Source organism: Enterocloster sp. HCN-30185, assembly GCF_037890305.1.
Classification (GTDB): Bacteria; Bacillota; Clostridia; order Lachnospirales; family Lachnospiraceae; genus Enterocloster.
Map to the genome: position 1 here is coordinate 57672 of NZ_JBBKBT010000010.1, position 56643 is coordinate 114314.

The following is a 56643-nucleotide window of genomic DNA, read 5'->3' on the forward strand; positions in this document are numbered from 1 at the left end:
CCCAGCTGTCTGAGGATGATATAAAGATGAGCAGAGAAATGATTTTCAGTGAAAATGAGTATGACCGGATGAATTATCTTATGACAGCGATTATGGATGCAGGAGAACTGCTTGCCATGCACGGTGCAGAGGTAAGCCGGGTAGAGGATACGATTACCAGACTGTGCATGGCGTACGGCTTTGTTCGGGCAGATGTATTTACCATTACCTCCAGTATCATTGTCACAGCCATGCTTTCAGATGGAAGGACCATGACCCAGACAAGGCGCATCCGGACGAGAACCACAGATCTTGAAAAAGTGGCAAAGGTAAATGAGTTGTCCCGCAGAATCTGCGCCGATCCGGCAGGACTGAATGAACTGAAGGCAGGACTGGACGCGATAAAAAACGGAAAAAGGATTTCCGTAGGCCTGGAGCTGGCAATGCACATGATGATTGCTTCCTCCCTGTCTGTCTTTTTCGGAGGGACTCTGATGGACGGCATAGCGGCAGCTCTTTCAGGCGCCATTTTGTATGCTACCCTTCACGGAAGTGCAGTTTTAAGGCTGAATACCATTATTCAGAATATGTTCTGCAGTGCAGTAACAGCAATATCGGTACTTCTTTTGGTAAGGGCGGGAATCGGTGTGCAGCCGGATAAAATTATGATTGGCGATATTATGCTGGTAATCCCCGGACTTCAGCTGACCAACTCTCTGAGAGATATGATAAACGGAGATATGATCAGTGGGCTGCTGAATATGAGTGAGGCGCTTTTAAAAGCAGTTGCAGTAGCCATAGGCTTTGCCGGTGTTATCATTTTGGGAGGGGCAATATGAGCTTTTCGGTAATTCAGACCATTATGGGAATGATCGGTTCCGTTGGTTTTGCAGTCCTTTTTGGCGTCCGGGGCAGAAAGCTGGCTGTGATCGCCCTTGGAAGCGGCGCCGGCTGGGCGGTATACCTTGTATGCAGGGCGATGGGATGCAGTATATTTACCGGTCTTCTGGCAGCCAGCCTTTTTGTGGCGGCCTTAAGTGAGGTTCTTGCCAGAATGCTGCGCACGCCGGTCATTCTTTTGCTTGTGCCCATGCTGATTCCGGAGGTTCCGGGAGAAGCCCTTTACTATACCATGTATTATCTGGTGCAGGGATATCAGGAAGAATTTGGAACTTACTCAGGGCTGGTGCTCACAGAGGCAGGAGCCATTGCTCTGGGGATCATACTTGCTTCCCATATGGCAAGATTTTTTATAAGCCTGAAGAGTCATTTGCGAAGCAGGGGAAATAAAAAAAGAGAATCGAACAGGAGGATTTAGAATTTATGAAATACGTATATGCGTCACGCAGTGGAAATGTAGAGGAACTGGTTCACGTTCTTGGATTAGAGGCGATGAAGATAAAGGATGGTACGGAAACCATGGATCAGGACTTCATTCTTTTTACCTATACGGATGGCAGAGGCGTTGTGCCGCCTGTTGTGACAGCGTTCTTAAAAGAGAATCATTCTTATTTAAAGGGCGTGATCGTATCCGGAAATATGCAGCGTCACGGTGATACCTTCTGTGGAGCGGGCAGGATCATTTCAGAAATGTATGGTGTTCCTGTGATCGCTCAGGTAGATGGAGTGGGAGACTCCTACGACCATAGGGCGATCCGGGGGAAGCTTTCCCTGTAATTAACAAAATATCCCCCTGCATATCGCATTCAGCGTGCACAGGGGGATATTTTTATATAGTTTTGAAAGACTGCCGCTTTCTGTCAGGCTTCTGATACATTCAGCCCGGCCAGCTTCGCCAGAGCTAAAATGGAGCTTCGGGAAACTTTCTTTCCCTCGTATTCCAGCAGATCTTCGGTGCTGCCGGTAAAGATATCTGCGCTTTCCGCTTTTTTAAGGATAATACAGTCATCCTGAACGGTTATCTCAAGTCCATCTTTGACATCCAGGTCAAGACTTCTCCTTAATTCAATAGGGAGCGTGATTCTGCCCAGCTCATCCAGCTTGCGGATTACTCCTGTGGTTTTCATCATATGACCTCCTCGCTTTACAGGTATAATTTATAGACTTCTATGATTTTAAAGTAACAAAATACAGAAATAAAGTCAATAAATGGAAAAGTGTAAATTGGTAAATTGTGGTATAAAATAGTAAATTTTCGGAATATTCTTTTTGAAGAAATGGGGTAAAATGCGACGATTTAAGGTATGTCATTGGAGAAAATTGCTTGACAAAAAACACGCAATCCTGTAGTATTACTTTGAGATTCAAAGTATTTTGGCAAAGGAAGGTACAGCCCTCAGGCAGCGGAGGTTTTGAACCGCTCATTCAGGGCCGGGTAAATAAAAATGACAACCAGAATAATAGGAACCGGCTCGTATGTGCCGGAGCATATCGTGACAAATGATGATCTGTCAAAGATCGTTGACACAAATGATGAGTGGATCCGCAGCCGTACAGGCATAGGGGAAAGACGGATCGCCACAGAGGACAGTACATCTGATATGGCGGCAAAGGCGGCAGCCAGAGCCATTGAGCAGGCCGGAATTGCTCCGGAGGAGATTGACCTGATTCTCTTAGCTACTTCATCACCGGATTCCTGCTTTCCCAATGGGGCCTGTGAGGTACAGGCAAAGATCGGAGCCATTCATGCGGCCTGCTACGATATCAGCGCAGCCTGCACCGGCTTTGTTTTTGCCCTCAGTACAGCCCACGCCTTTATTTCCTCCGGAATATACCGGACTGCCCTTGTGATCGGAGCAGATGTGCTCAGTAAGCTGGTTGACTGGACAGACCGCGGAACCTGCGTCTTATTCGGAGATGGAGCAGGTGCAGCTGTGGTAAGCGCAGACGAGACAGGCGTTTTGGGATTAAATATGCATTCAAACGGTGCAAAGGGTGAAGTGCTTACCTGCGGCTCCCGTTCCAATGGAAACTTCCTTCTGGGAAGAAAACCGGAGCTTGGATATATGGCTATGGACGGACAGGAGGTCTTTAAGTTCGCGGTAAAGAAGGTTCCGGAGTGCATCAGCCAGGTACTGGAGGACACGGGATATATTACCGGCGATATTGACCATTTCATTATCCATCAGGCCAATTACAGGATTATCGAATCCATTGCAAAACGCCTGAAGGTTGATATCGAAAAGTTCCCTGTGAATATGGAACATTATGGAAATACGTCCGGAGCTTCTGTTCCTATCCTTTTAGACGAGCTGAACCAGGCAGGTAAGTTAAAGCGCGGAGAGCGGATTGTATTATCAGGATTTGGAGCAGGTCTTACCTGGGGAGCTCTGCTTTTGGAGTGGTAAGACGGTAAAAAATCACCAAAATGCTTAAAAAAAGATAAAAAATGTAAAGCCCTGTAAAAAGGGCATGGACATTTCGTGAATATAATGGTAAATATTTAAATTGTAATATAAAACTTATATGTCAGAAGGAGACAAAGATTATGTTAGAGAAGATGAAAGAAATTATTGCAGAGCAGTTAAGTGTAGACGCTGAGTCCGTAACAGAGGCTTCCTCTTTTAAGGAAGATCTGGGCGCTGATTCCCTGGATCTCTTTGAGCTGGTAATGGCTTTAGAGGATGAGTATTCTGTAGAGATCCCGGCAGAGGAGTTAGAGAAGATGTCTACAGTTGGCGATGTTATGGAGTACTTAAAGAACCACGGCGTAGAGGCATAAGATCCTCAAGGTCAGAGTGTAAAATTGCATAAGCAAATGAGAGGGACGGCGTGTGGATGGATTGAAGCACGCTGTTTCCTCTATTGGAAGGAAGACAATGAAAACAAGAATTACAGAAATGTTAGGAATTGAATACCCCATTATCCAGGGCGGTATGGCCTGGGTGGCAGAGCATAACCTGGCAGCAGGCGTGTCCGCAGCAGGCGGCCTGGGGCTGATCGGCGGGGCAAACGCACCGGGAGAGGTGGTTCGTGAGGAAATCCGCAAGGCAAGAGCGCTCACAGACCGCCCTATCGGCGTTAATGTAATGCTTTTAAGTCCTCATGCAGATGACGTGGCAAGAGTTGTAGTGGAGGAAGGCATTAAGGTAGTCACCACCGGAGCCGGAAATCCTGAGAAATATATGCAGATGTGGAAGGAAGCAGGCGTTAAGGTAATCCCAGTGGTAGCTTCTGTGGCACTGGCCCGCCGTATGGAAAAATATGGGGCTGATGCAGTAATCGCAGAGGGAACAGAGTCCGGCGGCCACATCGGTGAGGAGACTACCATGACCCTGGTTCCCCAGGTAGTGGATGCAGTTTCCATCCCTGTCATTGCGGCAGGCGGTATTGGAGACGGAAGAGGCATTGCCGCGGCATTTATGCTGGGAGCAGAGGCGGTTCAGATGGGAACCCGCTTTGTAGTGGCAAAGGAATCGACCGTACATGAAAACTACAAGCAGCGCATCATCAAGGCAAAGGATATTGACTCCGTAGTAACCGGAAGAACCCACGGCCATCCCGTAAGAGGTCTGAGAAATCAGATGACAAGAGAGTATACAAAGTTAGAGCAGGAAGGAAAGTCCTTTGAGGAGCTGGAGTACCTGACGTTAGGAGCTTTGCGCAAGGCCGTACAGGAAGGCGATGTAATGAACGGTACTGTAATGGCAGGCCAGATCGCCGGAATGATCTCCAAAGAGCAGACCTGTAAGGAAATGATCGACGAGATGATGGAGCAGGCAAAGAAACTTTTAAACAGGGAGTAAAAAATGAGCAGGATCGCATTTATTTTCCCAGGTCAGGGCGCACAGACCTGCGGTATGGGAAAGGATTTTTATGAGCAGACAGAGACTGGAAGAAAGGTATTTGACAGAGCCTCAGATCTTTTAGGCTTTTCTGTTCCCGAGCTGTGCTTTGAGCCTAATGACCGTCTGGATATTACCGAATATACCCAGGCAGCTATGGTGACAACCAGTATTGCCATGATGAAGGTGCTGGAGAAAAGAGGGATCCATCCGGATGTGGCGGCAGGCTTAAGCCTGGGAGAATACTGCGCTCTGGCAGCAGCAGGCGTGATGAGCGAGGATGACGCCATCCGCACAGTGCGCCAGAGAGGAATCCTGATGCAGGAGGAGGTTCCGGCAGGAGAAGGCGCTATGGCGGCTGTTCTGGCATTGGATGCCTCTGTGATCGAGGAAATCACTTCTTCTATGGAAGGCGTATGGATTGCCAACTACAACTGTCCGGGCCAGATCGTTATTTCTGGTAAGAAGGCTGCGGTAGAGGAGGCCTGCGAGCGCTTAAAGGCAGCAGGAGCCAAGAGAGCCATTTTACTGAATGTAAGCGGTCCCTTTCACTCCGGTATGCTCACAGGAGCCGGAGAAAAGCTGGGAGAGGTACTTTCAGGAGTAGAGGTAAATGCTCCCAGGATCCCGTATGTTGCCAACGTAACCGCAGAGTATGTGACAGAGGCAGCTCCGGTAAAGGAGCTTCTGACCCGTCAGGTATCTTCTTCTGTAAAATGGCAGCAGAGCGTAGAGGCTATGCTGGCAGATGGCGTGGATACCTTTATCGAGATTGGACCGGGACGTACGCTGACTGGCTTTATGCGTAAGATCAACCGCAGTGTAAAGAGCCTGAATGTAGAAAAATTAGAAGATATTGACAAAGTAATCGAAGCTTTAAAGGAGAACTAGATATGCTGGAAGGAAAGATCGCACTGGTAACGGGCGCAAGCCGCGGAATTGGCCGCCAGATTGCAAAGACACTGGCTGCAAAAGGCGCTACAGTAATTGTAAATTATAACGGCTCTGCTGCAAAGGCAGAGGAAGCAGTACAGGAGATCCGGGAGGCCGGAGGCATCGCGGAAGCAGTGCAGTGCAATGTTTCCGATTTTAACAGCAGCAAGGAGATGCTGGACGGGATCGTGGCAAAGTACGGCCGTCTTGATATCCTTGTAAATAACGCGGGCATCACAAGGGACAATCTGGTGATGAAGATGTCCGAGGAGGACTTTGACGCAGTGATCCAGACCAACTTAAAAGGTGTATTTAACTGCATTCATCATATCTCCCGTCAGATGTTAAAGCAGAGATCCGGAAGGATCATCAATATCTCATCCGTATCCGGCGTTCTTGGAAATGCAGGACAGGCCAATTACTGTGCTGCAAAGGCAGGTGTGATCGGAATTACAAAAAGTGTGGCAAGAGAGATGGCAAGCCGCGGGATTACCGTAAATGCTATTGCTCCAGGCTTTATCCGCACAGAGATGACGGATGTGTTAAAGGATGACATTAAAAAAGCTCTGATGGAGCAGATTCCCATGAAGAACTTCGGGGAAGTAGAAGATATTGCCAATACAGTCGCATTCCTGGCATCTGAGGACGCCAGATATATCACAGGCCAGGTCATCAGCGTAGACGGCGGAATGGCTATGTAATTCAAACCGGAAAGAGAAGGAGCGGATCATATGAAGACAAGAGTAGTAGTAACAGGTATGGGAGCCATCACGCCCATCGGAAATGATGTGGAGAGCTTCTGGCAGGCCTTAAAGGATAAGACACTGGGCATTGGCCCCATTACCTATTTTGACACGGCAGATTTTAAATGCAAGCTAGCGGCTGAGGTAAAGGATTTTGACGCTAAGGCGTACATGGATCCAAAGACTGCCCGCCGTATGGAGCCATTTTCCCAGTTTGCGGTAGCTGCGGCAAAGCAGGCCTTAGACCAGTCCGGCATTGACATGGAAAAGGAGGATCCCTTCCGTGTGGGCGTCAGCGTAGGTTCCGGTATCGGTTCCCTCCAGGCCATGGAGCGCAGCGAGAAGAAGCTTCTGGAAAAAGGCCCCAGCCGTGTAGAACCTCTGTTAGTTCCTCTGATGATCTGCAATATGGCTGCCGGAAATGTAGCCATCCAGTTTGGGCTTAAGGGCAAATGCATCAATGTGGTAACTGCCTGTGCAACGGGTACCCACTCCATCGGAGAAGCCTTCCGCGCCATCCAGTACGGCGAGGCAGACGTGATGGTAGCAGGAGGAACCGAGGCCAGCATTACTCCCATCGGCATTGCAGGCTTTACCTCCCTGACTGCATTAAATACAACAGACGATCCAAAACGCGCTTCCATTCCTTTTGATAAGGACAGAAACGGCTTTGTAATGGGCGAAGGCGCCGGCGTTGTTGTATTAGAGTCTTTAGAGCATGCAAAAGCCAGAGGCGCAAATATCCTGGCAGAGGTAGTGGGCTACGGCGCAACCTGTGACGCATACCACATCACCTCCCCTGCTGAGGACGGAAGCGGCGCTGCAAAGGCCATGGAATTTGCCATGAAGGACGCAGAGATCATGCCGGAGCAGGTAGATTATATCAATGCTCACGGCACCAGCACTCATCATAATGACCTCTTTGAGACAAAGGCCATCCGTCTGGCACTGGGCGATCAGGCAGAGAAGGTGAAGATTAATTCTACCAAGTCTATGATCGGTCATCTTCTGGGAGCAGCAGGCGGCGTAGAGTTCATTACCTGTGTAAAATCCATTCAGGACGGTTATGTTCATGCTACTCTTGGTCTTGAGGAGCCGGGCGAGGGCTGCGATCTGGATTACACTCAGGGTGACGGCGTAGAAATGAATGTAAATTATGCTATCAGCAACTCACTGGGCTTTGGCGGACACAATGCCAGCCTGATCGTAAAGAAATTTACAGAGTAAGGAACAGGAGGACATGAACATGAATATCGACGAGATCCTTACACTGGTTCAGGCGGTGTCTGATTCCAGTTTAACCAGCTTTAAGCTGGAGCAGGGAGATACGGTTATTTCCCTGAGAAAAGAAAAGGAAGAGGCAAAGATTGTGACCGTAGGCGCTCCCGCAGCCCCGGCTGTATTTGCAGCCTCCGCCCCGGCCCACGTTCTTCCGGCTCCTGAGACAGTGGCCGCTTCCGGCGTACAGGTTCCGGCAGGTGTGCCCGCAGGACAGACAGCAGCTCCTGCAGAGGCGAAGGATGCAGGAACGGACATTGGTTCTGATAAAGTAATCACTTCTCCGTTAGTAGGTACTTTCTATAGCTCCTCTTCCCCGGATGCAGAGCCTTATGTTAAAGCAGGCGATACCGTGAAAAAGGGACAGATCCTCGGCATCATTGAGGCAATGAAGCTGATGAATGAAATTGAGAGCGAATATGACGGCGTAGTAGAGGCAGTTCTTGTAAACAACGAGGATGTGGTAGAGTACGGCCAGCCTCTGTTCCGCATTAAATAAAGCATACATCAGGAGGATTACGATATGTTAATGGGTATTAAAGAGATTCAGGAAATCATTCCCCACCGCCATCCATTCCTGCTGGTGGACTGCATTGAGGAGCTGGAGCCCGGCGTCAGAGCCGTAGGCTACAAGGCCATCACCTATGATGAGTCCTTCTTCAGAGGCCATTTCCCACAGGAGCCCGTTATGCCGGGAGTTTTGATGGTAGAGGCGCTAGCTCAGACTGGCGCAGTGGCTATCCTGTCTCAGGAAGGCTTTAAGGGAAAGACCGCTTATTTCGGCGGAATTGACAAGCTGAAATTCAAGCACAAGGTAGTTCCGGGAGACCGTCTGCGCTTAGAGTGCGAGATCATCCGCCAGAAGGGCCCGGTAGGCATCGGAAAGGCCACAGCTACGGTAGACGGAAAGGTAGCTGTTACCGGAGAGCTGACCTTTATGATCGGCTGATAGGGAGAAATAGAATGTTTAACAAGATTTTGATTGCAAACAGAGGTGAGATCGCAGTCCGCATCATCCGCGCCTGCCGTGAGATGGGGATTCAGACGGTAGCTGTGTACTCTGAGGCAGACAGAGACTGCCTTCACACTCTTTTAGCAGACGAAGCCATCTGTATTGGCCCGGCTCCATCTACTCAAAGCTATCTGAACATGGAGCGGATCCTGTCGGCAACTGTAGCCATGAAGGCAGACGCCATTCATCCGGGCTTTGGCTTCCTGTCTGAAAATGCCCGTTTTGCAGAGCTGTGCAGCAAGTGTAATATTACTTTTATCGGCCCCTCCGCAGAGATCATCAACCGGATGGGAAATAAATCCGAGGCAAGAAAGACCATGATCGAGGCCGGAGTTCCGGTGGTTCCCGGAAGCAAGGAGGCTGTATACACAGCAGAAGACGGACTTGCCATGGCAAAGGAAATAGGTTTTCCTGTGATGATCAAGGCATCCTCCGGCGGCGGCGGAAAGGGAATGCGCATTTCCAGAAGCGAAGAGGATTTTACAGAGTTCTTCAATGCTGCCCAGCTGGAGTCTGTAAAGGGCTTTTCCGATGATACTATGTACATTGAAAAATATATTGAAAAGCCCCGCCATGTGGAATTCCAGATTATGGCAGATAAGTTTGGAAATGTGATTCATCTGGGAGAGAGAGACTGCTCCATTCAGAGACGCCACCAGAAGGTTTTAGAGGAAGCACCCTGCAGCGTCATTTCTCCGGAGCTTCGCAGACAGATGGGTGAGACAGCTGTACGGGCTGCAAAGTCTGTTGGCTATGAAAATGCGGGAACCATAGAATTCCTTTTGGATAAGGACAAGAATTTCTATTTTATGGAAATGAACACCCGTATCCAGGTGGAGCATCCTGTAACAGAGATGGTATCCGGCCTTGATCTGATCAAGGAGCAGATCCGCGTTGCAGCGGGAGAACCCTTAAGCGTGACTCAGGATCAGGTAGAGATCCGCGGCCATGCCATTGAGTGCCGTATCAATGCAGAGAATCCCCAGAAGCATTTCATGCCCTGTCCGGGACGGATCCAGACCGTACATCTTCCGGGAGGAAACGGCGTCCGGGTGGATACCCATATTTACAGCGACTACAAGGTTCCGGCAAACTATGATTCCATGCTTATGAAGCTGATCGTATACGATAAAGACCGTGAAGCTGCTATTGCCAAGATGCAGAGCGCCCTTGGCGAGGTGATCATCGAGGGAATTGAGACGAATATCAACTTCCAGTATGAAATTCTGGAAAATGAAGCGTTCCGAAGCGGTGATACAGATACGGGATTTATCGAGAAATATTTTCCGGAGTATGTAAAATAATCAGAGATTAGAAAGGAAGTAGCCTTATGCTGCGTAATATGTTCAAAAAAACGTATACCAAGATCGATACGATCTACAGGCCGAAAGCCGGAGACAGCGAAGAGCCCTCCATTCCTCAGGGATTGTGGCGCAAGTGCAATAAGTGCGGGCAGCCGATCTATGTGGAGGATGTAGTGAACAATTATTACGTCTGTCCGAAATGTGACGGCTATTTCCGCATTCATGCATACCGCCGGATTGAAATGCTCGCCGATGAAGGCACCTTTGAGGAATGGAACCAGGAAATGCCCTTCTCCAATCCCCTGGATTTTCCAAATTATGAGAAAAAGGTGGCTGCTGCCAGAGAAAAGAGTCATTTAAACGAAGCAATCGTCACAGGTAAGGCCATGATTGAGGGAAATCCTGCCGTCATCGGCGTCTGTGACGCCCGGTTTATTATGAGCAGTATGGGCCATGTGGTAGGAGAAAAGATTACCCAGGCAGTAGAACAGGCTACGAAGGAAAAGCTTCCGGTGATCCTCTTTGCCTGTTCCGGAGGAGCCAGAATGCAGGAGGGGATCGTTTCTCTGATGCAGATGGCAAAGACTTCCGCTGCCTTAAAGCGCCACCATGAGGCCGGACAGCTCTTTATCAGCGTACTTACAGATCCAACCACAGGCGGAGTGACTGCAAGCTTTGCCATGCTGGGCGATATTATTATCGCAGAGCCTCATGCCCTGATCGGCTTTGCAGGCCCCAGGGTCATCGAGCAGACCATCGGACAGAAGCTGCCCGAGGGCTTTCAGAGAGCAGAGTTCCTTTTGGAGCACGGTTTTGTAGATATGATACTGGAGAGAAAAGATCAGAAGCGTGTGATCGGCCAGATCCTTTATATGCACAGAAAGCATGGGATGACCGCTGTGGAGCCGGGGATGCTGAGGCAGGAAAGTGAGCCTGAGGCGCAGAAAACTCATGCAGCCGGTTCTGAATCCTTTGGTCATCGTTCAAAAGCAGGAGAACACCATGAAAAAACAGCTTGGGATACGGTTCTTCTCTCCAGAAAAGCCGACCGTCCTACGGCTCTTGACTATATCAACGCTGTATTTGACGAGTTTATCGAATTTCACGGAGACCGTTATTTCAAGGATGACGGGGCGATCGTAGGCGGTATTGCCATGTTCCACGGTATGCCGGTTACGGTAATCGGTCAGCAGAAGGGAAAAAATACCAAAGACAATATTAAGCGCAACTTTGGTATGCCATCCCCGGACGGCTACCGCAAGGCCCTGCGCCTGATGAAGCAGGCGGAAGCCTTTGGGCGTCCAATTGTCTGCTTTGTAGATACACCCGGAGCCTTCTGCGGCCTGGAGGCAGAGGAGAGAGGACAGGGAGAAGCCATTGCAAGGAATCTCTTTGAAATGTCAGATCTGAAGGTTCCCATTCTTTCCATCGTGATCGGAGAAGGCGGAAGCGGCGGCGCTTTGGCTATGGCTGTGGCAGATGAGGTATGGATGCTGGAAAATGCGATCTACTCCATCCTGTCTCCTGAAGGCTTTGCTTCCATTCTCTATAAGGACAGTAAAAAGGCCCCTGAAGCAGCGGAGGTCATGAAGGTAACAGCGGCAGATTTAAAGAAGCTGGGGCTGATTGAACAGATTATTCCGGAAAAAGATCCCGCAAGTACAGATACCCTGTACCGTATTGCCGGATTTATGGATCAGGCCATGGCAGGATTCTTTGAAACCTATCAGGCCATGACAGAAGAGGAACTGGCAGAACACAGATATCAGAGATTTAGGAGAATGTGATGAGTAATTTCAAACCATTGGTAATTGGTGATCTTAAAATAGAAAAACCGGTGATCCAGGGTGGAATGGGGGTTGGAATCAGCCTCCACCGTCTGGCCGGAGCCGTGGCAAAGGCCGGCGGAATGGGGCTTATCTCCACTGCTCAGATCGGTTTCAGAGAGCCGGATTTTAAAACGAACTTTGTTGAGGCCAATCTGCGTGCGATCCGTAATGAGTTTAAAAAGGCCAGAGAAATTGCTCCTGAGGGAGCAATCGGCTTTAACATCATGGTAGCCACAAAACACTACGATATGTGGGTGAAGGAGGCCGTGAAGGCAGGCGCTGATGCTATTATATCAGGAGCCGGGCTTCCGGTATCTCTGCCGGAGTATGCAGAAGCAGCCTATGAGGAAATGAAAGCCATGGGTAAAAAGTTCCTTCGTCGCACCAAGCTGGCTCCGATCGTATCGACGGCAAAGGCAGCTATGGTAATCTGCAAGATGTGGGACAGAAAGTATCACAGAGTACCGGATTTTGTGGTGGTAGAGGGACCTCTGGCAGGAGGCCATCTGGGCTTTTCCAAGGAGCAGCTGACGCAGTACGGAGCGGACAGTGCAGATGTGGAGAAGACCTATGACCAGGCCGCTTATGATGAGGAAGTAAAGGCAATTATGAAGGTGGTAAAGGGATATGAGGAGAAATACGATACCCATATCCCGGTGGTTACTGCCGGAGGCATTTACACCCATGAGGATGTAAAGCACCAGTTTGAGCTTGGAGCAGAGGGAGTCCAGGTCGCTACCCGCTTTGTGACGACCAAGGAGTGTGATGCTCCCGATGCCTATAAGCAGACCTATATCGAGGCTTCGAAAGAAGATATTGTTATCACCCAGAGCCCTGTGGGTATGCCGGGAAGAGCCATTTTAAATCCCTTCTTAAAGAAGATTAAGGAGGGAGAACGGTCTGCCATCAAATCCTGCTTCCAGTGTCTGGAGCACTGCGATATAAAGACCATTCCCTACTGCATCACCAGAGCTTTAGTCAATGCCGCAGAAGGAGATGAAGATGCGGCTCTGCTGTTCTGCGGAAGCAACGCCTTCCGTTCCGAGCGGATCGAAACCGTAGAAGGCGTTATGAATGCACTGCTGATCGGATAGAATGGTATGAAAAGGAGTCGGAAAAGGATCCGGCTCTTTTTATTTGCCCCCCTCCGTTGACCTGCTTCCGATTTGCAGGTAAGATAGAAACGTCAAAAAATGTTAAAACAGCAAGGAAAAGAAAAATGGCAGATAAAAAGAAGGAATATCTCATCGGAGATGTGTCCCGCATCGTTGGATTAAGCCGGGATGCGCTGCGTTTTTATGAAAAAAAGGGCGTGATCCGGGCGAACAAAAAGGAAAATGGATATCGGTATTTTTCAGATGAAGATATCTATCGGCTGATGTGCATTGTTTACCGGAGAAAGATGAATGACAGTCTGGAGGAAATCCGGGAATCGGTTAAGGACAATAGAAGCGTTGCCGGTATGAGGAGGCATTTGGAGCAGAGGATCAAGGAAGAAGAGGAAGAAATCCTCAGGCGCAGGCAGAGTATCGCCAGGATGAGCCTGTCTTTAAAGGATATGGACTGTATCGAGGACTGTATGGGGAAATACAGCCTGAAGAAGTTTCCGCAGGCATATATTCTGGATACCTGCGAGGATATATATGATGGGCTGCGCCAGTGGTTTTCCATGTCCTCCGAGGTCAGCGGCCTGGATATGGCATATTTTTACAATATGTTCTCTGTGGAACATGAGTCTCTGGAAAACAGAGGGACGCAGCTTCTGGTGTACAGGGGACTGGAGCATTTTATCAGTAAAAGCTTTGATCTGTCCAGATATCCGCTTACGGATACGGTACCCTGTATCTATACTATAGAGTCGTCGAAAGAGCTGCTTCCGGATTATGCGGCTGCTGAAAAAATGACAGAGTGGGCAGAAAAACGGGGGATTACGCCTTCCGGGATGCTGTACTCCAACAACATGAGTTCTTTTTTGGGAGAAGAGACGGATACATATTATCTGGAGCTTTATATGCCCGTGATACAGTCCGATCAGACACCATAAAAGGGGGAAGACCCGCCGGGAGAAGCGTTTCTCCCTGGCGGGTCTGCGTCATTACTGACAGTGTAAGGATAAAGGATGGAGCTGCTCCAGGGTCAATAGGGTTTATAAAAACGTAAAGAAATGTAAATATTCTTACAGAAACAGGGAAAATCCGTCAAAAATGTGGATAAATATTTAACAATAGAAGCTATTTCCACATAAAAATACATATTTCCCCATGTTTTCCCTTGACTTTCCCCAAGGTATAAACAAGGTTATCCACAAAGTTATCCACATTATCCACCGATAAACACAACATATATGGTGTAAAATCGACAGAACACAACATTTAGGTTGTGGATAACCTGTAATACACAAAATTATACCTCGGCAGCCGTATTTTCCTTAGTTTGTCCAAAACGGGTGATAAAATCAATGAGATACGATGAAATTGTAACCGTGATCAAAGAGTAGATGATCCGTTTTAAGGGGATATAGGACAGGGACAAAATAAGAACCGTAAGGTCGGTAAAAAGATAGGCTCTGGAAATCCGCCATCCGGTTATCTTGGAAATTACAAGGGCCAGCGCGTCATCTCCCGCACAGGAAGCGCCCTGGCGGACTACAAGGCCGCAGCCGATTCCGATAAAGCAGCCTCCCAGGACTGAGGCGGCAAGAGGGATATCTGCCAGACTGGGAAGGAGCGGGGGAAAAAGCTCCCATAAACGGAAAAAACCGGCCATACACAAGGTGGCAAAGATGGAGGTTTTTAAAAATTCCTTTCCAAGATACTTAAATCCCATGAGATAGCTGAGAAAATCAAGTATTGGGGACAGCAGAGAGGAGGACATACCAAGCCAGAAATTCAGTAAAAGAATCAGTCCCAGGATACCACCTTCGGTGATATCCGCCTGCTGATGGACATTGTAAAGTCCAAAGGTGGTAATGGCTGTGCCAATGGTAATAGAAACAGTGGTTTTGAGAACGAAGGTTTCCTTCAGCTCTCGTTTGATCGTGTTTGACAGCCTGTTCAGCTGCAACATATTAAAACATCCTTTCTGAAATATAGTAATACCATTATACCAGAAGAGAGGGGGGAGGTGTCAAGAGGGGCGTCTCAAAAGGAATATTTTGGGATTTTTTGGCATAGAATATCCGGAAGGATAGGAAATAGGGAGAGGCTTTATGCTGAATGCCCTCTGGTCGGGAATGATCTTATCGGGAATATTGTGGGCGGCTGTCCACGGGAGACTGGATCAGGTTACTCAGGGAGCGCTGGCCTCGGCGAAAGAGGCGGTGTCCTTGTGCATCACTATGCTGGGAGTTATGTCGCTGTGGACAGGAATACTGGAGATCGGCCGCGGAGCGGGGCTGATCGAACGTCTTTCCAGAATGATGAGGCCGGTGCTGCATTTTCTTTTTCCGCATCTTTCTCCGGACAGTGAGGCTGCCAGACAGATTTCTATTAACTTTATTGCCAATATCTTAGGACTTGGCTGGGCGGCTACCCCTGCGGGATTAAAGGCCATGGAGGAATTAAAAAAAGAAGGGAGGGTATCAGATAATGGCAGATCCGCCGATGATTCTATTACAGCAACTACGGATATGTGCACCTTTCTGATACTAAATATTTCCTCCCTTCAGTTGATCCCTGTGAATATAATAGCCTACCGGAGCCAGTACGGAAGCCCGTCTCCGGCGGTAATCACCGGTCCATGTCTGGCGGCTACGGCCGCCAGTACGATTGCAGCTGTAATATTTTGTAAAATAAAGGGAAGAAAAAAATGACGCCGGTGTTGAACTGCGGCGTCATTTGAATATAATTTATTTTTCGTAAGTATAATTTTCTACTTCCACCTTATCAACTTCCTGATAGGGAGCCAGAGTGGAGATCATTTTGACGGGAACATCATAATTGTTGATGCAGTAGTGAACCTCAGACGGTTCAATATGGATCAGATCGCCGGCAGAGAGTGTGTTTACTTTTCCGTCTACAACAATATCAATTTTGCCTTCCAGAATGAAAAAGTTTTCTTCCATTACATTGTGGTAATGAGCAGTGAAATCCTGTCCGGGCATGAACTGTACGATGGCAAAATTCATACGCGGGCCCTTCATCAGGTATTTGGGACCGCTGTCACCGAAGCGGTATTCTCTCTCGTTTTCATTTATAATATACATAGAATCCTCCTTTTGTGCAGCAGCACAGTTTGATTTATCGTAATGAAACAGATACTAAATGCCAGGTGCGGTCCACATAGGGGTAGTAAGTCCCTCGTTTACCAGAGCTAGCTGGGCAGCATAGAGTTTTTTCCACTGCACATACATTTCACAGTATACTTTGTGATTTTCCATATTCGGCAGATAGGTGTGGTCGATCTTTACCAGTCTTTTAGCAGCAGCAGAGATATTCGGGTAAATTCCTGCGCCATAGCCTGCGATCAGGGCTGCGCCCAGAGCGGTAGCCTCTTTGACAGCAGGAACCTTTACAGGGATGCCAAGTACATCCGCCAGAATCTGGCTCCAGAGCGGGCTCTTAGAGGCGCCGGAGGCGAAGATAACCTCGGATGGCATATGTCCGGTAGATTCCTGTACCAGTTCCATGTGGCCTTTTGTAACCAAGGCGGTATTTTCTAGGATTGCCCGGTAAAAGGTATATCGGTTAAAATGAGCCGGATCCAGCTGGAAATTTGTAAACGTAGGAGCGGCGTGTTTCCAGTTGATAAAGTTCATTACATCGGAAAAGGTGCACATCATGCCATAGCAGCCGGCGGGGATTTTTTCGGCTTCCCGGTTCATCAGGTCATAGACATCACATCCGGATTTCTCGGCAAGCTGTTTTTCCAGCTGGCAGAAGCCATCCCGGAACCAACGCATCACCAGACCGGGCTTAAATGCCAGGGCTTCATACTGCCATATGTTTTTTACTGCATGGCAGTTGACGCGAACGCGGCACTGGGGGTCTGTATCAGCACGGTCTGTATTGTATTCGTACTGCCAGAAGCTTCCGCCGAAGATTGCGGCATCATTGGCATCTACAGCGCCTACGCCAATGCATCCCAGCTGGGCGTCGCCGCCGCCTACTACAACGAGCGTTCCTTCTGTGAGGCCTGTCTGTAAGGCTGCATTGGCAGTGACGGTTCCGGCGACTGTGCCGGATTCCTTTACCGGAGGGAAGATGCTGCTCTTTAATCCGCAGCGATCCAGAATTGACGGATCCCAGGTTCTGGTTTTCAAATCCATCAGACCGGTCGTGGAGCCGTTAGAAGGCTCTACCGCCAGGATACCTGTCAGTTTGTAGATCAGCCAGTCATTAAACATGCCGATATGGTCGATCTTTTCATAGATTTCCGGCAGCTTGTTCTTTACCCAGAGAAGCCTTGGAAGGGCGTCCAGTGCATAGGACTGGCCGGATTCCAGATAGAGTTCCTTTTCCAGGCCCGGATAGGAATGGATCAGTTCGGCTACCTCATCATTGGCTCTGGCGTCTACGTTGGCACAGGCCCAGATTTCATTGCCGTCTTTGTCATAGAGAACGATGCCTTCGCGCATGCAGGTAGTGGAAACAGCGCCGATTTCGGCTGGATCGATTCCGGTTTCTGAGATCACATCCTGGATGCAGCTTCTGGCCAGATCCCAGTTATGTACCCAATCGAAGTCCATGCTGCCGGGATATCTGGGGTTCTCAGCGTGCTCCCACTCCTGCTGGGAACATCCCAGCTGGTTTCCTTCCAGGTCAAAGAGGACAGCGCGGACGCTGCCGGTTCCGGCGTCGATCGCCATTAAATACTTTGCCATAGTTTTATTCTCCTATCAATTTTCTTGCAGTTTCTTCATCTGTGATCAGGGAATCAATGTAACCGCCCTTTAAAGCTGCCTTGATCACAGTAACTTTCTGTTCGCCTCCGGCAATGCCGATGACATTATTCAGCTCTTTTAGAGTGGACAGCGGGGTGCTGATCAGACGGTCTTCAATATTAGTGACAACAGGAGCACCGTCTTTATCGATAAAGTGGGTCAGTACGTCTCCTACAGCTCCCTTCATCGTCAGATAGGTAAAATCATTTTTGCTTAAAATGCCATTGGAAATGATGGTTGCATCATTATTCATGGCTCCGATTCCTACAATGGAAAAGGAGGAAAGTCCTACCATCCGCCGGATTTCCATCATACTTGGCTCCTGTAAGATAGCCTGGCAGACCTCTTTGGAGGAAAGAAGCAGAGGAGCGGGGTATAAATGGAGTCTTGCCTTAAACACATTTGAAGTGCTGTTAGGAAGATAGTAGTTGACGCCTCCGGTAAAGGATACGACAGAAACCGGCGTGTCAATGATATTGGCCAGGTGGTTTAACACCCGTGACGGCGTATCGCCGTATCCCATATTGATAAAGGTGTTTTCCGAGATACGGTCTGCCAGATAGTTGGCGGCAGCCAGAGCCAGGTATTCATTCAGCTGATTTCGGTCATCCGGTGTTGGAATGATGAGAACATCTTTCAGATCCCACTTTTCCCGCAGGGCCTGTTCAACCGGAAGGTGTTTCCCCAAATCAGGAGAGATCCGAAACTGGATTACTCCGGTTTCTCTGGCAACGTCCAGCAGGCGTATTACCTTCATGCGGGAAATCTCCAGCTTGGATGCGATCGCCTGTTGGGTCATGTTTTCAATATAATAATACCAGGCGGCCTTTAAGATCAGTTCATCATCATACTTCATTGTATTTACCCCTTAGTTGAATATTTTATAATTACAGTTAATTATGAACAAATAATATTATACATAACATATGTTCAATATGCAAATAAATATACCATAAAGGGAAAAAGGTGTCAATACAGCTTGTATAAATGAGCAAGATAATGAAAACAGCTGTATGATGTATAAAATATATAACAAAAAAATAAAAAAATCAATAGTATTATGCATTTTAAATATTAAAAAATAGAAACAACTTGACAAACATGGGCGATATGATTATACTGAGTATGTGGTAAAAATGTTTGAGAGTCAAACAAAAATACAAAATCGGAGAGGGGATTGACATGAGCCAGACCGTCCAGGAACAGACAGGACAAGAATTGCTTTCTGTACGCGGGATCACAAAGAGATTTGGTCTGAACGTAGTGCTGAAGGGAATTGATTTAAGTGTTGGAAGAGGAGAGGTTTTGACGCTGATCGGCGGAAACGGAGCCGGAAAATCGACCCTCATGAAGATTATTATGGGAATCTATCAGCCGGATCAGGGCGAGCTTTACATAGACGGAGAACGCATTTCCAGTTTTAAGCCCGTTGTTTCCCTTCAAAAGGGAATTTACATGGTTCCTCAGGAGCCCATGCTGTTTCCTAATATGACAGTAGAGGAAAACATCCTTATCGGGTTTACCGGAGTGAAGTCGGAGCTGCACAGCCGTCTGGTAAAAATTGTAAAAGATATCGGCTGGAATCTGGATCTTAGCAGAAAGGCGCTGAGTTTGTCTATTGCAGAGCAGCAGATCGTAGAGCTTCTCAGAGGTATGATGAGAAATGCCAAGGTGCTGATTTTGGACGAGCCTACATCGGCGCTGACCTTTGATGAGGTGGAAGCATTATTTAAGGTAGTGACAGATCTTAAAAGCCGCGGGATCGGCATTATTTATATCACTCATCGCATGGCAGAGGTATTTACCATTGGTACTCATGTGGCGATCATGCGGGACGGCGTGATCACACTGAAGGGACCCATTGGTGATTTTACAAGAGAGATGCTGGTGAAGGGGCTTTTGCCTCCTAATATGGAAGAGGTAGAGAAGCGCGAAACAGAAGAGATTACGATTGATTATACAAATTTAAAGCCTGTTTTAAAGCTGGAGCATTTTTCGGGTTATGGATTTGAGGATATCAATTTTGAGGTTTATCCAGGAGAGATCCTGGGTGTGGCCGGATTGGTCGGAGCAGGCCGGACGGAACTGGCAACTACGATTTTTGGCCGGGAAAAACCACTTTCAGGAAAAGTGCTTCTGGAGGGAAAGGATGTAAAAGGGCTTTCGACCAGAGATGTGATTGCGGCAGGTATTAACTATGTACCTGAGGATCGTCGGCAGAACGGTGTGTTTGGAATGAGCAGCGTAGCAGCCAACACGACATCCTCTCTGCTGTTTAATATCGCGATGGGAAAGGTGTTTCTTAATAAGAAGAAAGAGCAGGAAATCACTCAGAAATATATTGATGATTTCAGGACAAAGGTAACCGGACAGGAGCAGTCCTGCGGCAGCCTTTCGGGTGGAAATCAGCAGAAGGTAGTGATTGGGCGATGCCTTTCCTCTCTTCCTAAGCTGGTAATCTTAGATGAACCGACCCGTGGTATTGACGCAGCAGCCAGAGGTGATGTATATTCGATTATCCTGGAACTGAAGAAAAAAGGCGTGGCGATCATGCTGATTTCTTCGGATATGGAAGAGATTATTGAACTGTCTGACCGGGCGGTTGTCATGTTCCAGGGGCATGTGACAAGAACGCTGTCAAAGTCGGAAATCGATCAGAACACACTGATGAATGCATCGTTTGATGTAAAAGAAGAAGGAGAGGGCTGACATGAATAGAGTAAAGAAAATGATGAAGGCCCGCGAAGCAGGAAGCTTGCTTTTCCTGGTGCTGCTGATCCTGCTGGTAGGCCTGGTGAATAAGGATTTCTGGCAGCCTGCCAGTCTGCTGAACTGTTTAAATGATTCGGTCGTATTTACGCTTCTGGCGGTAGGAATTGCTTTTGTGATCCTGACAGGAGAGATTGACGTATCCATTGGTGCGACTCTGGGAATGAGTGCCGCTGTCGGCGCGACGATCCTGCGGGATGGAGGAAGTGTGGTAACAGCCGTACTGGCAGCCGTTTCTGTCGGAGCAGTGATCGGACTGGTAAATGGCTTTGGTGTTTCCATATTAAATATTCCTTCCCTGATTTTTACACTGGGTGTCAATGGTGTGGTACGAGGATTGATCTATGTATATACCGGCGGTGCGTGGGTAGAGAACCTGCCGGCATCCTTTACCAAAGCTTCCAATATTAAGATCGCAGAAGAGCTTACCCTGTTTTATGCAGTGACAATTGTGCTGGTATTGATTGCCAATTACATTGTGACAAAGACAAGAAAAGGAAGATATTTCACTGCTGTGGGTGACAATATCTCCGGTGCTACGCTGGTAGGTATCCCTACGGTTCAGACTAAGATTCTGGCATATGTGATTTGCGGTATTATGGCAGCTGTAGCGGGTATGGTATATGCTTCCCGTATCGGTTTTATCACACCAACCGCAGGAAACAACTATGAAATGAAGGCGATTGCAGCCTGTGTATTGGGCGGTGTTGCATTGACGGGAGGCCAGGGAAGCCTTTTCGGAGCAGCAATCGGTGCGATCATCATGTCCTCGATCAGCCGTATCCTTGTATTTTTGGGCTTTTCATCTGATTATGACAATACCATTACCGGTATTATGCTGATCGTGATCGTGGTGGTAACGACAGTGGCTCAGAACCATGGGATTGTTAAGAACCGTCATGAGATTTTAAAGGCCAGAACCAATAAGGCAAAAAGTAACGCAGGGCAGAAAGGAGATCAGAAAGTATGAAAACCACTTTTCCTGAAAAGGCAAAAAAGTTTTTTACGAGCTGGGAATTTGTTCTGCTGCTGATTTTGTTTGCTGAAATTGTGATATTTGCGACAAAGAATCCCAAGTTTTTAATGCCAAGAGTACTGTTTGGCAGTTTAAATGACATTATTTCTATCTGTATCATTTCCCTGTTCGTGACCTTTGTTATGATCACAGGCGGAATTGATATCCAGGCAGGCTCCATTGTAGGTTTATCCTCTATTGTTCTGGGTGTGGCATGGCAGGATGGGGGCATGAACATCTGGGCGGCTGTAGCTTTGGCTGTTGTTGTTGCAGGTGTATGCGGCGCTCTTTCTGGTTATTTTGTAGCGTATTGCGGCGTACAGCCAATGGTAGTGACGTTAGGAGGCAGCTTCCTGTTTACAGGTGTGGCGCTTCTGGTATCGAATTTATCTGCGACTGAGAGTTATAAGGGAATCAGCGGATTTCCGGACAGCTTTCTGCAGATTTCCAAATTTAAACTGTTCGGAGTCATTCCGTGTCAGGTTATTATCTTCCTGGTGCTGGCAGTGATCGCCTATGTACTTCTGAATAAGACCAAGTACGGGCGTATGGTTTTCCTGATCGGTGTGAATAAAGATGCGGCAGAGTTTTCTGGTATCAATACCCGGCTGATCACCATGACTACATATATTCTGTCCGGCATCAGCGCAGCGATCGCGGGAATCATCCTGACTTCCTATATTGGAACGGCTAAATCAGATATCGGTGTGACATTTACTCTTCCAATCATTACAGCCGTAGTTCTGGGCGGCACGCTTTCTACCGGCGGCAAAGGCTCTGTAGTAGGAACAGCTTTGGCAGCTGTGGTAATCGGCGTATTAAAGTTTGGACTTCCCCTTTGCTTTAAGGTTCCGCAGCAGTATCTGGATATTCCGGTTGGCCTGCTTCTTCTGGTAGTTGTAATCGGCCGGTCTCTTTTGACCAATCCAAAGGTAGTAGCTGCCCTTCACCAGAAGGACAAAAAATAGTATCTTAATGGAATGCTCCATTAAAATAAAGACGGCGGTTCTAAAACGTTACAAACAAAGATCATATGCAGCAGATGCATAACAAAAAGGAGGATTTTATTTATGAAGAAGAAACTGATAGCAATGGCACTTGCAGCTTCCATGGTAGCTTCCTTAAGCGCATGCGGCTCCAAGCCGGCAGAAGCACCGGCAGAGACTGAGGCGAAGACAGAAACTGAGGCAAAGGCAGAGACCGAAGCCAAAGAAGAAACGGAAGCAAAAGCAGAAGAGTCTGCTGAATCATCCGGTGATGTAAAATCCGTTGAAGGACTGACCGTTGCATTCGTTCCGAAACTGACTGGAAACGCATTCTTTGAATCCGCTAACAACGGTGCGCAGAAGTATGCTGAGAAGTGGGGCTTTACCGTAGATTATCAGGGTTCCTCTAATGCATCCGTTGCAGATCAGGTTCAGGTAATCAATAATGCCATTGCATCCGGTGTAGACGGAATCTGTATTTCTTCTGTAGATGTTACTGGTTTGGATTCTGCTCTTACAGATGCGATTTCCAGCGGTGTAACCGTAGGAACTTGGGATTCTGATGTTTCCGACACAGCCCGCAGCCTGATGGTATCTCAGGGTACTCCTGATATTCTGGGCCAGATGCTGGTAGATATGGGAGCAGATTCCCTGACAAAGAGAGGCAAAGATCCTGAGAAGGATACAATTAAATACTGCTGGCACTATTCTCAGGCAACTGTAGCTGATCAGAACTCCTGGCAGGTAGCCGGAGAGGCTTATATTAAAGAGAACTTCCCGAACTGGGAGAATGTTGCTCCGGATAACTACTATTCTGAGCAGGATGCAGAGAAGGCTGTTTCCATCGGAGCATCCATTCTTGAGGCACACAGCGATATCGACCTGATCATCTGTAATGACTCTACCGCTCTTCCGGGACAGTGTAAGGCAGCACAGAACAAGGGTCTGACCAAGAATGATGTAACGATCACCGGTTTTGCATCCCCAATGTCTATCAAGGATTACTGTGAAGCAGACGTGATCGAGCAGTGGGGTCTGTGGGACTGCGGCGTACAGGGCGCTATGGGCTGCTACCTGACCGCTTATCTGGCAGCTGGAAATACTGTAAAAGTCGGCGATAAGATCAACATCCCTGAGATTGGTGAGGTTGAGGTAATGCCGAATGACTGTCTGGTAGAAGGCGCAGAAACTGCACCAGAAAACAATGGTGTTGTGCTGATGCCAGAGAGACTGATTTTCAACAAAGATAACGTAGCTGATTACGATTTCTAAAGAATACGAACCGCCAGTCAGGCCGGATGTCACAGTCCGGTCTGGCATTGCAGATTCAATGGAATCTGGATTGAACCCCAAAAAGATGAACAAAGACAGGAGAGTAATATTATGGCAGATCTTGAAGGTGTAAAAGTTGCAAAAAATTATCATCTGGACGCTCCATTTGCCAACCAGGAAGGATTTTATGTAAAAGGTGCAAATGCGCTGGACTGGGGCATGAAAAAACATATGTCCAATATTTTTGATGCGAAGAGCGGCAATACGGTAATGTTCGCATTTGACCATGGCTATTTTATGGGTTCCACAGCAGGCCTGGAGAGACTGGATCTTATCATTCCAAAGCTCATTCCTAACATTGATGTGCTGATGGGTACCAGAGGGGCGCTCAGAAGCTGCGTAGATCCGGCGCTGATCGGCGGAAAGGGTGTTGCACTCAGAGCTACCTCCGGTTCCTCTATGCTGAATGATGACCTTTCTCATGAGGTACTGGCTGTAGATGCTGCAGAGGCCTGCAGAATGAACGCAGACTGTCTGGCAATCCAGACCTTCGTAGGCGCAGACGGACAGCTGTCCAGTCTGGACAACCTTTCCAAAGCGGTAAATCTGGGCCAGCAGTATTCAATCCCTGTGATGGGCGTTGTTGCAGTAGGCAAGCAGATGGAGCGTACAGATCGTTTCTTTAAGCTGGCTACCCGTATGGTGGCTGAACTGGGCGCCAATATTGTAAAATCCTATTACTGCGATAACTTTGAAGAAGTTGTAGCTGCCTGCCCTGTTCCGATCGTGGTTGCAGGAGGAAAGAAGCTTCCTGAGGATGAAGCTCTGACACTGGCTTACAGATCCATTCAGGGCGGAGCAAAAGGTCTTGACATGGGAAGAAATATCTTCCAGTCCAATCATCCAGTAGAGATGAGTGCAGCGATTCGTAAGATCGTTCATGAAGGCTTTACCGATAAAGAGGCATATGAGTTCTACCAGGATGCGATCCACTAAGCGCGCAGCCTGACGTGTTTACTGTTATATTATAAAAAAGCCGCTGCGGAGATTATTTTTCCGGCAGCGGCTCATTTTTTATGCCTTATTCTCTGCGCTTTCTGCGGTCGTGACCCTTGGACTGGTAGTAGGCTCTTTTATTTTCATACATCCGGCTGTCCGCATCTGAAATGTATTTTTCTATATTTTCATCACAGCATGGAAGCCACACGGAGCCGACAGCCATAAAGGACACGCCCTCTATCATATCATTTTTCAGGCAGTTTACTGCGTGTTCAAATTCCATCTGAGACCAGTTCTCGCACAGGATCAGAAATTCATCGCCTCCAACGCGAAAGACGGTATTTTTAGGAAAATGCTCCATCAGACAGCGGCAGCATCGGATCAGCGTCTGATCGCCGGCCTGATGCCCCTGGGTGTCATTGATCTGTTTTAGGCCCATTACATCGGCGTACAGAATACCCAGGCTTGTCTTGATTGGGAGGACGCTTAAAAACTCGTTCATGGCATGACGGTTTTTGGCGCCGGTGAGCTGATCATAAAAGCTCAGGTTTTCAAGCCGCTCCACCAGATCCCGCCGCTTTAGAATAGAAGAAATAAAATGGCCGAAGAGCTGCAGTGTAAAGGAAATATGGCTCATCAGCTCCAGCGGTGGATTGTCAATTCCATAAAAACCAATCAGCCGGCGTCCATCCATTATGGGACTGACAACCAGAGAGTGTATGTTTTGCGGCTTTAGCAGAGAATAAACATCTGGATCCGCTGTACGGATTGCTTCAATATCTGTAATCAGGACATTTTCATTTCGATTAAAGGCCTGTACCCAACTGTTTAAGTCCTGTTCAGGAATATTTATGAGGATATTTTTCTGAGGCAGCACCTGGTCAGAACACCATTCAAAGGTATTGTCAAAGGAATTCTGGCTGTTCCGCTCAAAGATGTAGGCCCGTTCTCCGCTGAAGCTCTGTCCCATATATTGAAGCAGGATATCAATAGAACGGATCGGTGTTTCTGCGGCTAACGCAAAGCGAAGCCCCTCGTTGATCAGCGCTTCTGTATCGGTTTGATCCTCAATTGTCAGCTTTTCCCGCTGGTGGACGTTCATATCGATCGTAATTTCAATCCGTAATCTTCTGCCGTCCCGGATTACCATGGTATCTTTCAGGATATAAGCTCTTTTTACAATGGGATTATACCGGGACCATTCAAAAAATTCTCCGGGGCAGAGCTTGCTGTTGGTACACATGGCACAGGGAGAAGAACAGCTCTGGAGCAGTTCGTAGCATTTGCGGTTCTGATACTGTTCAGGTGATGTAAGTGCGTATTGTGTCATTGCCCGCCGGTTCATATATACCATATCGTAGGTATCCATATCGGCTACATAAACAAGTTCATCCATATTTTCAAAAAAATCCCATATATCTGCCATCATACAACTCCTCTCCATTATGATTTTTTGTACATGGAAGAATCTTTCTATATTATATCGGATTTTTCGGTAAAATGGCATCTTTTTTTGATTTTTGTTAAAAACATTGGAGAATAAATATTCCGCTTCAAACGGATCGGTTCACGTATGCCTTGACAAAAGGAATGGTGGGTTCTATAATCCAACCAAATCAGACTGGCACCAAACGATGGAACGCCGAAAAGGAAAGGATGAGGTTTATGGCAGGTATATTAAACGGAATCACGGAGTTGGTGGGAAATACGCCTTTGATGGAGGCCGTAAATCTGGAAAAGAAGGAAGGATTAAAAGCAAGGCTCCTTCTGAAGCTGGAGTATTTAAATCCGGCAGGAAGTGTAAAGGACCGTGTTGCAAAGGCCATGATAGAGGATGCAGAGGCAAAGGGATTATTAAAAGAAGGTTCTGTTATCATTGAGCCTACCTCAGGAAATACAGGGATTGGTCTGGCAGCGATTGCGGCCTCGAAGGGATATCAGGTGATCCTAACCATGCCCGATACCATGAGTGAGGAACGCAGAAATATATTAAAGGCATACGGGGCAAAGCTTGTTCTTACGCCAGGCGCCAAGGGAATGAGCGGAGCCATTGAAAAGGCAGAGGAGCTGGCAAAGGAAATTCCCCAAAGTATGATTGCAGGCCAGTTTGTAAACCCTGTAAATCCCAAAGCCCACAGAGAGTCTACGGGGCCTGAGATCTGGAGAGACACAGAGGGACAGGTGGATATTTTTGTGGCCTCTGTAGGAACTGGGGGCACGATTACAGGAACCGGAGGATATTTAAAGGAAAAGAATCCGCACATTCAGGTAATAGCAGTGGAACCGGCTGCTTCACCAGTGCTGTCAGGCGGTGCTGCCGGAGCGCATAAGATTCAGGGGATCGGAGCGGGATTTGTGCCGGAGGTGCTGGATACAGAGGTATATGATGAGATCATTGCCGTGGATAATGAAATTCCCTTTGAAACAGCCCGTATGCTGGCTAAAACAGAGGGAATCCAGACGGGTATTTCTTCCGGCGCAGCGCTGTATGCAGCCTTACAGGCTGCCAAGCGGCCTGAAAATGAAGGAAAAACCATTGTTGTACTGCTGCCGGACAGCGGAGACCGGTATTATTCTACGCCGCTTTTTCAGGCAGGTGAATAATACCAGGCATTGGGAGACAGCCGTCATATAACATAATCACCGCCTCACAGGAATAAGCTGTATAAAAGTCCTGTGGGGCGGTTTTTATGTCTTTTCTGCTTTTTCTTTCAGATGCTATGGTGCCTCTTATGATCTTCTATATCGTAGGCTTTGGTATTTTATCCGGACGTCCTGTGCTGGATGATTTTATCCGGGGAGTAAAGGATGGGGTGAAAACAGTAGGGGGGATTTTCCCTACACTGATCGGCCTGATGGTATCAGTAGGTATATTGCGTTCCTCCGGCCTTTTGGATGCGTTTGGAGAACTGTTAAAGGCGCCGGCTTCCTTCCTGGGACTGCCTCATGCCGTTATCCCCACAGCGCTGGTACGTCTGGTGTCAAATTCTGCGGCAACAGGCCTGGTTTTGGATCTTTTTAAGGAATACGGCACGGAGTCCAGAGTGGGATTGATGGCTTCTATTCTCATGGGAAGTACGGAAACGGTTCTTTACTGCATGAGTATCTATTTCGGGTCTGTGGGAATTCGGAAGACCCGGTACACGCTTGCCGGGGGGCTTCTGGCGTCCGCTGTCGGTCTGGCAGCCAGCGCCGTTTTGTCAGCCATGATGGTTTAGAGGTTATTTGCAGGGAAATATTCATTGCAAAATAACCGTTTGCACACTATAATTGACCGTGTATACCCCGGATTTCCGCTTGGGACAGGCGGGTTTGATTCCGGAAAACGCTTCTGTTTGTCAGAGGCATACAGCAGAAAGAGGTTTTTATGGAACGATATCAGAAATTTCGGAAGGAATTTCCGCGTTTTTATTATCACGGATATAAGACAGAAGAAACAGAATTTACATATAAGATTACATATGATTTTGAGATAGAGGGATTATCCTCCTTTGCGCCCACCTGGACGTTTCCCAAGACGGTAAATGATGGGAAAATATGGAAGAAGGACGGTCTGTTCCGGAAAATGATTTTTTCTCTGGGTATGGTTGAGCTGGTAAGCTACTGGAAGATTACCTGCTCACCGGAGGTGATTGTGGAAGCAGGTGTGTTAAATGACCGTCAGATTCTCTCGTGGAAGGATCTGTATTTTAATGGACTGGGAGAGTTTTTCTATGTGAATGATATTTCTGAGGCCAATGCTCAGGATTTTATGGAAATCCACTGCAGGCCATCTGAAACGGAAGACGCATCCGATGTTGTCTGTGATGATCCGGAATTTATTTTTAAACAGGGGCGTCTTTCCTCCGTCAGCGGTTCGGAAAAGGGAGTGCTGGTTCCTGTCGGAGGAGGTAAGGATTCCGCAGTGACCCTGGAACTTTTAAAGGGCGCAGGCGTTCCTGTATATGCCTATATTATCAATTCCAGAGGAGCCACAATCCATACCACAGAGGCAGCCGGACTGGATGAGGATCATGTGATTTATGTAAAGCGTACGCTGGATCAGAATATGCTGGAATTAAACCGTCAGGGCTATTTAAACGGCCATACTCCGTTTTCTGCGCTGGTAGCTTTTTCAGGCATTATGGCAGCCAGAATGGCCGGACTTTCCTATGTGGCACTGTCAAATGAATCCAGTGCAAATGAGAGCACCGTAAAGGGAAGTACGGTCAATCATCAGTATTCCAAGAGTTTTAAATTCGAGGAGGATTTTCACCGCTACGAGGCAGAATATCTTCCAGGAAGCGCGTACTATTTCAGTATGCTGCGCCCCTTAAGCGAGTTTCAGATTGCCCGCTTTTTTGCACAGCAGAAGCAGTACCATGCCATTTTCAGGAGCTGCAATGCAGGCAGCAAAACAGACAGCTGGTGCGGACACTGCCCCAAGTGCCTCTTTGTATATCTGATCCTGTCCCCGTTCCTTTCGGAGGAAGAGGTGGAGAAGATTTTCGGAAGAAATATGCTGCAGGATGAGGAGATGAAGCCTCTTTTGGATCAGCTTACGGGTATTCAGGAGGAAAAGCCCTTTGAGTGTGTGGGAAGCCGGGATGAGATCAATTCTGCCATTGTATTAACGATTGAGCGGATGGAAAAAGAGGGGAAGAAGCTTCCGCTTTTATTTGAACATTATAAAGAAACAGGCCTGTATGAGCGGTATCAGACAGAGAAAAATAAGTTTTCCGCTTATTTTGACAGCAGCAATCTGGTGCCTGAACCCTGGGAAAAATTTGTCAGGGAAAGGTGTACAAAGGAAGCATAGGAGACGAGGAGACGGACTGTGATAGAGAAAATTGATCCCTGGGTACGGGGGAAAAAGATACTTTTGCTGGGCTTTGGAAGAGAGGGGAAATCCACATGGGAGGTGCTGCGGCGTCTGGGAACCTTTCAGTCCGTGGATATCGCGGATCAGTCGGCGCCCGGGGAGCTGCCGGAAGGGATTGGAAAATGGATCAGCGGGCCGGATTACCAGAGCTGTCTGAATGATTATGATGTGGTTTTCAAAAGTCCCGGAGTGGTACTGGAAAAGCCGGTGCAGGATTACAGCTGTCAGATCCTTTCCCAGACAGAGGTGTTTTTCAGGTGCTTCCGCGATCAGATTATCGGTATCACGGGCACCAAGGGAAAGAGTACGATTACCACGCTGCTGTATCATTTGCTCAAACATGCAGGATACGATACGGTTCTGGCAGGAAATATCGGAATTCCCGTGTTCGATCTTATGGAAGAGATCGTACCGGAAACAAAGATTGTGTGTGAGCTTTCCTGCCATCAGCTGGAATACATGACCGTTTCACCCCATATTGCCATTTTATCAAATATCCATGAGGAGCATCTGGATCACTATGGTACGATGGAAAAATATGTACGGGCCAAGGAGCACATTTTCTTAAATCAGACCCCGGAGGATGTGCTGATCTGCAGCGTTCAGTGTCTGCCTGAGCCGGGGGAGTGTGTTTCCAGACTGATTACTGCAAAGTCCTCCTTCCCTGAGCCGCCGCTTGAGCGTTTCTGGAAAACAGAGGGGAATCTGGCAGACAGAAAAAAACGGGAAGAAGCCCCTGTTTTGTATGTGGAGGAGAAGGATGGAGTTACATCCATCTGCTATGAGGGCCGTCGTTATAAGATCCCGACCGGTCAGATCCGCCTTTTGGGCCAGCATAATTATTTTGATATTGGTATGGCTTATGCAGTGTGCAGCCTGCTGGGAATGGCAGAGGAAACGTTTACAGAAGGCCTTAAGGAGTATGAGCCCCTTCCTCATCGCTTACAATTTCTGGGAGAAATACAGGGCGTTAAATATTATGATGATTCCATTTCTACAATCTGTGAGACAGCAATTCAGGCGTTAAAAACTCTGAAGGACACGGATACCATCTTAATCGGCGGCATGGACAGAGGAATTGATTACCGAGAGCTGATCGAATATCTGTCACAGTCGCAGGTGCCCCATATTATATTGATGGAGGCCACAGGAAAGAGGATTTTTGAGGAAATCGCGGCAGATTATCCTGATTTTGAAAATCCGTCCAGACTGCTGTTGGCAGAGCATCTGAAGGACGCAGTTTGTCTTGCCAAGAAGGTTACAAGGCCTGGCCGCAGCTGTGTTATGTCGCCTGCAGCTGCCAGCTACGGCATATTCCGGAATTTTGAAGAGCGCGGCGAGGAATTTAAACGTCTGGTGCTTGAAAATGAGCAGCAGGACACAGTTTTTTAAGAATTTTATAAGCATTTTAGGACTTGTATGACACAGGAAAATACTGTACAATCAGTAGAGCGTATCTGAGAAGGATACTGAGGAAAGTGAAAGGAAGAGACGTGGAGACTTACGATACACTGAACGATGTATTGGTAAATCTGTTCCGGGATATCAATGATATCGAAGAGAAGGCCATTACCAGCTATGAGAACAAGGATCTGACCAGTAATGATATGCATGTCATCCATGCGATCGGCGTTGGAACGAAGAAAAATATGTCATCCATCGCAAAGGAGCTGTCAGTGACTGTAGGAACACTGACCATCTCTATGAACAGCCTTGTAAAAAAAGGCTATGTGGTGCGGAGCCGCAGCACAGAAGACAGGCGGGTGGTTCATATTTCACTTTCTGAAAAAGGAATCAAGGCATACGAGCACCATAAGTATTTTCATGAACAGATGATACAGGGAGTGATGGACGTTCTCACAGAGGAAGAGATGAACGCTCTTGTAAAAGCGCTGACAAAGCTGACCTCCTGGTTCCGTAGCTTTGAGAAGAATTAAAGGAGGCAGTTTTTAAATGAAAAAATGGTTATTGGGTATGATGGCGGCAGTTATGGCAGTTTCTCTGGCAGCCTGCACGCCTACTACTGAGAAGCAGAAGGAGGAGACAACCACAGTATCTGCAGAAAATCCGGAACCGGCAGTCGTTCCGACTACTGGCGGGGCTTCAGACAAGGTTCCCGATCCAAATGTAGAACCTGTAGCTGTTATTTCTATTTACCACAAAGGCGACGGAGACAGCCTGGTTCAGGAGATGGATTCTCTTGACGACGACGACCTCAATGCTCAGGCACTGGTAGACAGGATGATCGGATACGGCGTTTTCACTGAGGGAACAGAGGTTATTTCCTTTGATAAAACCGGCGAAGAGGAAAATGCAAAAGGCGTTCTGAACTTAAATCAGGCGAAAAATAACGAAGGTGTTACAGAAACTCAATTTTTGGTAGAAATTGGAAATACATTTATAGAGAATTTTGAGCTTTCCACACTTACAGTCCAGATCAATGGACAGGATATGGAAGGCGCGTCCGCGCTTGAATATGTGACGGCGTTTGAGGATGTGGAGTAAATCGAATATTTGGCAAAGATAGAACCAGTTTGGATATCGTATAGGTATTCAGACTGGTTTTTTTATAAAACTCAAATGTAAATAATGTACAAAAACAATGTAAAAAATGTGGCAAAATACCCATAGATATATAAAATGCTTTGTAGTATGATTAATAACATGAACAGCGAAATGCATATATTTATATAAAATAAAAGAGTGAAAAAAGACATTTTGTAAAAATATAAAAAGGAGAGAGTAAGATGAATAAGAAAGAACGTGTAATTGCTGCAATCAGAGGAGATGTACCGGATCATGTGCCGGTTGGTTTTTCTCTTCATTTTCCAAGAACCGCTAAGACGGTAGAAGAGGATTTAAAGTTCCATCTCGATTTCTTTCGGGAGACAGATACGGATATTATTAAAATTATGAATGAAAATCTGGTGCCGGATTTCGGAGAGATCCGTACACCGGATGACTGGAATAAAATTCCGGCACTCAGTTTGAATGACAGCTTTATGTTAAATCAGATTGAACTGGTTAAGCGGATTATGGATCAGGCAGATTCGGATGCCTTTTCGTTGGGAACGCTTCATGGAATTTGCGCTTCTGCAATCCATCCGATTGAAGCGAGATATGGGTATGAAGCGGTGAGGGAGCTGCAGGTGACTCATTTCAGAGAAAACAAAAAGCCCATGATTGAGGCATGGAAGCGAATTGCTGACTGTATGGCTAATCTGGCTCAGAAATATATTGAACTGGGAGTTGACGGCGTATATTACGCAGGCCTGGGAGCAGAGCGCCGTTATTTTACAGATGAGGAATTTGCAGAATGCATTGAAACCTTTGATAAGCAGATTCTTCAGGCAGTAAAAGAAGCCGGAGGCTATACTTTCCTTCATATGTGCAAGGATGGACTGAATATGCAGAGGTATGCTTCTTATAAGGAATTAAGCGATGTGGTAAACTGGGGAGTCTATGAGGCTCCATTTAGTATTGAAGAAGGAAGAAAGCTCTTTGGCGATGTAACTGTTATGGGAGGCCTTGCAAACAGAAGCGGCGTGATGGTTGACGGCAGCATCGATGAGTTGAAAGCAGCGTCAAAGAAGCTAATCGAAACCTATGGAAAGAGGAGGTTTATTCTGGGGGCAGATTGTACGCTTCCTACAGAAATTCCATATGAACGAATCCATGCGATTGTAGAGGCGGCAAGAGAAATTTAAAAACAGCGATAAATATATGAAAAAAGCAAGGAGGAAGGAAAATGAAAAAAAGAACAGTATGTTTAATGGTAGCAGCACTGGCAGCGGGAACACTTTGTGGATGCTCCGGGTCTGAGAAACCGGCAGAGACAACAGTTGCTTCGGGAGCACAGTCAGAGGCCGCAAAGGAAGATGAGGGAAAAAAGCCGGAGGCTTCAGAGGAAAAGACTGTTTATCCGGCAGGTACGATTACAATTTACGGAACAGGACAGCCTCAGTATTTAAAAGAGTATTTCGATGCATGGCTGGAGAGAAACAGAGATATTGCACCAGAGGTAACTCTTGAAATCGTACAGAACGAAAGTCAGGCGAAGAGCCGTGAAAAGATCACCATGACAGCTCTTGCTGGCGCAGAGGATGATCTTCCGGATGCAGTGTATATTGACCCGGTTAATATCCTGGATCTGGCTCAGGCAGGACTTTTAAGAGATGAGACAGAGTTTGTATCTCAGTATATTGATGAAATGGTTGAAGGCGCAACCAATGACGCAACGATCAGCGGAAAGATTTATGGTCTTCCGGAATCAGTAAGACCGAATGTATTGTTCTACAATCAGGAAATCTTTGATAAATATGGTGTGGATCCGGCTCAGATGTCTACGTTTGAGGGATATGTAGAAGCAGGACGCCAGTTAAAGGAAAAGAGCAACGGGGAAGTATACCTCTCCTATATCAGCCCTGACTCTATGACCTGGAGATATTGGGGAAGACGCGGTCTTATGCCTCAGGCAGGAGCAAGGATCTGGGATGAGAACGGTCAGATTGTATTAGGCAGCGATGAGGGAGCAAAGAAGGCTTTTGGTATGCTGGATACCCTTAACAGCGAAGGATTGCTGTTAAAGTCACAGATTATGCAGCCGGCTCTCTATGATGCAGTAAACAGCCAGCAGGTAGCTACATTCTATATCGGCGCATTCTGGGATGAATTTTTGAGAATGAACTGTCAGGCAACAGCAGGCCAGTGGCGTGTAATGCCTTCGCCGGTATTTGAGGAAGTAGGAACAGCAGGAGCTCCTGTTTCATCCTATTTCTGTATCGTAAACAAAGGCGATAATGTTTATGCAGGTCTTTTAGAGCAGATGTGGCATGATTTCCATTTTGATACACCATCCCGTACAGAGTGGGTAAAATCCATGGAATCCCAGAATGCTCCATATGCTAATCCTATTTCAACTGCGATGTTAGAGGATGAATTCTGGAAAGAGCCATCTGATTTTTACGGTGGACAGTCTTTCCGTGAAATGGAAGGAAAATGTCTTGAAAATGGTTCTCCCAACCTTGTTGTAACACCTCAGGATGCAGAGGCAGATGAAATTATCACAGCAGAGCTTGAGACCTATATTGCAGGAAATCAGACAATGGAAGAGGCAATTGCCAATATGGATAAGAATCTTAAGGCAAAGATTGGTCAGGCTGAGATCGTTAAGTAATGATGAGGAGATAAATGTTAAAGAATATAAAAAAATATAGAGCACCGTATTTATTTATTCTTCCATTTTTCATACTGTTTTTTCTGTTTCAGCTGATCCCTACCATATGGACCTTCTATATCTCCTTTACAGAGTGGAAGGGAATCGGGGATCCGGTGTGGTGCGGAACGGATAATTACCAGAAGATTCTCATAGACAATTTATTTTGGGAATCTCTGGTAAATACAGTAGTATATTGGATTACTGGTATGGTCCTGATACTGGTGCTTGCAGTTATAATTGCCAGCCTGCTAAACAGCAGTTCATTAAACCACAAATCGTTTTTTAAGACAGTTACATTTCTGCCCAATATTTGTGCTGCCATTGCAATGGGGCTGATTTTCAGAATGCTTTTTGATGAAAATACAGGTCTGATCAATGAATTTCTGGGGATGTTTGGTGTAGGATCGGTTGGCTGGCTGACAGATACACGTTATTCAAAAATTCCGGTTATTCTCTTAAATGTATGGAGAAATACACCATGGTTTACCATGATTGTATTGTCGGGACTGCTGAATATTTCTACCGATTACTATGAAGCTGCAACGGTAGATGGGGCAGGAAAGCTGAAGCAGTTTTTCTATATTACATTACCGCTTCTGCGCAATATCCTATTTTTCTGTTCCATTACAATTACTGTGGACAGCTGGAAGCTGTTTAATGAATCCTACATACTTCCAGGACCAGGCGCTTCCAATACGTCATTGTTCCAGTATATGTATGAATCTGGCTTCAATGTATTTAATATGGGATATGCATCAGCAATTGGTGTAGTGCTTATTATAATTCTGGGTATTCTCTCTGCGGTGCAGTTTGTGGCGAGAAGAAAACAGGGAGAGTTGTAAGGAGGCGCATATGGGATATAAAGCAAAACGAAGGTGGGATACCGTTCTGGTTTACGGTGCGCTGACAGTGATCTCGCTGATCTGTATATTTCCAATTGCCTGGATGTGTCTGATTTCCCTGAAGCCGGCTACAGAAAGTATCAGCGGATTTCATTCGATAATAGTACAGGATCCTACACTGGCAAACTTTAAACGTCTGTTTGAAATGATTCCATTGGGGCAGAATCTGTTTAACAGTGTATTTACAACGCTGATTGGTACGGTGACAACTCTTTATTTCTGCGCTTTAGCTGGCTTTGCTTTCGCCAAGTTCCGTTTTCCGGGCAGAAATTTTCTGTTTTACTTTGTGATTGCAACTATGCTGATTCCGCCGGAGGTAGGAGCGGTGCCGCTGTTTATTCTGATGAAGAAGTTTAATCTGATTAACAGCCTGTGGTCACTGATTATTCCGCGTATCGCAACAGCTGTGGGTATCTTTTATATGCATCAGTATATGAGCGATATTCCCGATGAACTGATTGAGGCCGCCAGAGTGGACGGATGTACAGATTTTGGTATTTTCACTAAAATAGTACTTCCGGTCATTAAACCGGCTTTGGCATCATGGGCTGCGATTACCCTGATTGCCAGATGGAATGACTTTTTCTGGCCGCTTTTATATCTGAGAAAATCATCAAAATACACACTTATGGTTACTATTTCCCTGCTTCCGGTCAGTGAGGGATTGTCCACTCCGTGGCCGGTTATTCTAGCCGGAACTACGCTGGTTATAATTCCGATTATTTTGCTTTACTTATTCTTGCAAAGGTTCCAAAAATCAGGTATGATGGCAGGAGCAGTGAAAGGATAAATATGCATTAAGCGGCTGCATTTGCTGTACACTGCAGGCAGCCGCTTTTTATGTTTTCAGACATATCATATATCAGAGAGGAGCAGGATAGTGTGGAAAGGATTTCTGTAAAAGACCGTGTTTATGAAGAAGTGCTGGCGCATATTTTAAATGGAGACTATCCGGCCAATACAATTCTAAATGAAAAAGACCTGATTGAAAAATATTCTGCAAGTAAGACGACGGTCAGAGAGGTACTGGTTCAGCTTTGCAGTCAAGGAATATTAAAAAATATTCCCCGGTATGGCTATCAACTGGAAATGATTCATCCGACACAGATTCGTGAATTAGTGGAGTTTCGTAAAACAATAGAACTTGCAGCTTTAGAGGCTGCATATCCTCATATGGGTGAAAATGAATACAAACAGCTGATTGCATTAAACGAAGAGTCTGTGATACATAAAGATGATCTGGATGTAAAGATCCATTGGACTTTAAACAATCAATTTCATCAGCTGCTGTGTTCCTTCAGCAATAACAGCTTTTATAAAAAGGCTCTGGCTGATGCCATGATCTTTTCCATTAGAGCCTCTAATCAGTATTATTGCAATGTTTGGAACCAAAAACGTAAGACAGATGCCAGAAATCATGTAAATCTTATCGATTCTTTGATGACAGGTGATTTGGAAAAAGCTAAAAATATACTGAGAGATGATATTGAAGAGTATATGCATGAGATTATATTTTAATAGAAAAATCCCTCTGTGGCGAAGGTACCTGTAATCTGCCGCAGAGGGATTTTTAAATGATTTGTATTTTTGTAAAATTAAAACTCAGCCATAGCCGCTTCGTCAGCCACTACGATTACATTATTGTGAAGCTGTAAGATAGAAGCGGGAACCTGAGGGGTTACAGGGCCACAGAGAGCTTCGCGGAGGATGCGGGCCTTATCTGCACCGCTGGCAATCAGAAGGATTGTCTTTGCCTGCATGATGGTCTTGATACCCATGGTATAAGCCTGTCTGGGAACATCGTCGATAGAAGCGAAGAAGCGCTTGTTTGCCTCAATGGTGCTCTCTGTTAAATCAACGCAGTGAGTCATTTTTGCAAATTCAGAATCAGGCTCATTGAAACCGATGTGGCCGTTGTGTCCGATTCCTAAAAGCTGCAGATCAATGCCGCCGATATCATCGATCACACGGTTGTAGCGGGCACACTCAATGGCGCTGTCCGGCTCTGTTCCATCAGGAATATTTGTGTTATTTAAGTCAATATTGATATGCTTAAAGAGATTATTATACATAAAATAATAGTAACTCTGATCGTTATCCTTTGTAAGTCCCTTGTACTCGTCCAGGTTTACTGTCTTTACATTGGAGAAATCCAGATCGCCCTTGTTGTACCATTCGATCAGCTGCTTGTAGGTACCGATCGGTGAAGAACCGGTAGCCAGTCCCAGCACGCAATTAGGCTTCATGATTACCTGTGCGGAAATGACATTGGCAGCTTGGCGGCTCATTTCATCATAATTTTTTGCTTTGCAGATTCTCATAATAATATCCACCCTTTCCGTAAAATGAAAATTATTTTTGCAATTTTCTCCATATAGAATAGCATTTTCTCGACATACTTTCAAGGGGAAAAACATATAAATAATGGTAACAGCGGAAACCGGGCTGCCATCTGGGGACAGGCAGACAGGTCTGGGGTGGAGCGATTTGGAAATGGTGCAAGGAGTAGGGAAATGGTGAATTATAGAAGATTGATTTCTTATATTTATGCATATGAAGGAAGCGCAAAGGGGAAAAATATAGGATTTGCCAAGCTGGAAACCAGAAGCGGCCAGTGCAGGTTGAATGTAAATGTAAAAAAGGTTTATTCAGGAGGAAGCGATCTGGGGGTGTATCTGCTGGCGCCTGATAAAGAGATTTTTCTGGGTAATATTTTTATTCACAATGGAGCGGGCGAGTTCAGAGCTGTGATTTCGATGGAAAATATTGGAGGATCTGGCTGTGCTATGGAAATCTGCTATGGCCTTTCCGTCCATGAAAAGGAAGAAGACTGGCGGGTGTATAAGACGATTTGGGAGGATGCAGTTACTCAGGCCGCAGAGGTAGATCTGGCAGAGGTAACGTCTCAGAATGTAGGGGATGAGAGCGAGCAGATCCATAGAAAGCTGACGGAACTGAATCAGGAAATTCAGGCAGAGGAGGAACGTCTGGAGGCGGAGAGAGCGAAATTAGTTTTAGAAGAAAAGGAACGGGAAGCGGCCAGGGAGGAGACGAAAGAGCCGGAGGAAGATGAAATACAGATTGAAAAGGCAGAGATGGCTTTAAAAGATGAAAAGGAAGGATCAGAGGCCCCGCATAGCGAAGAAGATGTGGAAGCAGGCGGTCAGGATCATCCGGAAGATAATCAGAGAATGGGAAGCGGTACCCAAATGCTTTTGCAGAACCTAAATAAAGTAGGAAATATATTGGGAATACTGCCGGCCGGACATGAGAAGCCTGTGGAAGAAAAAGAACAGGCCAGAGAGGAGGCAGCGCAGGAGTCATCAGAGCCATTAGCCTCCCATCCGGCTCGCGTTTCTTTGCCTCAGGAGGAGGAATTTCCTTTAGAAAATCCCGAAAAGCTGGCGCGTCTGGAGCAGGAAGAAAGCGCCGGCAGTCCGGAGCTTTTGTGGGAAGCCTTCCGAAAGCGCTATCCCAAGATACAGGCTTTTGACAGTCCGGGTACCATCGAGATTCTCACCATCCGTCCTCAGGATATCGGCCTTTTACCGAGGGAAAACTGGACGTATGGAAACAACAGCTTTCTGCTTCATGGCTATTATAATTACCGGTATCTGGTATTTGCCCGTGTAGGCGATGAGGCGCGCAAACGGGTACGCTATATTCTGGGGGTTCCGGGCCATTATTACAGCAGCGAAAAATATATGGCTTCCATGTTCGGGTTTCCGCATTTTGTTCTTGCCAAAAAACAGCCGGTTCAAAACGGCCGGTTCGGTTACTGGTATGCAGATGTCAGTATGGAAAATACGGACTGATAGGCCATGCATGGATCAGTCGATTCCACGGAGCCTGACGATTCCGGCATAGGGGGATACAATCCGGGCAAATTCCTCCATTTCTTCCCGGGAAAAGCTTTTGCAGGAATCGGGGGACAGTACCTGGCCGGACTCCTGATAAGACTGCAGAAAGTATTGTCCGCACCCCTGGATCCATGGCCCGATTTCCTCAAAATCACTTTTATCATGGAGGCCTTTTACAACGGTCGTACGAAATTCAAAGGGGACAGAACCATTTAAAAGAAAACGGATACTTTGGTCGATTCGTTCCAGATTCAGCCCGGTGCGCCCGCTTACATGCGCATAATGGCTTTTTCCTGCTTTGATATCCATAGCTACATAGTCTAAAAGCCCTTTTTCGCAAAGATTAATGAGCACATTCGGCTGGTATCCGTTTGTATCCAGCTTTACTGCCAGCCCAAGACTGCGGACAAACCGTATAAAATCCTCCAGATCTGGCTGCAGAGTTGGTTCTCCTCCGGTGATGCAGACACCCTCCAATATGTTCTTTCGTTTCTCTAAAAATGTCATTACTTCTTCCTGAGAGCAAAGTGCCTCAGTATCGCGTCCAAGCAGCTCGCTGTTGTGGCAGAAAGGGCAGGCAAAGCTGCATCCGCCGGTAAAGATCGTGGCAGCTACCTTTCCCGGAAAATCCAGAAGCGTTGTTTTCTGAAGCCCGCATAATTTCATATTGATTGATCCTTCCTTTGCAAAATTTATGATTTTATTTATAATAGGATATTAGGGTCACAAGTCGTTTGACCTCAACGCATATAAGGAGATTGATCGTATGACAGAACAGGAAATTGCTCTGGCAAATGCAAAGGGACTTGAAACCCGCAGACGCCGCTGGGAGCAGAGGAATGAGAAAAAACGTCTGGCTGCCCTTGCGGCAGAGGAGGCTGCAAGAGCAGCCCGCCGGGCAGATGAAGCCTTTATGAAGGAAGCGGTTCGTCAGGCAAAAAAAGCGGCTGCGATTGGAGACGTCCCAATCGGCTGCGTGATTGTAAAAGAGGGCCGTATCATTTCCAGAGGCTACAACCGTCGGAATGCAGATAAAACGGTTCTTTCCCATGCAGAAATTACAGCCATAAAAAGAGCCTGCAAAAAAGAGGGAGACTGGCGGCTGGAGGATTGTACGCTGTATGTCACGCTGGAGCCCTGTCCCATGTGCGCCGGAGCCATTGTACAGGCCAGGATTCCCCGTGTTGTCATTGGATCCATGAATGCGAAGGCGGGCTGTGCCGGTTCGGTATTAAATATTCTTAAAGAGCCGGGATTTAATCATCAGGTAAAAGTAGAAACAGGTATTCTTGGGGAAGAATGTTCCTGTCTGATGACGGATTTTTTTAAGGAGCTGCGGCGCAGATAGAGGTATTTTCTCATCAGATCTGTTTTTTTACAATCTGATATTCGTCTCCGAACCGATAGTAAGGGCAGTCCCTGAACTCTCCCCGGATAAAACGAACCATTTCATCCTCGTCCAGATCCTTTGTGCAGACATAGTAGTCGCATTCTTCATCATATTCATAATTCATACAGGTTTCGCAGTTTGCCTGAGCCATGAAAGAGGCCTCCTTTTATGCCGTTTGCGGCAGTTTTATTATCTATAAAATGATATTGTTTTAAATCAGATGCAGTACAGAAGATTATAACATAAAAATATTTCAGATAACATATCCATTTCTTTATTTTACAGTTATAATAGAAGCATAAATGTTTTCAAAGAAGAACAGTCTCAGATCAATTACGGAGGAAGCGGATATGAAGGTAACAGTTGCAATTGATTCATTCAAAGGAAGTCTTTCATCAATGGAGGCAGGGAATGCCGTTCGAACCGGTATCCGGCGTGTTTATCCGGACGCTTTGGTAGAGGTGCGTCCTCTTGCGGATGGAGGAGAGGGGACAGTAGACGCTCTGGCAGCAGGAATGAATGGTGTGATCCATGAGATTTCCGTAACAGGCCCTCTGGGCGAACCGGTTACAGCCCGTTACGGTATCATTGAAAGCACACATACGGCGATTATGGAAATGTCTCAGGCTGCGGGCATTACGTTGGTGCCTGCGGAAAAGAGAAATCCGCTGTTCACCACTACCTATGGAGTAGGAGAAATGATCCGGGATGCCATGGACAAAGGCTGCCGGCGTTTTATCATGGGAATCGGCGGAAGTGCAACCAATGACGGCGGTGTGGGAATGCTTCAGGCGTTGGGATACGATTTTCTGGATAAAGAGGGGAGACAGGTGCCGTATGGTGCGCAGGGGCTGGAAATTTTAAAAACCATTTCTGATAAAAATGTGCTTCCAGAGCTGGCAGACTGCCATTTTTATATTGCATGTGATGTGACGAATATGCTCTGCGGCGATCTGGGCTGCAGTGCCGTTTACGGTCCGCAGAAAGGTGCAACGCCGGAGATGATTGTTCAGATGGACCAGTGGCTGGAACGATATGCGGCTTTGGCACGCCAGGCCTTCCCGAAAGCAGATCCAAAGCAGCCGGGAACGGGAGCGGCAGGCGGCCTCGGATTCGCATTTCTCTCATTTACAAATGCAGTGCTGGAATCCGGGATTAAGCTGGTATTAGAGGAAACCCGGCTGGCAGATTATATTAAGGATGCAGACATTGTGATCACCGGAGAAGGCCGCATGGATGCTCAGACTGCTATGGGGAAAGCGCCGGAGGGAGTTGCCCGCCTTGCAAAAACCTTTGGAAAGCCGGTTCTGGCTTTTGCAGGCGCTGTAACCAGAGATGCAGCTGCCTGCAACAATGCCGGAATTGATGCCTTTTTCCCCATTCTCCGCTCAGTTGTATCCTTAGAGGAGGCCATGGATCCGAAAACAGCCGCATCCAACATGGCGGATACGGCAGAGCAGGTGTTTCGGGTGATGCGGGCGGTGGGGGTCGAGGGCATTGAATGATATGGAATGCCTTACGGCTTAAGATCAGCCTGCCAGTCGGATGCTTTTGGAAGTTTCTGACAGTAAAGATGATAAAATTCTTCATGTGTCAATCGTTCAAGCCACGGTGCAGAAGGACAGCAGGCACCGGAATATTCCTGTCGGCTTTTTTGGGAGGTATGTTCCGGATAAACGATCAGATCTCCATTGGCTGCGTAGAAGGAGCAGAGTTCCGGACACAAAATTTCTTTTGCCATACGGCAGGCAATCGACTGTGGTATCGAGGTACGGGCACAGAAATAGGATGGGATTAAAACAGGTCCTTCTTCCGGTATTTGCAGGAAAGTCTCCTGCCCATCCGCTCGCAGGGCATACAGAGAAGGCACAAGCGCTGTGGCGGCCTGTTTTTGGCGTACAGCTTGGAACGCACCAATGGGCATATCGGTCACCAAACTGCGCTCAAGCAGCCTTTGTGCAGCCTGACTTCCCCACCGTTCCCAAACGGTTTTTACTACGGTTTTTACTGCAGAGTTGTTGATTCCTCCAAATGCTAAACCATTCCAGTCGGTCAGAGCGGTGCGTCTGCAGATCTCAGGTTCTCTGGTATAGTAGACCAGAGGGATGGACAGGAACGGAAGCAGAAATGATCCTCGTTCTACGGCATCTAACATCGGGCCGGACTGCAGCGGTATCCAGCTCCGCACAGGATATAACGAATGATTTAGCTTGCAAAAGATATCCGTATCTTCAAAAACTTCCAGATCTGCCGATACGATTAAATCCGGTAAAATAGCATCCGGGCGAGCAAGATACTCTGACATATGCTCGGGATATCCCAATCCGAAATAGCGTACTTCCAGTTGAATTTCATCAGAAAGCAGGCGCTGAGCCAGCGCATCCAGAAATGTTTTTTCCTGACGATGAAGCACGCAGATGTGGTTCCAGTAAAGCAAGATGTGTCTCATACAAGAGGTTCTCCTTTCCGCAGCAGCGTCTGATATAGGCGCTGTTTTTGGTATTCGGTTTCTAATTGCCGATAGAGGATTTCTTCGGTCGGAGTACGCCTCACTACTGCGGTAATAGCGCCGCCGCTAAGTACGATCCTCTGCTCAGACATAAGAGCAGTATGTGGATCATGTGTTACAACAAGAACCAGTTTGTCCTGTCGGCAAAGTAAATTTAGGGCTTTCTGTTTATCGATCCCGGCATTTTCAATTTCATCAATCAGTACAATGGGGCTGTCGCAAATAAGGGAGATATCCCCGATCATCAGGGCTCTGGACTGTCCGCCGCTGAGCTGGTTGAGGTTTTGCTCCAATGATACGGGTTCCGGTGTGATGTCGTTTACAAGTTCCAGAATTTCTTCGGGTGTGGTTTGTCGGCTGCGGCAGCGGGCGTGGAGCTGCAAAAACTCTTTTACCGTTGTGTCCAGAACAAAGCGCATATTCTGCCCAAGATGGGCTACCATCTGTCCCGACAGCATCTGCCGGCGGGAGCGGGATACCGGGGTTCCATCTAACAGAATCGTGCGTCCAGTAACGGAATCCCCCTGAGCCAGCTGTTCTACATCTTTAATAAGCCGGGACTTTCCGGATCCTGTGTTCCCCACAATTGTGTATAACCTGCCGCGTGCAAGATGGATAGATATAAAGTCTTCTGGCTGTCCCTGCCGGTTGCGTCCGGGAAGAATGGTCAGGTTTTCCATAGCGGTGTCTCCTCTCCAAAGTTAATTTTTCCTACGACTCCCTGTTGAAATGCTCCTCCTACCCGGCGTTCTCCCACACAATAGGAGCAGACACCGCTCGGCATGGTATGGCGAAGTTCGTCTTCTCTGGATCCGCAGTTGGAGGGCTGTTCTAGCAGCCACTGTGCCAAACGGTCGGCTCCATATCCGGCTAGACCGTCTACCGGGAAAAGCGCCGCTTTTGGGTTCAGCTCACTAATTTTCGAGGAAATAATTTCTAGTTCAGCCTGTGAGACCATATCTGTTTTTGTCAGTACCACAAAGTCTGCCTGAGTGAGCATAGGGCCCAGTTGACCGGGTGCTTTACAACTAGCAGTGCAGTCTAGAACGCAGCCTGCTATCATATGTGTGGTAGCAGGTGAACACCGATGGCATAGCCCGGCCGTTTCAATTACCAGAGTATCGCAGCCCTGGCTATTGGCCCAATCCCACAATTCCGGCAAATTGGACACCAGAAAATGATCTGGGCAAATATCTTCGCTGAGTCCTGTGACGCAGGGGAGGTTCATTTCAGCAAATACAGATGCGTCTTCGCTTTGCAGACAGTCGATTTTGCAGACACAGGGGCCTGCGCCCTTATGCTGCAGCAGAGGAATCAGAGAGCGCAAAACAGAGGTTTTTCCTACTGCTGAGGCTCCAGAAAATAAAAAGATGTGATCTAGCATATGTATACTCCTTCCCGACCATGAGGTTAACTGTAACTTACCATCTGTGCAAAGTCCTTGTCAATATCAGATGAGACTGTCACAGATTCTTTTTTTCTTGACAAAATCATTAAAAAGAATGTACAATATCTGTGAGTTAGTAATGACTAATTATATAAAAATGAGGTGAGGTGTTGGAACAAACAGAACTATCCTGCAAATTAGCACTTTCCGCGTTTTTGTCGGACGTTATATTGCCCGAAAAAAGCGTGTTTTCTCAGACCTTTCGGAGCGGACAGATTCTCAGTGATATTCCAAGAGGTATTCCGTCGATCGGACTGATCACTGCGGGAAGAGTCGAGGTTTACTCTGTTGCCTTAGACGGAAAAGACATCCTGCTCAATGAATTGTCGGTTGGGGAGTGTTTTGGAATCTGTAATCTTCTGGCGCACTTCGAATTGGAAACTGTACTCCGCTGTGCCATAGAAACAGAGGTGCTTTATATTCCCAAATCTGTGCTGCAGGAGGTGATGTCCTGCAACGGCGCTTTTGCATTGCGTTTTGCAGCTGTCTGTAGCGAGAAGATCCAATTTCTTTTGAAACGAATTGAATTGCTTACCATGCAGTCCTGCCGTGGACGGGTGATTGCTTTTTTGCTTGCCAGTCAAAATGAAAACAGAGAAGTTATATTTCGCGGTTCCCGGGAAGATCTGGCACGGCATCTGGGAATCAGCCGGGCAGCGTTGTTTCGGGAATTGGCTGCTCTCCAGTCCGCGGGCGCTGTTGAAGCCTGCGGAAATCGGTTTTATGTCACAAATTTGAGACGGCTGGAAGAGATGCTCTATTACCCATCGAACACCAAATAAACCAATGCAGAAAGGAACATTATTATGAAAAAATTCTTGTCGTTTGTTTGTTTTCTCTCTCTGTCCGCAGCCTTGCTTGCCGGATGCACCCTTGTTTCTCGCGATCCTTCTGTTTCTCAGGAACCTTCTGTCAGCCAGTCTGTCCAAATGGAAGCCGCAGAAGTAAATGTTATGGCGCTCAATGGCCCTACATCTATGGGAATGGTGCAGTTTATGACAGAAAATGATGCCAGAACTGAGAAAAACGGCCGCTATAATTTTACCATTACTTCTATGACGGATGAAGTTTCTGCGGCCTTAGCTCAGGGGACAACGGATATTGCCGCGATTCCTGCCAATCTGGCTTCCATCCTTTATCACAATACAAATGGCGGTGTGCAGGTTCTAGCAATCAATACGCTGGGAGTTCTTTATATTACAGAGAGTGGAGATACCGTTCGTTCGGTTGATGATCTGCGCAGAAAAACCATTTATGCAAGCGGTAAAGGTAATACGCCAGAGTATGCGCTGAATTATGTGTTAAGTCAGAATGGGATTGATCCGGTTCGCGATGTGATAATCGAGTGGAAAAGCGAACCGGCAGAATGCTTGGCTGCGCTGACGGCCCAGGAGAATTCCATTGCCATGCTGCCTCAGCCGTTTGTTACTACTGCCCAGAGTAAAAGCGACCGTATCCGGGTAGCGTTGGATCTGACGGAAGAGTGGAACAAACTGCAGGCAGACAGCGTGGATCCTTCTGCGCTGGTTACAGGGGTTGTGGTGGCCCGCACCGCTTTTGTAAAAGAGCATCCCGAGGCTGTTTCCGATTTTCTGGACTGCTGCCAGACCTCAGTGGAATATGTCAACAGTAGCATTGATGAAGCGGCAAAAATGATGGACTCCTATGGGATCGTTGCCTCGGAAGTGGCACAGAAAGCGATTCCCTCCTGCAATATTGTTTTTATAGAAGGGAGCGAAATGAAAGAAAAGCTGTCAGGCTATCTCTCCGTCCTGTTTGAACAGAATGTTAAGTCTGTAGGTGGCACTCTTCCTGACGATGATTTTTATTACAAGCGATGACCGGTATGAAGCGCATTGAGATTCTTAGACCCTGGGCAATTTTTGTATGGCTTTTTGTATGGCAGGCAGGTGTGCTGGTTTTGGATCAGCAGATCCTGCTGGTTTCCCCTGTTCGTGTTCTGCTTCGTCTGGTAGAACTGGCTGTAGAGTTGGATTTTTGGAAAGCCGTTGCGTTCTCTACGCTGCGGATTACAGCAGGGTTTTTATTAGGTACAATGGCAGGCACAATGCTGGCTGGGGTTTCTGCCAGACAGCGCATATTGGAAGAATTGCTGGCACCCTTTATGCTAGCAGTGAAATCAATTCCGGTGGCTTCGTTTATTATCCTTGCCCTGATATTATTTTCTTCCCGTAACCTGTCTGTCCTTATTTCGTTTCTGATGGTTCTTCCGGTTCTGTATTCCGGTATTCTGGGAGGGCTCCGTGCTATGGACAAGCAGATGTTGGAGATGGTGCAGCTGTTTCGAATTCCTACATTTCGGAGGATCCGCTATGTTTATCTGCCACAGATACTGCCCTATTTTCAGACTGCCTGTTCCTCTGCTCTCGGACTGTGCTGGAAATCGGGAATTGCCGCTGAGGTCATTGGTATGCCCACTGGCTCGATTGGCGAGCAGCTTCAACTGGCTAAGGTTTATCTGGATACGCCGGATCTGTTTGCATGGACGTTGGTAATTGTGTTAATCAGTCTGTTTTTTGAAAGGTCTTTTTTGATGCTGCTGAAGCGGGCTGCTCGGTATCTGGAGAGGATGTGAGTTATGCAGGATATTATAATTCGTGGATTGTGCAAGTCTTTTGGAGAAAAAGCAGTGCTGTGCAATGTTTCCGGTACATTGGCAGCCGGGCGTATTACCGGACTGATGGCCCCTTCGGGAGCGGGAAAAACCACACTGCTGCGTATTCTTATGGGACTGGAACGGGCAGACAGTGGACGGATTGATGGTCTGAACGGTCTTTGCATCAGTGCGGTATTCCAGGAGGATCGTTTGTGCAATCAATTGGATGGCGTATCGAATCTGCGTCTGGTGACTCCGGCACTTGGCCGGGCAGAAGCCGCGAATGCTATGAAGGCGGTTGGACTGTCAGACTGCATCGGTCAGCCTATACGGGAACTGTCAGGAGGACAACGGCGCAGAGTAGCGATTCTCCGTGGGCTTTTGGCTGATTATGACTTTCTGATTTTGGACGAACCTTTTAGGGGATTGGATCGGGAAACAAAGCGTCTGGTGATGGAAGATACCAGACGTCGGTGTATGGAGCGGACGGTGCTGCTGGTTACTCATGATGCTGCGGAGCTAGAGGTTTTGGGAGTGACCGAGTTACTGACAGGATTAAAGTAAAAAGTATGGGCATGTCGTGGCATGAGATTTAAATCTCCTTGACAAACCCGCCCCCCAACGCTATACTAAATAGGCAATTCATTTATAACCCAGTCATAAGCTTTCCACGCAGCCGGGGAGATAGCGGTGCCCTGAACCTGCAATCCGCTCCAGCAGGGGTGATACCTTGCCTCGGGCAGAACATTGCGGAGCTGCCTTATGTAAGTGGCGTTGACGTTTGGGTCTTACGCAACGGGAATCTGTGAACCGTGTCAGGACAGGAATGTAGCAGCACTAAGCAGAAGCTCTCGTGTGCCGTAAGGCAGCCTGGATCGAGCTAACTGCATGAGTAACGTCCGTGATGCCTGCACAAAGCAAGGTGCGTGGATTTTATAATGAATATATGAGACCTGAGAAAAAGCAGCGCGGATCTGGCGGTGTATTCTCAGGCCTTTTTCGTTTTTATTTTACACTTGCCCCAATATTCCCTTTGCGCTATAATTACAAAATGGGTATAATATAACCATTCCTGCGTATCAGTGCCCACACGGCCGGTATGCAGAGTCTGACACTCTGAAATGGAGGAACGCAATATGAGAAGAATAGGAATCTTAACCAGCGGTGGCGACTGCCAGGCATTAAACGCTACTATGCGCGGTGTGGCAAAATCCTTATATAATATGCTGGATGATGTAGAGATCATTGGTTTTGAGGACGGTTATAAGGGGCTGATGTATGCAGATTACCATATTATGAAGCCATCCGATTTTTCCGGTATTCTCACTCAGGGCGGAACGATCCTGGGAACTTCCCGCCAGCCTTTTAAGCAGATGCGTGTGCCGGATGAGAATGGTCTGGATAAGGTAGAATCTATGAAGCATACCTATAGAAAGCTGAAACTCAGCTGTCTGGTCGTTCTCGGCGGAAACGGAAGCCAGAAAACAGCCAATCTCCTCAGCGAGGAGGGCCTTAACGTGGTTTCCCTGCCCAAAACTATTGATAATGATCTCTGGGGAACGGATATGACCTTCGGATTTCACAGTGCAGTGGAGATTGCGACCAATGCCATTGACTGTATCCATACCACAGCCGCTTCCCATGGCCGTGTATTTATTGTAGAGGTTATGGGGCATAAGGTAGGCTGGCTTACCCTTTATGCAGGCATTTCTGGCGGAGCCGACATTATCCTTCTTCCTGAAATCCCATATGATATCAACGTAGTCTGCGATGCGATCACAAAGCGTTCCAAAGCAGGCAAGCGTTTTTCTATTCTGGCAGTGGCAGAGGGGGCTATTTCAAAAGAAGATGCCGGCATGACGAAAAAGGAATTAAAGGAAAAGAAAAAGAACGGAGTGGTTTATCCGTCGGTTGCCTATGAGATTGGAGCAAGAATCCAGGAGGTGACAGGAAGCGAGGTCCGCGTCACTGTTCCAGGACATATGCAGCGAGGAGGAGAACCTTGTCCTTACGACCGTGTGCTTGCTACCAGACTGGGTGCGGCTGCAGCCAGACTGATTGCAGATGAGGAATATGGCTATATGGTGGCTTTAAAAAATAATGAGATTACCAAGGTGCCTCTCTCTGAGGTGGCGGGTAAATTAAAGACCGTGGATCCTGGATGCTCCATGATAAAGGAGGCAAAAATGGTCGGGATCAGTTTCGGAGACGAATAAGGAGCAGGCCCTATGTCATATATGGCTTTATACCGGAAATGGCGGCCGGTGTCCTTTGAGGATGTTAAGGGCCAGGATCCGGTAGTACAGACACTAAAAAATCAGATTACTTCAGATCGGATCGGTCATGCCTATCTGTTCTGCGGAACCAGAGGTACGGGAAAAACCAGTATTGCAAAAATCTATGCCAGAGCAGTAAACTGTGAGCATCCGATCGATGGAAGTCCATGCAACCAGTGTGCTTCCTGCCGCGCCATTTTAGAGGGAAGCTCTATGAATGTGGTGGAGATTGATGCGGCTTCTAACAATGGCGTGGAAAATATCCGGGATATCAGGGAACAGGTACAGTATCCGCCGACAGAGGGAAAATACAGAGTTTACATCATTGATGAGGTTCACATGCTTTCCATTGGAGCTTTCAATGCTTTGTTAAAAACATTGGAGGAGCCGCCGGCTTATGTGATTTTTATTCTGGCGACTACAGAGGTTCATAAGATTCCTATTACGATTTTATCCCGATGCCAGAGATATGATTTTAAGCGCATTTCTCTGGAAACCATTGCAGACCGGTTAAGAGAGCTGACTCAGGCAGAGCAGATCCAGGCAGAAGATAAGGCGCTAATGTATATTGCAAAGGCTGCTGATGGCTCTTTGCGAGACGGCTTAAGCCTGCTTGATCAGTGTGTTGCCTTCCATTACGGCAAACTTCTGACTTATGAAAATGCCCTTGAGGTTCTGGGGGCAGTGGATTCCAGCGTATTCAGCCGTATGTTCAATGCGGTTGCAGATGGGAGAACCCGCGACTGCATCACAGAACTGGAAGAAATTGTAATTCAGGGCCGGGAGCTGGGACAGTTTGTTACAGATTTCATCTGGTATCTGCGAAATCTTCTTCTGGTTCAGAGTGCAGATGATCCAGAGGGGTTAGTGGATCTGTCGGAAGAGAATCTAAAGCAGCTGAAGGCAGATGCTGTTAAGACAGACGGAAATACCCTTATGCGCTATATACGGGTATTTTCAGATTTGTCCAGCCAGCTGCGCTATGCCAGCCAGAAACGTGTTTTGCTGGAAGTGGCTTTGATCCGTCTGACACACCCGGCTATGGAGCCGGATCTGGATTCTGTTTTACAGAGGATTCATCAGCTGGAGGAACAGTTAGAGGATATAGAGGCCAGAGGAATCAGCGCAGGCCAGGGGACTTATGGAGCGGCAGGCAGTATGGCTGCCTTTGGAACTTGTGGCCTTCCGGGGCAGCCGTCAGCCGGCTCCGATCCTGCAGGCAGTTTGCAGCAGTCCCCTTCCGGTGATTCGGGACAGACGTCTGCCGGAATTTCAATGGGTTCAGCGGCAGAAACCATTTCCCTTCCCAAAGCGCAGCTGGAGGATTTAAACCTCATACGCAATGAATGGGCCAAAATTGTCCGCAGCATCGGCGGCGGAGCCAGATCCTATCTGCGGGATACCGTAGTAGAACCCGGAGGGGAAGGCTGTCTTACCATTGTATTTTTAGACCCTATGAGCTATGATATGGGCAAGCGCCCTACGGTGATTGGAGAATTGGAGCGGAAAGTAGAGGCTGCCTACGGCAAATCCATTTATTTTAAAACAAGACTGGCAGGCCGGGGTGAACGTCTGGATACTATTTACGTTACAAAAGAGGATCTGGAAGAAAAGATCCATATGGATATTACTTACGAAGACTGATATATTTTCATATAAAACAGGCCTGTAAAGGCCAGACAGAAAGAGGAGGAACATCACCATGGCAAAACGTGGCGGATTCCCGGGCGGTATGCCGGGAAATATGAATAATCTTATGAAGCAGGCACAGCGTATGCAGCGCCAGATGGAAGAGACAACAAAGGCATTAGAGGAAAAGGAATATACAGCAGCAGCAGGCGGCGGAGCGGTAACAGTAACGGTTTCCGGCAAAAAGGAAGTAGTTTCTATTAAGCTGGCAGAAGAGGTAGTGGATCCGGATGATATTGAGATGCTTCAGGATCTGATCGTGGCAGCTACCAATGAGGCCTTCCGCCAGATGGAGGCCGACAGTGCAGAGGCCATGTCCAGACTGACCGGAGGACTGGGCGGTGCTTTAGGCGGAGGCTTTCCTTTCTAATGGATTATTACAGCAGTCAGATCAGCAGACTGATCGAAGAATTGTCCAAGCTCCCCGGAGTAGGCGCAAAATCTGCTCAAAGACTTGCGTTTCATATCATAAATATGCCTAAGGAGCAGGTAGAACAGCTGGCAGGAGCCATGACCGGCGCCAGAAATAATGTCCGCTACTGCAAAGAGTGCTTTACGCTCACAGACAAGGAGCTTTGTCCAATCTGCAGCAGTACAAAACGCGACCACAGTACGATTATGGTAGTAGAAAACACCCGCGACCTGGCGGCTTATGAGAAAACCGGCAAATATAACGGAGTCTATCATGTGCTCCATGGAGCGATTTCTCCCATGCTGGGGATTGGCCCTAATGATATTAAGCTGAAGGAGTTAATGCAGCGCCTTCAGTCGGATGTGGAGGAAGTTATTATTGCAACCAATTCCAGTCTGGAAGGCGAAACGACAGCAATGTATATCAGCAAGCTGATCAAGCCGACCGGGATCAGAGTTACACGGATCGCCAGCGGTGTGCCCGTAGGCGGAGATCTGGAATACATCGACGAGGTAACGCTGCTTCGGGCGCTGGAAGGAAGGACCGAGCTTTAAAATGCCGCTTACGGCAGGGAGATGCATAAGATGGATAAATATGAGTTTAATTTAAGGATTGATCAGATTAAGAAGAAAATTGCCTCAGAAGATTTTGAGACAGCGATGAAGATCGCGGATACCATTGACTGGAGAAGAGTTCGCAATATCAATATCCTGTCTATGGTTTCCGGGGTTTATGAAAAAAATGGAGAATATCAGGAAGCAAAGGATATTCTCCTTCTGGCTTTTGAACGGGCCCCTATGGGAAAGCGCCTTCTGTACAAGCTGGCCGAGCTGGCAATTAAAGAAGGAAGTCCGGATGAGGCAGAGGATTATTACCGGGAATTTTGTGAGCTGGCTCCGGAAGACCCCAGACAGTACGTTCTGCGCTATTTGATTTTGGGAGCTAAGGGAGCGCCGGTAGAGCAGCTGATCCATACTCTGGAGCAGTACTGCAATGTAGAACTGGATGAGAAATGGCTTTATGAGCTGGCAGAGCTTTATAATGAGGCCCATATGGAGCAGCTTTGTGTGATGACCTGTGACAAGATTATGCTTATGTTTGGGACAGGAAAATATGTAGACAAGGCGATTGACTTAAAGGTTCAGTATGCTCCCCTTACAGACTATCAGATGGATCTGGTGGAAAATAAGGATAAATATGAGGCCCGATTGAAGGCTGTAGAAACAGAATATAATAAGAAAAAGCCTATGGTTCTTCCGATTGATGAGGAAGATGCACAGGAAGAGCAGGAAGCAGAGGATGCTTATGTGTATCAGCAGGAAGCAGCCTATACAAAAGAGCCTGAACCGGAAGAGAAAGTTTTAGAGGAGCAGCCAGAGACGGTGTTTGACGACGAAGAAACAGGGGAAGAAGAAGCCTTTTCCAATGCTGTACAGGAGCCTGAAGAGGAACAGGAGCTGTCCTGTGAGGAAGAAGAATCAGAAGCGGACAGTGAGCCGGAGGTGTCTTCTGAGCCGGAAGTTGTTTCCGGCTCATCAAAAGAAGACGAAACTCTCCGTGCACAGCTTCACGAGGCCGAAGCTCAGGAGGATCTTGCGAAGGAAATGTCCCAGCTGGCAGAGGAGCATGGATACAGCGAGGAAACTCAGGCGGCCCAGACACAGGTGCTGGCGGATATACGTCATTTGAAAAAAGGACCGATGTATAGCGGATCAAATCATCTGATGATTGAGGCAGATGAACCGGAAAAGGGTTTTGAGCTGGCGGTAAAGACATTAAAACGGATTCATCAGGAAACAGGCGCTAAAAATCAGGCTGCAAAGATTACAGGAGCCCGTTTAAATAACAGAGGAATTTTTACTCTGTCAGACAAGCTTACGGGAAAAGACCTGATTATCGAACAGGCCGGAGATATGAATGAGTCGATTCTTCAGGAGCTCAATCAGCTTATGGCAAGAGATGAAACCGGTATGAGTGTGGTGCTGATCGATACCGCAGAGCGTTTGGAGGAGCTCCACAAAACCTATCCGGGACTGGCTAAGAGGTTTGAGTGCATTGGGACCTCTGTGAAGGAGCAGGAGAAAGAAGCAGAGCCGGATAACCGTCCGGTTCGTGCGGTGAGGCTTCATGAAGCTCCTGCATCTGCGGCACCTGTCCGCATGAAAAAGATGGTTGAGCAGGAAGCGATAGAGACGAAGGGAAATGTTCTTCCGTCCCGTCCTGCGTATCAGGCAGCTTTTCACCCTTCTGAAACGGAAGAAGAGAAGAGGCCGGCAGCACCATCCGAAAAAGCTGGAGAAACAAGAGAGGCTGTACAGGCAGCTAAGCCGGCTGCGGCGAAACGCAGACAGGTAATTCCTCTGGTTCCCGAACCTCCGGTACAGACTGAGAAAGAGCCTGTTTTGGAAGAACCTGAGCAGGAAATGGATATTGATGAGTTTGCAAAATATGCCTGTGAATATGCCGGCAGTATTGACTGCAGTATTTCAGGCAAGAGCATGCTGGCTCTTTATGAACGAATCGAAATTATGGAAGAGGATGGGGAAAAGCTGACAAAGGCTGCTGCAGAAGCGCTGATCGAAGAGGCTGCAGATAAGGCAGAAAATCCGTCATTATTCAAAAAAATGACAGGGCTTTTCTCTTCCAAATATGACAAAGCAGGACTTCTTATTCTGAAAGAGGAGCATTTTATATGAAGAAACAGATTCGTTTGATTGCCCTTGATCTGGATGGTACACTTTTAGATGATCAGAAACAGCTGTCGGAAAATAATATACAGGCTCTGGCGGAATGTGCCCGTCGGGGCATACAGGTTGTACCAGCTACTGGACGCCCGGCAGATGGGGTTCCAAAGGAGCTTTGTGCGATCCCTGGAGTTCGTTATGCCATTACGACCAATGGCGGTGCAGTGGTGGATCTGGAAACCGGAAGGCGGTTAAGCCAGTGCGTTCTTTCTAATGAACAGGCACTTCAGATTTTGGACATAGTCAGACAATACCATGTGATGTATGATCCATATGTACAGGGACGCGGTATTACACAATCCAGTTTTTTTGAACATATGGAAGAATTTGGAATCAGTCCGGCTGTTCAGAAATTGGTGAGAGCTACCAGAGATGTAGTGCCGGATATTTATCAGTATATGGTTGAAACAAAAAACTGTGCTGAAAAGATAAACGTTTTTCTGGCAGATCTTTCAGACAAAGAGAGTTTGCGGGAAGAGCTGTCTTCTGTTGAAGGCCTTGCAATCAGCTCCTCCATGTATAATAATCTGGAGATAAATGCAGAGGCGGCGACCAAGGGAAATGCACTCTTGTGGCTGGCAGATCATCTTGGTATCCCCAGGGAAGAAACAATGGCTTTTGGAGATGGTGAAAATGATATTTCCATGCTGAAAGCGGCTGGAACTGGGGTTGCTATGGGAAATGCTTCTGACCATGTTAAGGCTGCTGCAGATGAGGTAACACTTACAAATGAGCAGGACGGAGTGGCAGCTGCCATCCAAACCTGGATACTTAAATAATAAATACCGAAAGAAGTAAGGCATGATAATGGAACACTGGCTGCCCATTGCGGCAGCCGTATTTTTGATAGGAATGGTTTTATATGGCCATCATAGAGGATTTTTGAGACAATGCGTTTCAGTGGGCGCACTGGTACTTACCATTTGTCTTGTGAAGATAGTCACGCCATCAGTGACAGAATTTATTGAGAGCAATCCTCAGATCCACAGCCGGGCAGCCGAGATTATTTTGACAATATCCGGTTGGAATGAATCGGGGAAGGACAACATACAGGCGCCGGCCTCTCAGAGAACAGTCATTGAAGGATTGAAATTGCCCCAGTTTATAAAGGATATGCTGATAGAAAATAATAACAGCGAGTTTTACAATATTTTGGGAGTGGAGCAGTTTGCAGAATATATTACAGCATGTCTGGCTGATATGGCAATCCATGTTGTCTGCAGTGTGCTTATTTTTATTTTAAGTTATGTCCTGATTCGTTTTTTGATTTACTGGCTGGATCTGATTGCGAGACTTCCCATTATATGCGGTTTAAATCAGCTGGCGGGAGCCTTTCTGGGATTGGCTCAGGGGTTTCTGATTTTATGGATTGCAGGCATAGTGCTGAAATTTTTTGAAGCCGCACCCATAGGACTGATTCTTGAACAGCAGATTCGCGCCAGCAGCTGGCTTTCGTTTCTGTATCAATACAATCCCCTGGATTTTCTGTTCAGCGGTTTTATAAGAGGAAATTTTTAATAAAGGCTGTATATTTGTGCGCTGCCGTATATTTACGGAAGCGCATATTTAATATATTCACATAATAATATCTTCAATTTAAATAATTCAAGCGTAAACAGCAAGTTTATGCTGCGATCGGCTCTGTTTTTTAAATCACTATATATAGGAATATGTTTGTAAAATGCGCATATATTGTGGTTTGGGCTTGGGCGTAAACTTTCATTAAAAATTGTTGAAAAAAATGGAACAAATTCCCTTGACATTTAAACGGTAAAATGCTATATTATAATTCCACTGCGAAAACAGTGGAAATGACTTTGAAAAAAGTTAAAAAAGTTGTTGACAGATACAGTTGCTTGTGATAAGATATAAAAGTTGCTGTTGAGAACAAAAAACAACAACGAAAAATAAAATAAAAAAGTTGTTGACAAGCAAAACGACTTATGATAGAATGTCAGAGTTGCTTGCGAGCG

58 protein-coding genes and 1 other RNA gene are annotated in these 56643 nt (G+C 47.0%); 47 read left to right on the forward strand and 12 right to left on the reverse strand.

Going from position 1 to position 56643, the window contains the following annotated elements:
• The first annotated feature begins 26 nt into the window (after positions 1-26).
• From WKT10_RS11305 to WKT10_RS11315, 3 genes are read left to right on the forward strand one after another with little or no spacing between them, the layout of a single operon-like run.
• The gene (locus WKT10_RS11305; RefSeq protein WP_337433469.1) at positions 27-818 is read left to right on the forward strand and encodes a threonine/serine exporter family protein; all 792 of its coding nucleotides are present in this window, start codon (positions 27-29) and stop codon (positions 816-818) included.
• A complete protein-coding gene (locus WKT10_RS11310) occupies positions 815-1297 on the forward strand; it encodes a threonine/serine exporter family protein (RefSeq protein WP_066543046.1) in 483 nt (160 codons plus the stop codon). The genes WKT10_RS11305 and WKT10_RS11310 overlap by 4 nt, the downstream gene beginning before the upstream one ends.
• A gap of 5 nt (positions 1298-1302) precedes the next feature.
• A complete protein-coding gene (locus tag WKT10_RS11315) occupies positions 1303-1656 on the forward strand; it encodes a class Ib ribonucleoside-diphosphate reductase assembly flavoprotein NrdI (RefSeq protein ID WP_066543044.1) in 354 nt (117 codons plus the stop codon).
• 83 nt (positions 1657-1739) lie between these two features.
• Here WKT10_RS11315 and WKT10_RS11320 read toward each other — a convergent pair whose 3' ends face one another.
• Positions 1740-2006 carry an AbrB/MazE/SpoVT family DNA-binding domain-containing protein gene (locus WKT10_RS11320; RefSeq protein WP_066543042.1) on the reverse strand — a complete coding sequence of 89 codons (267 nt, stop codon included), beginning with the start codon at positions 2004-2006 and terminating at the stop codon, positions 1740-1742.
• A gap of 318 nt (positions 2007-2324) precedes the next feature.
• Here WKT10_RS11320 and WKT10_RS11325 point away from each other — a divergent pair, with 318 nt between their 5' ends.
• The 12 genes from WKT10_RS11325 (at position 2325) to WKT10_RS11380 (ending at position 13867) form a co-directional block, all read left to right on the forward strand.
• Entirely contained in the window at positions 2325-3287 is a 963-nt protein-coding gene (locus WKT10_RS11325; RefSeq protein ID WP_337933654.1) for a beta-ketoacyl-ACP synthase III, read from the forward strand.
• 140 nt (positions 3288-3427) lie between these two features.
• Positions 3428-3661 carry an acyl carrier protein gene (gene acpP, locus WKT10_RS11330; RefSeq protein ID WP_066543036.1) on the forward strand — a complete coding sequence of 78 codons (234 nt, stop codon included), beginning with the start codon at positions 3428-3430 and terminating at the stop codon, positions 3659-3661.
• A 97-nt stretch (positions 3662-3758) separates the two neighbouring features.
• Positions 3759-4685 (forward strand): enoyl-[acyl-carrier-protein] reductase FabK, encoded by a 927-nt coding sequence (gene fabK, locus WKT10_RS11335; RefSeq protein ID WP_066543034.1) that lies wholly within the window; start codon positions 3759-3761, stop codon positions 4683-4685.
• A gap of 3 nt (positions 4686-4688) precedes the next feature.
• Positions 4689-5615 carry an ACP S-malonyltransferase gene (fabD, locus tag WKT10_RS11340; protein WP_337933655.1) on the forward strand — a complete coding sequence of 309 codons (927 nt, stop codon included), beginning with the start codon at positions 4689-4691 and terminating at the stop codon, positions 5613-5615.
• Between the two features lie 2 nt (positions 5616-5617).
• Positions 5618-6358: a 3-oxoacyl-[acyl-carrier-protein] reductase gene (gene fabG, locus WKT10_RS11345; protein WP_337433471.1), complete on the forward strand. Its 741-nt coding sequence runs from the start codon at positions 5618-5620 to the stop codon at positions 6356-6358.
• A gap of 30 nt (positions 6359-6388) precedes the next feature.
• Positions 6389-7627, forward strand: a complete 1239-nt coding sequence (fabF, locus tag WKT10_RS11350; RefSeq protein WP_066543028.1) for a beta-ketoacyl-ACP synthase II — start codon at positions 6389-6391, stop codon at positions 7625-7627.
• A gap of 19 nt (positions 7628-7646) precedes the next feature.
• Positions 7647-8177 carry an acetyl-CoA carboxylase biotin carboxyl carrier protein gene (accB, locus tag WKT10_RS11355; protein ID WP_317439669.1) on the forward strand — a complete coding sequence of 177 codons (531 nt, stop codon included), beginning with the start codon at positions 7647-7649 and terminating at the stop codon, positions 8175-8177.
• Between the two features lie 24 nt (positions 8178-8201).
• Entirely contained in the window at positions 8202-8627 is a 426-nt protein-coding gene (gene fabZ, locus WKT10_RS11360) for a 3-hydroxyacyl-ACP dehydratase FabZ (protein WP_066543024.1), read from the forward strand.
• A 14-nt stretch (positions 8628-8641) separates the two neighbouring features.
• Positions 8642-9994, forward strand: a complete 1353-nt coding sequence (locus WKT10_RS11365) for an acetyl-CoA carboxylase biotin carboxylase subunit (RefSeq protein WP_066543022.1) — start codon at positions 8642-8644, stop codon at positions 9992-9994.
• Between the two features lie 26 nt (positions 9995-10020).
• Positions 10021-11781, forward strand: a complete 1761-nt coding sequence (locus WKT10_RS11370) for an acetyl-CoA carboxylase carboxyltransferase subunit alpha (RefSeq protein WP_337433474.1) — start codon at positions 10021-10023, stop codon at positions 11779-11781.
• Positions 11781-12917, forward strand: coding sequence for an NAD(P)H-dependent flavin oxidoreductase (locus WKT10_RS11375; protein WP_340277256.1), 1137 nt, complete (start codon positions 11781-11783; stop codon positions 12915-12917). The genes WKT10_RS11370 and WKT10_RS11375 overlap by 1 nt, the downstream gene beginning before the upstream one ends.
• Before the next feature lie 125 nt (positions 12918-13042).
• The gene (locus WKT10_RS11380; protein WP_337933664.1) at positions 13043-13867 is read left to right on the forward strand and encodes a MerR family transcriptional regulator; all 825 of its coding nucleotides are present in this window, start codon (positions 13043-13045) and stop codon (positions 13865-13867) included.
• Between the two features lie 359 nt (positions 13868-14226).
• On the opposite strand, the gene WKT10_RS11385 is transcribed toward WKT10_RS11380, so the two are convergent.
• Positions 14227-14889, reverse strand: coding sequence for a YitT family protein (locus WKT10_RS11385; protein WP_340277259.1), 663 nt, complete (start codon positions 14887-14889; stop codon positions 14227-14229).
• Between the two features lie 142 nt (positions 14890-15031).
• On the opposite strand from WKT10_RS11385, the gene WKT10_RS11390 reads away from it, so the two are divergent.
• Entirely contained in the window at positions 15032-15634 is a 603-nt protein-coding gene (locus WKT10_RS11390) for a nucleoside recognition protein (protein WP_340277261.1), read from the forward strand.
• A 36-nt stretch (positions 15635-15670) separates the two neighbouring features.
• Here WKT10_RS11390 and WKT10_RS11395 read toward each other — a convergent pair whose 3' ends face one another.
• The 3 genes from WKT10_RS11395 to WKT10_RS11405 are packed head-to-tail and all read right to left on the reverse strand — an operon-like array spanning position 15671 to position 18560.
• On the reverse strand, positions 15671-16027 hold the full coding sequence (locus WKT10_RS11395; RefSeq protein ID WP_066543009.1) for a cupin domain-containing protein: 357 nt from the start codon (positions 16025-16027) through the stop codon (positions 15671-15673).
• Between the two features lie 54 nt (positions 16028-16081).
• Positions 16082-17644 carry an autoinducer-2 kinase gene (gene lsrK, locus WKT10_RS11400; RefSeq protein ID WP_340277263.1) on the reverse strand — a complete coding sequence of 521 codons (1563 nt, stop codon included), beginning with the start codon at positions 17642-17644 and terminating at the stop codon, positions 16082-16084.
• Between the two features lie 4 nt (positions 17645-17648).
• Positions 17649-18560 (reverse strand): sugar-binding transcriptional regulator, encoded by a 912-nt coding sequence (locus tag WKT10_RS11405; RefSeq protein ID WP_337933673.1) that lies wholly within the window; start codon positions 18558-18560, stop codon positions 17649-17651.
• 284 nt (positions 18561-18844) lie between these two features.
• Here WKT10_RS11405 and WKT10_RS11410 point away from each other — a divergent pair, with 284 nt between their 5' ends.
• The 5 genes from WKT10_RS11410 (at position 18845) to lsrF (ending at position 24742) form a co-directional block, all read left to right on the forward strand.
• Positions 18845-20413, forward strand: coding sequence for a sugar ABC transporter ATP-binding protein (locus WKT10_RS11410; RefSeq protein ID WP_340277265.1), 1569 nt, complete (start codon positions 18845-18847; stop codon positions 20411-20413).
• A 1-nt stretch (position 20414) separates the two neighbouring features.
• Entirely contained in the window at positions 20415-21443 is a 1029-nt protein-coding gene (locus WKT10_RS11415; protein ID WP_337433482.1) for an ABC transporter permease, read from the forward strand.
• Positions 21440-22456, forward strand: a complete 1017-nt coding sequence (locus tag WKT10_RS11420; RefSeq protein ID WP_317439449.1) for an ABC transporter permease — start codon at positions 21440-21442, stop codon at positions 22454-22456. The genes WKT10_RS11415 and WKT10_RS11420 overlap by 4 nt, the downstream gene beginning before the upstream one ends.
• Positions 22457-22558: 102 nt before the next feature.
• Complete coding sequence (locus WKT10_RS11425) at positions 22559-23746, forward strand: substrate-binding domain-containing protein (protein ID WP_340277270.1); 1188 nt, start codon at positions 22559-22561, stop codon at positions 23744-23746.
• A gap of 111 nt (positions 23747-23857) precedes the next feature.
• Positions 23858-24742 carry a 3-hydroxy-5-phosphonooxypentane-2,4-dione thiolase gene (gene lsrF, locus WKT10_RS11430; RefSeq protein WP_337933679.1) on the forward strand — a complete coding sequence of 295 codons (885 nt, stop codon included), beginning with the start codon at positions 23858-23860 and terminating at the stop codon, positions 24740-24742.
• 85 nt (positions 24743-24827) lie between these two features.
• On the opposite strand, the gene WKT10_RS11435 is transcribed toward lsrF, so the two are convergent.
• Complete coding sequence (locus tag WKT10_RS11435) at positions 24828-26174, reverse strand: sensor domain-containing diguanylate cyclase (RefSeq protein ID WP_340277273.1); 1347 nt, start codon at positions 26172-26174, stop codon at positions 24828-24830.
• Between the two features lie 236 nt (positions 26175-26410).
• Between WKT10_RS11435 and cysK the strand changes: the two genes are divergently transcribed.
• From cysK to WKT10_RS11490, 11 genes are all read left to right on the forward strand, one after another.
• A complete protein-coding gene (cysK, locus tag WKT10_RS11440) occupies positions 26411-27349 on the forward strand; it encodes a cysteine synthase A (RefSeq protein WP_340277275.1) in 939 nt (312 codons plus the stop codon).
• 86 nt (positions 27350-27435) lie between these two features.
• Complete coding sequence (locus tag WKT10_RS11445) at positions 27436-27963, forward strand: spore maturation protein (RefSeq protein WP_066542994.1); 528 nt, start codon at positions 27436-27438, stop codon at positions 27961-27963.
• 149 nt (positions 27964-28112) lie between these two features.
• Complete coding sequence (locus WKT10_RS11450) at positions 28113-29543, forward strand: hypothetical protein (protein ID WP_340277277.1); 1431 nt, start codon at positions 28113-28115, stop codon at positions 29541-29543.
• A gap of 18 nt (positions 29544-29561) precedes the next feature.
• A complete protein-coding gene (gene murD / locus WKT10_RS11455; protein WP_340277278.1) occupies positions 29562-30998 on the forward strand; it encodes a UDP-N-acetylmuramoyl-L-alanine--D-glutamate ligase in 1437 nt (478 codons plus the stop codon).
• A gap of 86 nt (positions 30999-31084) precedes the next feature.
• Positions 31085-31543, forward strand: coding sequence for a MarR family winged helix-turn-helix transcriptional regulator (locus WKT10_RS11460; protein WP_417046101.1), 459 nt, complete (start codon positions 31085-31087; stop codon positions 31541-31543).
• A gap of 16 nt (positions 31544-31559) precedes the next feature.
• Positions 31560-32111, forward strand: a complete 552-nt coding sequence (locus WKT10_RS11465) for an LptM family lipoprotein (protein ID WP_340277281.1) — start codon at positions 31560-31562, stop codon at positions 32109-32111.
• A gap of 242 nt (positions 32112-32353) precedes the next feature.
• Positions 32354-33313, forward strand: a complete 960-nt coding sequence (locus WKT10_RS11470; RefSeq protein WP_340277283.1) for a uroporphyrinogen decarboxylase family protein — start codon at positions 32354-32356, stop codon at positions 33311-33313.
• 41 nt (positions 33314-33354) lie between these two features.
• Positions 33355-34782: an ABC transporter substrate-binding protein gene (locus WKT10_RS11475; RefSeq protein WP_340277285.1), complete on the forward strand. Its 1428-nt coding sequence runs from the start codon at positions 33355-33357 to the stop codon at positions 34780-34782.
• Positions 34783-34796: 14 nt separating this feature from the next.
• A complete protein-coding gene (locus WKT10_RS11480; protein ID WP_340277287.1) occupies positions 34797-35666 on the forward strand; it encodes a carbohydrate ABC transporter permease in 870 nt (289 codons plus the stop codon).
• Positions 35667-35676: 10 nt separating this feature from the next.
• Complete coding sequence (locus tag WKT10_RS11485) at positions 35677-36516, forward strand: carbohydrate ABC transporter permease (RefSeq protein WP_340277290.1); 840 nt, start codon at positions 35677-35679, stop codon at positions 36514-36516.
• 92 nt (positions 36517-36608) lie between these two features.
• Positions 36609-37244 (forward strand): GntR family transcriptional regulator, encoded by a 636-nt coding sequence (locus WKT10_RS11490; RefSeq protein WP_340277292.1) that lies wholly within the window; start codon positions 36609-36611, stop codon positions 37242-37244.
• A 77-nt stretch (positions 37245-37321) separates the two neighbouring features.
• On the opposite strand, the gene nagB is transcribed toward WKT10_RS11490, so the two are convergent.
• Positions 37322-38047, reverse strand: coding sequence for a glucosamine-6-phosphate deaminase (gene nagB / locus WKT10_RS11495; RefSeq protein WP_066542987.1), 726 nt, complete (start codon positions 38045-38047; stop codon positions 37322-37324).
• A 192-nt stretch (positions 38048-38239) separates the two neighbouring features.
• On the opposite strand from nagB, the gene WKT10_RS11500 reads away from it, so the two are divergent.
• On the forward strand, positions 38240-39541 hold the full coding sequence (locus tag WKT10_RS11500; protein WP_340277294.1) for a DUF6128 domain-containing protein: 1302 nt from the start codon (positions 38240-38242) through the stop codon (positions 39539-39541).
• Positions 39542-39556: 15 nt separating this feature from the next.
• Here the strand turns inward: WKT10_RS11500 and WKT10_RS11505 are convergent, their stop codons facing one another.
• Positions 39557-40252 (reverse strand): anaerobic ribonucleoside-triphosphate reductase activating protein, encoded by a 696-nt coding sequence (locus tag WKT10_RS11505; RefSeq protein WP_337433490.1) that lies wholly within the window; start codon positions 40250-40252, stop codon positions 39557-39559.
• A 100-nt stretch (positions 40253-40352) separates the two neighbouring features.
• Between WKT10_RS11505 and tadA the strand changes: the two genes are divergently transcribed.
• On the forward strand, positions 40353-40934 hold the full coding sequence (gene tadA / locus WKT10_RS11510) for a tRNA adenosine(34) deaminase TadA (protein ID WP_340277296.1): 582 nt from the start codon (positions 40353-40355) through the stop codon (positions 40932-40934).
• A gap of 13 nt (positions 40935-40947) precedes the next feature.
• Here tadA and WKT10_RS11515 read toward each other — a convergent pair whose 3' ends face one another.
• Positions 40948-41127, reverse strand: coding sequence for a DUF6472 family protein (locus WKT10_RS11515; protein ID WP_337933693.1), 180 nt, complete (start codon positions 41125-41127; stop codon positions 40948-40950).
• 199 nt (positions 41128-41326) lie between these two features.
• On the opposite strand from WKT10_RS11515, the gene WKT10_RS11520 reads away from it, so the two are divergent.
• Entirely contained in the window at positions 41327-42481 is a 1155-nt protein-coding gene (locus tag WKT10_RS11520; RefSeq protein WP_340277299.1) for a glycerate kinase family protein, read from the forward strand.
• An 11-nt stretch (positions 42482-42492) separates the two neighbouring features.
• Here the strand turns inward: WKT10_RS11520 and WKT10_RS11525 are convergent, their stop codons facing one another.
• The 3 genes from WKT10_RS11525 to WKT10_RS11535 are packed head-to-tail and all read right to left on the reverse strand — an operon-like array spanning position 42493 to position 44869.
• Positions 42493-43425 (reverse strand): hypothetical protein, encoded by a 933-nt coding sequence (locus WKT10_RS11525; RefSeq protein WP_340277301.1) that lies wholly within the window; start codon positions 43423-43425, stop codon positions 42493-42495.
• Positions 43422-44165: an ATP-binding cassette domain-containing protein gene (locus WKT10_RS11530; protein WP_337933698.1), complete on the reverse strand. Its 744-nt coding sequence runs from the start codon at positions 44163-44165 to the stop codon at positions 43422-43424. The genes WKT10_RS11525 and WKT10_RS11530 overlap by 4 nt, the downstream gene beginning before the upstream one ends.
• Entirely contained in the window at positions 44153-44869 is a 717-nt protein-coding gene (locus WKT10_RS11535) for a GTP-binding protein (protein WP_337933699.1), read from the reverse strand. Before WKT10_RS11535 ends, WKT10_RS11530 begins: the two co-directional genes overlap by 13 nt.
• 233 nt (positions 44870-45102) lie before the next feature.
• Here WKT10_RS11535 and WKT10_RS11540 point away from each other — a divergent pair, with 233 nt between their 5' ends.
• From WKT10_RS11540 to WKT10_RS11595, 12 genes are all read left to right on the forward strand, one after another.
• Positions 45103-45714, forward strand: a complete 612-nt coding sequence (locus WKT10_RS11540; RefSeq protein ID WP_340277303.1) for a Crp/Fnr family transcriptional regulator — start codon at positions 45103-45105, stop codon at positions 45712-45714.
• Positions 45715-45738: 24 nt separating this feature from the next.
• On the forward strand, positions 45739-46773 hold the full coding sequence (locus WKT10_RS11545; protein ID WP_340277305.1) for an ABC transporter substrate-binding protein: 1035 nt from the start codon (positions 45739-45741) through the stop codon (positions 46771-46773).
• Positions 46774-46778: 5 nt separating this feature from the next.
• On the forward strand, positions 46779-47528 hold the full coding sequence (locus WKT10_RS11550) for an ABC transporter permease (protein WP_337933705.1): 750 nt from the start codon (positions 46779-46781) through the stop codon (positions 47526-47528).
• 3 nt (positions 47529-47531) lie between these two features.
• Complete coding sequence (locus tag WKT10_RS11555; RefSeq protein ID WP_337933706.1) at positions 47532-48113, forward strand: ABC transporter ATP-binding protein; 582 nt, start codon at positions 47532-47534, stop codon at positions 48111-48113.
• Positions 48114-48217: 104 nt separating this feature from the next.
• An RNA gene (ffs, locus tag WKT10_RS11560) (signal recognition particle sRNA large type) lies at positions 48218-48479 on the forward strand.
• 206 nt (positions 48480-48685) lie between these two features.
• Positions 48686-49765: a 6-phosphofructokinase gene (locus WKT10_RS11565; RefSeq protein ID WP_066542978.1), complete on the forward strand. Its 1080-nt coding sequence runs from the start codon at positions 48686-48688 to the stop codon at positions 49763-49765.
• A 12-nt stretch (positions 49766-49777) separates the two neighbouring features.
• Complete coding sequence (gene dnaX / locus WKT10_RS11570) at positions 49778-51469, forward strand: DNA polymerase III subunit gamma/tau (protein ID WP_337434541.1); 1692 nt, start codon at positions 49778-49780, stop codon at positions 51467-51469.
• 58 nt (positions 51470-51527) lie between these two features.
• A complete protein-coding gene (locus WKT10_RS11575) occupies positions 51528-51884 on the forward strand; it encodes a YbaB/EbfC family nucleoid-associated protein (RefSeq protein ID WP_337434542.1) in 357 nt (118 codons plus the stop codon).
• Positions 51884-52480 (forward strand): recombination mediator RecR, encoded by a 597-nt coding sequence (gene recR / locus WKT10_RS11580; RefSeq protein WP_066542971.1) that lies wholly within the window; start codon positions 51884-51886, stop codon positions 52478-52480. The genes WKT10_RS11575 and recR overlap by 1 nt, the downstream gene beginning before the upstream one ends.
• 30 nt (positions 52481-52510) lie before the next feature.
• Positions 52511-54622, forward strand: a complete 2112-nt coding sequence (locus WKT10_RS11585; RefSeq protein WP_340277312.1) for a hypothetical protein — start codon at positions 52511-52513, stop codon at positions 54620-54622.
• On the forward strand, positions 54619-55449 hold the full coding sequence (locus WKT10_RS11590; protein ID WP_340277314.1) for a Cof-type HAD-IIB family hydrolase: 831 nt from the start codon (positions 54619-54621) through the stop codon (positions 55447-55449). The genes WKT10_RS11585 and WKT10_RS11590 overlap by 4 nt, the downstream gene beginning before the upstream one ends.
• 22 nt (positions 55450-55471) lie before the next feature.
• Positions 55472-56188: a CvpA family protein gene (locus WKT10_RS11595; RefSeq protein WP_340277316.1), complete on the forward strand. Its 717-nt coding sequence runs from the start codon at positions 55472-55474 to the stop codon at positions 56186-56188.
• Positions 56189-56643 lie beyond the last annotated feature (455 nt).

Excerpts from the sequence above, each read along its gene's own strand:
- WKT10_RS11305 (WP_337433469.1), top strand. The coding sequence starts at position 27 with ATGAGCAGAGAAATGATTTTCAGTGAAAATGAGTATGACCGGATGAAT.
- WKT10_RS11310 (WP_066543046.1), top strand. The coding sequence starts at position 815 with ATGAGCTTTTCGGTAATTCAGACCATTATGGGAATGATCGGTTCCGTT.
- WKT10_RS11315 (WP_066543044.1), top strand. The coding sequence starts at position 1,303 with ATGAAATACGTATATGCGTCACGCAGTGGAAATGTAGAGGAACTGGTT.
- WKT10_RS11320 (WP_066543042.1), bottom strand. The coding sequence starts at position 2,006 with ATGAAAACCACAGGAGTAATCCGCAAGCTGGATGAGCTGGGCAGAATC.
- WKT10_RS11325 (WP_337933654.1), top strand. The coding sequence starts at position 2,325 with ATGACAACCAGAATAATAGGAACCGGCTCGTATGTGCCGGAGCATATC.
- acpP (WP_066543036.1), top strand. The coding sequence starts at position 3,428 with ATGTTAGAGAAGATGAAAGAAATTATTGCAGAGCAGTTAAGTGTAGAC.
- fabK (WP_066543034.1), top strand. The coding sequence starts at position 3,759 with ATGAAAACAAGAATTACAGAAATGTTAGGAATTGAATACCCCATTATC.
- fabD (WP_337933655.1), top strand. The coding sequence starts at position 4,689 with ATGAGCAGGATCGCATTTATTTTCCCAGGTCAGGGCGCACAGACCTGC.
- fabG (WP_337433471.1), top strand. The coding sequence starts at position 5,618 with ATGCTGGAAGGAAAGATCGCACTGGTAACGGGCGCAAGCCGCGGAATT.
- fabF (WP_066543028.1), top strand. The coding sequence starts at position 6,389 with ATGAAGACAAGAGTAGTAGTAACAGGTATGGGAGCCATCACGCCCATC.
- accB (WP_317439669.1), top strand. The coding sequence starts at position 7,647 with ATGAATATCGACGAGATCCTTACACTGGTTCAGGCGGTGTCTGATTCC.
- fabZ (WP_066543024.1), top strand. The coding sequence starts at position 8,202 with ATGTTAATGGGTATTAAAGAGATTCAGGAAATCATTCCCCACCGCCAT.
- WKT10_RS11365 (WP_066543022.1), top strand. The coding sequence starts at position 8,642 with ATGTTTAACAAGATTTTGATTGCAAACAGAGGTGAGATCGCAGTCCGC.
- WKT10_RS11370 (WP_337433474.1), top strand. The coding sequence starts at position 10,021 with ATGCTGCGTAATATGTTCAAAAAAACGTATACCAAGATCGATACGATC.
- WKT10_RS11375 (WP_340277256.1), top strand. The coding sequence starts at position 11,781 with ATGAGTAATTTCAAACCATTGGTAATTGGTGATCTTAAAATAGAAAAA.
- WKT10_RS11380 (WP_337933664.1), top strand. The coding sequence starts at position 13,043 with ATGGCAGATAAAAAGAAGGAATATCTCATCGGAGATGTGTCCCGCATC.
- WKT10_RS11385 (WP_340277259.1), bottom strand. The coding sequence starts at position 14,889 with ATGTTGCAGCTGAACAGGCTGTCAAACACGATCAAACGAGAGCTGAAG.
- WKT10_RS11390 (WP_340277261.1), top strand. The coding sequence starts at position 15,032 with ATGCTGAATGCCCTCTGGTCGGGAATGATCTTATCGGGAATATTGTGG.
- WKT10_RS11395 (WP_066543009.1), bottom strand. The coding sequence starts at position 16,027 with ATGTATATTATAAATGAAAACGAGAGAGAATACCGCTTCGGTGACAGC.
- lsrK (WP_340277263.1), bottom strand. The coding sequence starts at position 17,644 with ATGGCAAAGTATTTAATGGCGATCGACGCCGGAACCGGCAGCGTCCGC.
- WKT10_RS11405 (WP_337933673.1), bottom strand. The coding sequence starts at position 18,560 with ATGAAGTATGATGATGAACTGATCTTAAAGGCCGCCTGGTATTATTAT.
- WKT10_RS11415 (WP_337433482.1), top strand. The coding sequence starts at position 20,415 with ATGAATAGAGTAAAGAAAATGATGAAGGCCCGCGAAGCAGGAAGCTTG.
- WKT10_RS11420 (WP_317439449.1), top strand. The coding sequence starts at position 21,440 with ATGAAAACCACTTTTCCTGAAAAGGCAAAAAAGTTTTTTACGAGCTGG.
- WKT10_RS11425 (WP_340277270.1), top strand. The coding sequence starts at position 22,559 with ATGAAGAAGAAACTGATAGCAATGGCACTTGCAGCTTCCATGGTAGCT.
- lsrF (WP_337933679.1), top strand. The coding sequence starts at position 23,858 with ATGGCAGATCTTGAAGGTGTAAAAGTTGCAAAAAATTATCATCTGGAC.
- WKT10_RS11435 (WP_340277273.1), bottom strand. The coding sequence starts at position 26,174 with ATGATGGCAGATATATGGGATTTTTTTGAAAATATGGATGAACTTGTT.
- cysK (WP_340277275.1), top strand. The coding sequence starts at position 26,411 with ATGGCAGGTATATTAAACGGAATCACGGAGTTGGTGGGAAATACGCCT.
- WKT10_RS11445 (WP_066542994.1), top strand. The coding sequence starts at position 27,436 with ATGTCTTTTCTGCTTTTTCTTTCAGATGCTATGGTGCCTCTTATGATC.
- WKT10_RS11450 (WP_340277277.1), top strand. The coding sequence starts at position 28,113 with ATGGAACGATATCAGAAATTTCGGAAGGAATTTCCGCGTTTTTATTAT.
- WKT10_RS11465 (WP_340277281.1), top strand. The coding sequence starts at position 31,560 with ATGAAAAAATGGTTATTGGGTATGATGGCGGCAGTTATGGCAGTTTCT.
- WKT10_RS11470 (WP_340277283.1), top strand. The coding sequence starts at position 32,354 with ATGAATAAGAAAGAACGTGTAATTGCTGCAATCAGAGGAGATGTACCG.
- WKT10_RS11475 (WP_340277285.1), top strand. The coding sequence starts at position 33,355 with ATGAAAAAAAGAACAGTATGTTTAATGGTAGCAGCACTGGCAGCGGGA.
- WKT10_RS11480 (WP_340277287.1), top strand. The coding sequence starts at position 34,797 with ATGTTAAAGAATATAAAAAAATATAGAGCACCGTATTTATTTATTCTT.
- WKT10_RS11485 (WP_340277290.1), top strand. The coding sequence starts at position 35,677 with ATGGGATATAAAGCAAAACGAAGGTGGGATACCGTTCTGGTTTACGGT.
- nagB (WP_066542987.1), bottom strand. The coding sequence starts at position 38,047 with ATGAGAATCTGCAAAGCAAAAAATTATGATGAAATGAGCCGCCAAGCT.
- WKT10_RS11500 (WP_340277294.1), top strand. The coding sequence starts at position 38,240 with ATGGTGAATTATAGAAGATTGATTTCTTATATTTATGCATATGAAGGA.
- WKT10_RS11505 (WP_337433490.1), bottom strand. The coding sequence starts at position 40,252 with ATGAAATTATGCGGGCTTCAGAAAACAACGCTTCTGGATTTTCCGGGA.
- tadA (WP_340277296.1), top strand. The coding sequence starts at position 40,353 with ATGACAGAACAGGAAATTGCTCTGGCAAATGCAAAGGGACTTGAAACC.
- WKT10_RS11515 (WP_337933693.1), bottom strand. The coding sequence starts at position 41,127 with ATGGCTCAGGCAAACTGCGAAACCTGTATGAATTATGAATATGATGAA.
- WKT10_RS11520 (WP_340277299.1), top strand. The coding sequence starts at position 41,327 with ATGAAGGTAACAGTTGCAATTGATTCATTCAAAGGAAGTCTTTCATCA.
- WKT10_RS11525 (WP_340277301.1), bottom strand. The coding sequence starts at position 43,425 with ATGAGACACATCTTGCTTTACTGGAACCACATCTGCGTGCTTCATCGT.
- WKT10_RS11530 (WP_337933698.1), bottom strand. The coding sequence starts at position 44,165 with ATGGAAAACCTGACCATTCTTCCCGGACGCAACCGGCAGGGACAGCCA.
- WKT10_RS11535 (WP_337933699.1), bottom strand. The coding sequence starts at position 44,869 with ATGCTAGATCACATCTTTTTATTTTCTGGAGCCTCAGCAGTAGGAAAA.
- WKT10_RS11545 (WP_340277305.1), top strand. The coding sequence starts at position 45,739 with ATGAAAAAATTCTTGTCGTTTGTTTGTTTTCTCTCTCTGTCCGCAGCC.
- WKT10_RS11550 (WP_337933705.1), top strand. The coding sequence starts at position 46,779 with ATGAAGCGCATTGAGATTCTTAGACCCTGGGCAATTTTTGTATGGCTT.
- WKT10_RS11555 (WP_337933706.1), top strand. The coding sequence starts at position 47,532 with ATGCAGGATATTATAATTCGTGGATTGTGCAAGTCTTTTGGAGAAAAA.
- WKT10_RS11565 (WP_066542978.1), top strand. The coding sequence starts at position 48,686 with ATGAGAAGAATAGGAATCTTAACCAGCGGTGGCGACTGCCAGGCATTA.
- dnaX (WP_337434541.1), top strand. The coding sequence starts at position 49,778 with ATGTCATATATGGCTTTATACCGGAAATGGCGGCCGGTGTCCTTTGAG.
- WKT10_RS11575 (WP_337434542.1), top strand. The coding sequence starts at position 51,528 with ATGGCAAAACGTGGCGGATTCCCGGGCGGTATGCCGGGAAATATGAAT.
- recR (WP_066542971.1), top strand. The coding sequence starts at position 51,884 with ATGGATTATTACAGCAGTCAGATCAGCAGACTGATCGAAGAATTGTCC.
- WKT10_RS11585 (WP_340277312.1), top strand. The coding sequence starts at position 52,511 with ATGGATAAATATGAGTTTAATTTAAGGATTGATCAGATTAAGAAGAAA.
- WKT10_RS11590 (WP_340277314.1), top strand. The coding sequence starts at position 54,619 with ATGAAGAAACAGATTCGTTTGATTGCCCTTGATCTGGATGGTACACTT.
- WKT10_RS11595 (WP_340277316.1), top strand. The coding sequence starts at position 55,472 with ATGATAATGGAACACTGGCTGCCCATTGCGGCAGCCGTATTTTTGATA.